The organism is Sutcliffiella horikoshii (assembly GCF_044809035.1).
GTDB lineage: Bacteria > Bacillota > Bacilli > Bacillales > Bacillaceae_I > Sutcliffiella_A > Sutcliffiella_A horikoshii_G.
In genome coordinates, this window is record NZ_CP085237.1 from 2,115,993 (window position 1) to 2,173,663 (window position 57,671).

Annotated in this window: 54 protein-coding genes (2 of these 54 cut by a window edge); 8 read left to right on the forward strand and 46 right to left on the reverse strand. The window is 39.3% G+C overall.

All coding sequences use genetic code 11. The features are described from left to right. The 7 genes from LG307_RS11010 to LG307_RS11040 form a co-directional block, all read right to left on the reverse strand. Window positions 1-1,275 carry the 5' portion of a helix-turn-helix domain-containing protein gene (locus LG307_RS11010; RefSeq protein ID WP_404450297.1) on the reverse strand. The gene continues 228 nt to the left of window position 1, outside the view, so the window shows 1,275 of its 1,503 coding nt (coding positions 1-1,275); the start codon lies at window positions 1,273-1,275; its stop codon lies off the left edge, out of view. A 98-nt stretch (window positions 1,276-1,373) separates the two neighbouring features. Beyond that, window positions 1,374-1,808: a YrvL family regulatory protein gene (locus LG307_RS11015; protein ID WP_404450298.1), complete on the reverse strand. Its 435-nt coding sequence runs from the start codon at window positions 1,806-1,808 to the stop codon at window positions 1,374-1,376. Between the two features lie 105 nt (window positions 1,809-1,913). Beyond that, a complete protein-coding gene (gene speD / locus LG307_RS11020; protein WP_404450299.1) occupies window positions 1,914-2,735 on the reverse strand; it encodes an adenosylmethionine decarboxylase in 822 nt (273 codons plus the stop codon). Between the two features lie 66 nt (window positions 2,736-2,801). Further along, the gene (locus LG307_RS11025) at window positions 2,802-3,713 is read right to left on the reverse strand and encodes a CBASS cGAMP-activated phospholipase (protein ID WP_404450300.1); all 912 of its coding nucleotides are present in this window, start codon (window positions 3,711-3,713) and stop codon (window positions 2,802-2,804) included. Window positions 3,714-3,806: 93 nt separating this feature from the next. Next, complete coding sequence (locus LG307_RS11030) at window positions 3,807-4,754, reverse strand: ArsA family ATPase (RefSeq protein ID WP_404450301.1); 948 nt, start codon at window positions 4,752-4,754, stop codon at window positions 3,807-3,809. 11 nt (window positions 4,755-4,765) lie between these two features. Beyond that, window positions 4,766-5,029, reverse strand: coding sequence for a cory-CC-star protein (locus tag LG307_RS11035; RefSeq protein WP_404450302.1), 264 nt, complete (start codon window positions 5,027-5,029; stop codon window positions 4,766-4,768). 64 nt (window positions 5,030-5,093) lie between these two features. Beyond that, the gene (locus tag LG307_RS11040) at window positions 5,094-6,836 is read right to left on the reverse strand and encodes a carbon starvation protein A (protein ID WP_404450303.1); all 1,743 of its coding nucleotides are present in this window, start codon (window positions 6,834-6,836) and stop codon (window positions 5,094-5,096) included. A 267-nt stretch (window positions 6,837-7,103) separates the two neighbouring features. On the opposite strand from LG307_RS11040, the gene LG307_RS11045 reads away from it, so the two are divergent. After that, window positions 7,104-8,447 carry an SGNH/GDSL hydrolase family protein gene (locus LG307_RS11045; RefSeq protein WP_404450304.1) on the forward strand — a complete coding sequence of 448 codons (1,344 nt, stop codon included), beginning with the start codon at window positions 7,104-7,106 and terminating at the stop codon, window positions 8,445-8,447. Between the two features lie 37 nt (window positions 8,448-8,484). Here the strand turns inward: LG307_RS11045 and LG307_RS11050 are convergent, their stop codons facing one another. The 3 genes from LG307_RS11050 to LG307_RS11060 all read right to left on the reverse strand — a co-directional run bounded on the left by LG307_RS11050 (window position 8,485) and on the right by LG307_RS11060 (window position 13,504). Next, on the reverse strand, window positions 8,485-9,975 hold the full coding sequence (locus tag LG307_RS11050) for a hypothetical protein (protein WP_404450305.1): 1,491 nt from the start codon (window positions 9,973-9,975) through the stop codon (window positions 8,485-8,487). Between the two features lie 127 nt (window positions 9,976-10,102). After that, window positions 10,103-12,691: a DEAD/DEAH box helicase gene (locus tag LG307_RS11055; RefSeq protein ID WP_404450306.1), complete on the reverse strand. Its 2,589-nt coding sequence runs from the start codon at window positions 12,689-12,691 to the stop codon at window positions 10,103-10,105. A 45-nt stretch (window positions 12,692-12,736) separates the two neighbouring features. After that, on the reverse strand, window positions 12,737-13,504 hold the full coding sequence (locus tag LG307_RS11060; RefSeq protein WP_404450307.1) for a S1C family serine protease: 768 nt from the start codon (window positions 13,502-13,504) through the stop codon (window positions 12,737-12,739). A gap of 217 nt (window positions 13,505-13,721) precedes the next feature. Here LG307_RS11060 and LG307_RS11065 point away from each other — a divergent pair, with 217 nt between their 5' ends. Next, complete coding sequence (locus LG307_RS11065) at window positions 13,722-14,252, forward strand: YceI family protein (protein ID WP_223493520.1); 531 nt, start codon at window positions 13,722-13,724, stop codon at window positions 14,250-14,252. Window positions 14,253-14,294: 42 nt separating this feature from the next. Here LG307_RS11065 and LG307_RS11070 read toward each other — a convergent pair whose 3' ends face one another. From LG307_RS11070 to LG307_RS11105, 8 genes are all read right to left on the reverse strand, one after another. Beyond that, the gene (locus LG307_RS11070) at window positions 14,295-14,573 is read right to left on the reverse strand and encodes a DUF1871 family protein (RefSeq protein ID WP_404450308.1); all 279 of its coding nucleotides are present in this window, start codon (window positions 14,571-14,573) and stop codon (window positions 14,295-14,297) included. A 19-nt stretch (window positions 14,574-14,592) separates the two neighbouring features. Beyond that, window positions 14,593-16,572 (reverse strand): penicillin-binding transpeptidase domain-containing protein, encoded by a 1,980-nt coding sequence (locus LG307_RS11075; protein ID WP_404450309.1) that lies wholly within the window; start codon window positions 16,570-16,572, stop codon window positions 14,593-14,595. A gap of 310 nt (window positions 16,573-16,882) precedes the next feature. Next, window positions 16,883-17,887: an LLM class flavin-dependent oxidoreductase gene (locus LG307_RS11080; RefSeq protein WP_404450310.1), complete on the reverse strand. Its 1,005-nt coding sequence runs from the start codon at window positions 17,885-17,887 to the stop codon at window positions 16,883-16,885. Between the two features lie 16 nt (window positions 17,888-17,903). After that, window positions 17,904-19,073, reverse strand: coding sequence for a M20 family metallopeptidase (locus LG307_RS11085; RefSeq protein WP_404450311.1), 1,170 nt, complete (start codon window positions 19,071-19,073; stop codon window positions 17,904-17,906). Window positions 19,074-19,199: 126 nt separating this feature from the next. Continuing rightward, on the reverse strand, window positions 19,200-20,423 hold the full coding sequence (locus tag LG307_RS11090; RefSeq protein WP_404450312.1) for an NADH:flavin oxidoreductase/NADH oxidase family protein: 1,224 nt from the start codon (window positions 20,421-20,423) through the stop codon (window positions 19,200-19,202). Window positions 20,424-20,506: 83 nt separating this feature from the next. Next, window positions 20,507-20,599, reverse strand: a complete 93-nt coding sequence (locus LG307_RS11095) for a YjcZ family sporulation protein (RefSeq protein WP_010199532.1) — start codon at window positions 20,597-20,599, stop codon at window positions 20,507-20,509. Between the two features lie 103 nt (window positions 20,600-20,702). Next, window positions 20,703-21,932, reverse strand: coding sequence for an aminopeptidase (locus LG307_RS11100; RefSeq protein ID WP_404450313.1), 1,230 nt, complete (start codon window positions 21,930-21,932; stop codon window positions 20,703-20,705). Window positions 21,933-22,121: 189 nt separating this feature from the next. After that, a complete protein-coding gene (locus LG307_RS11105; RefSeq protein ID WP_404450314.1) occupies window positions 22,122-23,396 on the reverse strand; it encodes a hypothetical protein in 1,275 nt (424 codons plus the stop codon). A gap of 188 nt (window positions 23,397-23,584) precedes the next feature. Between LG307_RS11105 and LG307_RS11110 the strand changes: the two genes are divergently transcribed. Beyond that, window positions 23,585-24,340 carry a helix-turn-helix domain-containing protein gene (locus LG307_RS11110; RefSeq protein WP_404450315.1) on the forward strand — a complete coding sequence of 252 codons (756 nt, stop codon included), beginning with the start codon at window positions 23,585-23,587 and terminating at the stop codon, window positions 24,338-24,340. A gap of 23 nt (window positions 24,341-24,363) precedes the next feature. Here the strand turns inward: LG307_RS11110 and dat are convergent, their stop codons facing one another. From dat to LG307_RS11125, 3 genes are all read right to left on the reverse strand, one after another. Beyond that, window positions 24,364-25,224 carry a D-amino-acid transaminase gene (gene dat, locus LG307_RS11115; RefSeq protein WP_404450316.1) on the reverse strand — a complete coding sequence of 287 codons (861 nt, stop codon included), beginning with the start codon at window positions 25,222-25,224 and terminating at the stop codon, window positions 24,364-24,366. A 21-nt stretch (window positions 25,225-25,245) separates the two neighbouring features. Next, window positions 25,246-26,010: an exodeoxyribonuclease III gene (locus tag LG307_RS11120; protein WP_404450317.1), complete on the reverse strand. Its 765-nt coding sequence runs from the start codon at window positions 26,008-26,010 to the stop codon at window positions 25,246-25,248. A gap of 97 nt (window positions 26,011-26,107) precedes the next feature. Further along, a complete protein-coding gene (locus tag LG307_RS11125; protein ID WP_404450318.1) occupies window positions 26,108-27,013 on the reverse strand; it encodes a DUF899 family protein in 906 nt (301 codons plus the stop codon). Between the two features lie 112 nt (window positions 27,014-27,125). Here LG307_RS11125 and LG307_RS11130 point away from each other — a divergent pair, with 112 nt between their 5' ends. Together LG307_RS11130 and LG307_RS11135 are read left to right on the forward strand one after the other, a co-directional pair. After that, window positions 27,126-27,413 (forward strand): hypothetical protein, encoded by a 288-nt coding sequence (locus LG307_RS11130; RefSeq protein ID WP_404450319.1) that lies wholly within the window; start codon window positions 27,126-27,128, stop codon window positions 27,411-27,413. A 323-nt stretch (window positions 27,414-27,736) separates the two neighbouring features. After that, entirely contained in the window at window positions 27,737-28,075 is a 339-nt protein-coding gene (locus LG307_RS11135; RefSeq protein WP_404450320.1) for a hypothetical protein, read from the forward strand. A 138-nt stretch (window positions 28,076-28,213) separates the two neighbouring features. On the opposite strand, the gene LG307_RS11140 is transcribed toward LG307_RS11135, so the two are convergent. From LG307_RS11140 to LG307_RS11160, 5 genes are all read right to left on the reverse strand, one after another. Next, window positions 28,214-28,528: a ferredoxin family protein gene (locus tag LG307_RS11140; protein ID WP_047968712.1), complete on the reverse strand. Its 315-nt coding sequence runs from the start codon at window positions 28,526-28,528 to the stop codon at window positions 28,214-28,216. Then, the gene (locus LG307_RS11145) at window positions 28,510-29,805 is read right to left on the reverse strand and encodes an FAD-dependent oxidoreductase (protein WP_404450321.1); all 1,296 of its coding nucleotides are present in this window, start codon (window positions 29,803-29,805) and stop codon (window positions 28,510-28,512) included. The genes LG307_RS11140 and LG307_RS11145 overlap by 19 nt, the downstream gene beginning before the upstream one ends. A gap of 1 nt (window position 29,806) precedes the next feature. After that, a complete protein-coding gene (locus LG307_RS11150; RefSeq protein ID WP_404450322.1) occupies window positions 29,807-30,829 on the reverse strand; it encodes an electron transfer flavoprotein subunit alpha/FixB family protein in 1,023 nt (340 codons plus the stop codon). Further along, window positions 30,826-31,656 carry an electron transfer flavoprotein subunit beta/FixA family protein gene (locus tag LG307_RS11155; protein ID WP_404450323.1) on the reverse strand — a complete coding sequence of 277 codons (831 nt, stop codon included), beginning with the start codon at window positions 31,654-31,656 and terminating at the stop codon, window positions 30,826-30,828. The genes LG307_RS11150 and LG307_RS11155 overlap by 4 nt, the downstream gene beginning before the upstream one ends. Window positions 31,657-31,841: 185 nt before the next feature. Next, on the reverse strand, window positions 31,842-32,720 hold the full coding sequence (locus tag LG307_RS11160; protein WP_404450324.1) for a LysR family transcriptional regulator: 879 nt from the start codon (window positions 32,718-32,720) through the stop codon (window positions 31,842-31,844). Window positions 32,721-32,830: 110 nt separating this feature from the next. On the opposite strand from LG307_RS11160, the gene LG307_RS11165 reads away from it, so the two are divergent. Beyond that, window positions 32,831-33,913 carry a citrate synthase/methylcitrate synthase gene (locus LG307_RS11165; protein WP_404450325.1) on the forward strand — a complete coding sequence of 361 codons (1,083 nt, stop codon included), beginning with the start codon at window positions 32,831-32,833 and terminating at the stop codon, window positions 33,911-33,913. Between the two features lie 124 nt (window positions 33,914-34,037). Here the strand turns inward: LG307_RS11165 and LG307_RS11170 are convergent, their stop codons facing one another. From LG307_RS11170 to LG307_RS11190, 5 genes are all read right to left on the reverse strand, one after another. Further along, window positions 34,038-34,751 (reverse strand): DsbA family oxidoreductase, encoded by a 714-nt coding sequence (locus tag LG307_RS11170; RefSeq protein ID WP_404450326.1) that lies wholly within the window; start codon window positions 34,749-34,751, stop codon window positions 34,038-34,040. 87 nt (window positions 34,752-34,838) lie between these two features. Next, window positions 34,839-36,263 (reverse strand): dihydrolipoyl dehydrogenase family protein, encoded by a 1,425-nt coding sequence (locus LG307_RS11175; protein ID WP_404450327.1) that lies wholly within the window; start codon window positions 36,261-36,263, stop codon window positions 34,839-34,841. Between the two features lie 102 nt (window positions 36,264-36,365). After that, window positions 36,366-37,547: a DEAD/DEAH box helicase gene (locus LG307_RS11180; protein WP_404450328.1), complete on the reverse strand. Its 1,182-nt coding sequence runs from the start codon at window positions 37,545-37,547 to the stop codon at window positions 36,366-36,368. A 37-nt stretch (window positions 37,548-37,584) separates the two neighbouring features. Then, window positions 37,585-38,556 (reverse strand): AAA domain-containing protein, encoded by a 972-nt coding sequence (locus LG307_RS11185; protein WP_404450329.1) that lies wholly within the window; start codon window positions 38,554-38,556, stop codon window positions 37,585-37,587. Between the two features lie 115 nt (window positions 38,557-38,671). Beyond that, window positions 38,672-39,037 carry a hypothetical protein gene (locus LG307_RS11190; RefSeq protein WP_404450330.1) on the reverse strand — a complete coding sequence of 122 codons (366 nt, stop codon included), beginning with the start codon at window positions 39,035-39,037 and terminating at the stop codon, window positions 38,672-38,674. A 237-nt stretch (window positions 39,038-39,274) separates the two neighbouring features. Between LG307_RS11190 and LG307_RS11195 the strand changes: the two genes are divergently transcribed. After that, window positions 39,275-39,445 (forward strand): hypothetical protein, encoded by a 171-nt coding sequence (locus LG307_RS11195; RefSeq protein WP_010199486.1) that lies wholly within the window; start codon window positions 39,275-39,277, stop codon window positions 39,443-39,445. Window positions 39,446-39,569: 124 nt separating this feature from the next. Beyond that, complete coding sequence (locus LG307_RS11200) at window positions 39,570-39,884, forward strand: hypothetical protein (RefSeq protein WP_404450331.1); 315 nt, start codon at window positions 39,570-39,572, stop codon at window positions 39,882-39,884. A gap of 60 nt (window positions 39,885-39,944) precedes the next feature. On the opposite strand, the gene LG307_RS11205 is transcribed toward LG307_RS11200, so the two are convergent. The 15 genes from LG307_RS11205 to LG307_RS11275 form a co-directional block, all read right to left on the reverse strand. After that, window positions 39,945-40,805 (reverse strand): YihY/virulence factor BrkB family protein, encoded by an 861-nt coding sequence (locus tag LG307_RS11205; protein WP_404450332.1) that lies wholly within the window; start codon window positions 40,803-40,805, stop codon window positions 39,945-39,947. Between the two features lie 19 nt (window positions 40,806-40,824). Continuing rightward, a complete protein-coding gene (locus LG307_RS11210) occupies window positions 40,825-41,691 on the reverse strand; it encodes a dimethylarginine dimethylaminohydrolase family protein (RefSeq protein WP_404450333.1) in 867 nt (288 codons plus the stop codon). 124 nt (window positions 41,692-41,815) lie between these two features. After that, window positions 41,816-42,634, reverse strand: a complete 819-nt coding sequence (locus LG307_RS11215) for a CAP domain-containing protein (RefSeq protein WP_404450334.1) — start codon at window positions 42,632-42,634, stop codon at window positions 41,816-41,818. 102 nt (window positions 42,635-42,736) lie between these two features. Then, complete coding sequence (locus LG307_RS11220; protein ID WP_404450335.1) at window positions 42,737-43,696, reverse strand: Gfo/Idh/MocA family protein; 960 nt, start codon at window positions 43,694-43,696, stop codon at window positions 42,737-42,739. A gap of 93 nt (window positions 43,697-43,789) precedes the next feature. Further along, window positions 43,790-44,311: a type 1 glutamine amidotransferase domain-containing protein gene (locus LG307_RS11225; protein ID WP_404450336.1), complete on the reverse strand. Its 522-nt coding sequence runs from the start codon at window positions 44,309-44,311 to the stop codon at window positions 43,790-43,792. A gap of 62 nt (window positions 44,312-44,373) precedes the next feature. After that, entirely contained in the window at window positions 44,374-45,765 is a 1,392-nt protein-coding gene (gene argH, locus LG307_RS11230; protein ID WP_404450337.1) for an argininosuccinate lyase, read from the reverse strand. A 175-nt stretch (window positions 45,766-45,940) separates the two neighbouring features. Further along, window positions 45,941-47,152 (reverse strand): argininosuccinate synthase, encoded by a 1,212-nt coding sequence (locus tag LG307_RS11235; protein ID WP_404441840.1) that lies wholly within the window; start codon window positions 47,150-47,152, stop codon window positions 45,941-45,943. A gap of 67 nt (window positions 47,153-47,219) precedes the next feature. Next, entirely contained in the window at window positions 47,220-48,194 is a 975-nt protein-coding gene (argF, locus tag LG307_RS11240) for an ornithine carbamoyltransferase (protein ID WP_404441842.1), read from the reverse strand. After that, a complete protein-coding gene (gene carB / locus LG307_RS11245) occupies window positions 48,179-51,403 on the reverse strand; it encodes a carbamoyl-phosphate synthase (glutamine-hydrolyzing) large subunit (RefSeq protein ID WP_404441844.1) in 3,225 nt (1,074 codons plus the stop codon). The genes argF and carB overlap by 16 nt, the downstream gene beginning before the upstream one ends. Continuing rightward, window positions 51,390-52,466 carry a carbamoyl phosphate synthase small subunit gene (locus LG307_RS11250; protein ID WP_404441846.1) on the reverse strand — a complete coding sequence of 359 codons (1,077 nt, stop codon included), beginning with the start codon at window positions 52,464-52,466 and terminating at the stop codon, window positions 51,390-51,392. The genes carB and LG307_RS11250 overlap by 14 nt, the downstream gene beginning before the upstream one ends. Next, window positions 52,459-53,655, reverse strand: a complete 1,197-nt coding sequence (locus LG307_RS11255) for an acetylornithine transaminase (RefSeq protein ID WP_404441848.1) — start codon at window positions 53,653-53,655, stop codon at window positions 52,459-52,461. The genes LG307_RS11250 and LG307_RS11255 overlap by 8 nt, the downstream gene beginning before the upstream one ends. Further along, a complete protein-coding gene (gene argB, locus LG307_RS11260; RefSeq protein WP_404441849.1) occupies window positions 53,648-54,445 on the reverse strand; it encodes an acetylglutamate kinase in 798 nt (265 codons plus the stop codon). The genes LG307_RS11255 and argB overlap by 8 nt, the downstream gene beginning before the upstream one ends. A gap of 13 nt (window positions 54,446-54,458) precedes the next feature. Continuing rightward, entirely contained in the window at window positions 54,459-55,697 is a 1,239-nt protein-coding gene (gene argJ / locus LG307_RS11265; protein WP_404441851.1) for a bifunctional ornithine acetyltransferase/N-acetylglutamate synthase, read from the reverse strand. 15 nt (window positions 55,698-55,712) lie between these two features. Beyond that, window positions 55,713-56,750 (reverse strand): N-acetyl-gamma-glutamyl-phosphate reductase, encoded by a 1,038-nt coding sequence (gene argC, locus LG307_RS11270; protein ID WP_404441852.1) that lies wholly within the window; start codon window positions 56,748-56,750, stop codon window positions 55,713-55,715. A gap of 133 nt (window positions 56,751-56,883) precedes the next feature. After that, on the reverse strand, window positions 56,884-57,671 hold the 3' portion of the coding sequence (locus LG307_RS11275; RefSeq protein ID WP_404441853.1) for a M20 family metallopeptidase. 346 nt of this gene lie beyond the right edge of the window; the window shows 788 of its 1,134 coding nt (coding positions 347-1,134); its start codon lies off the right edge, out of view — the gene reads right to left on this strand; the stop codon is at window positions 56,884-56,886.

Sequence of the window (57,671 nt, forward strand, 5' to 3'; positions counted from 1 at the left end):
CTCATTGACGGTTATCGTAACATATCCATTTTTGGGCAATTCATTATGAGGTTTAAATCCTAGTGTTTGGTACAAAAGCTCCATGCAAGCATGATTGGAAGAGCCGTAGAGTCTTATTTCTTCATTTCTTACCCAAACTACTGCCCACTCCCCACTTCTGGCCACTCCTCTTAACATTTCTTTTGCGCGCGTTTCTAATTGCTCCATTTCTTTCTTTATGTTGGCTACCGCTTCTTCTTTACTGAAATATTGAGCAATTTTAACTAAATAATCATCCCATTTATTCTGAAAATCAATGGAATGAACTTCCCTATTTTTCACCCAAGTAAGTGCCTGTTGCTCCCCATGGTGAAGAGATGTTTTGATAATACAATCAGGGTCGACTGTCATAATATCTTTCGAATCGAAAGGTTTTTCAGCATTTAAAAGCATAGTGCCCTCCAAAGGTTTTTCTAAGTATGAAGGGATCCCGTTTGTCTTTGGAAAAATACTTGGATACATAGGAGCAGCAACCGGTTGTATACCTAAAGAAAGTAGGTGGTCTTGCAAAAATAATTGACTTACCACGGCCACTCTATTTTGAATTTTTTTTATGTATATAGTAGGTGATATCCCTTCCCTTTTCTTAAATAACCGGCTAAAGTAAAACTCATCCTGAATGCCTATCTGCTGCGACACATCTTTAATATTAATCCCTTTATTTTGAACAATGAGCTCTTTAGCTTTTTTCATTTTTTTATCCAGAACAAACTCTTTTGGTGGGATACCTGTTTTCTTTTTAAAGGCTCTGGCAAAGGTAACCGGAGTCATTCTCGCTTTAGCCGCAAGGTCCTGAACAGTAAACTGTTTATGAGTGTGATTGTTAATATAGTGAATGGTTTGATCTAAATCATCTAGAGTTTGATCCTCTGTCATACTACCAATCAATTTCCATAACTTTGCTTGAAAATTGCAACGGTCCAGAAAAGACTTACTCTCTTGAAGGGCTATAAGTTCATCGAATTTGGGAGATGTTTTACAAGGTTCTGTTGAAGTGAAAATAATTTCTTCATGTTTCATATCGCTTATTTCAATGATATATATTTTTAGGTATTTGTTTGCAGGTGACAAGATGGAACCGTTTTTCATCCAATAAGCTTTTCCCTCGGATAATGTGTAGATATTGGACAGTTCATTGCTACTAACAGCTGCTGAATTTGCAGCCACATAAATAATGGAAGGAGGTACAATGAGCTCTTCTCCTTCCTCTAATAAATGATAGACAACTTTGTTCATTACTTCTTACCCCTTACTGTCATACGTTGATTCTATTATTATACTTGATAATGATTATCAGTTGCAATGATAATTTATATACAGGATCTGGAGCTCTTTTAAAAATGTCTTTTTTCAACCAGACTATCTAGAACTAACAATAAAAGTGCTGCAACCAATTCTGTATATAACGGAACAGTAATTCCCTTTATCCATTCATCTGTCAGATATAAAGGAATCCAAATAAAAAGAAAGGAAACTCCCATTTTCAAGACCATCATAATCCATTTTTTTGTTAATCTAGGCAAAACTCTAATAAGGACACTCATGGTGGCTATTTCAAAAAGCAGGGTCAAAGGAATCAGAAAAACAATATAGTATATCAATGAACTCTTTGTATCGTATTGGACACTGAATAGCTGAAACAGACCTGCAAAACCAAACAAAAAGGCTCCACCAACCAAAAGCAGTGCAAGTGCAAAAAGAAGTGTCATGGAAACCGCTAGAATTAATTTATCTGAACCACTCAAATTTGGATCATGATCCTGCCCCATTTAAATCCCCCTTTTAAACCCTATTATTAGGTGTTATTCAACCAAACGGGAATTCATTCCAACAAAAAAAGCAATAAGTCAATGGACTTATCGCTTTCTTGTTTGTCAATCAATCTTCCCGTGTCCGAAATTGATGTTTTTCCCATAAAATATTTCATCCATTTCGTTTGTGAGCTTCGTTGTAATTTCATACCTCTCATCATCTGTGAGTTTGTCTTTGGAAAAGCCGAACAAATAATTGTTTAAGTCAAATTCCTTTAAACGGCATTTTGTATGAAAAATGTTTTCCTGATAAATGTTTACATCGATCATATCATAAAGGTTTTTCACATCATTAGGTATGTAATTTTGAATAGAGTTGATGTCATGGTCAATAAACAGTTTGTTTCCATTAATATCACGTGTGAACCCGCGAACTCGGTAATCCATAGTCATTATATCTGTTTCAAAAGAGTGAATCAGGTAATTTAATGCTTTTAAAGGAGAAATCTCTCCGCAAGTTGATACATCTATATCTGCCCGAAACGTACTGATTCCTTCGACAGGATGATACTCTGGGTAGGTATGGACTGTTATATGGCTTTTGTCAAGCTGGCACACCACCGAGTCAGGTAATGGTCCAGGTGATTCTTCATATGATTCTGTTGGCACTTCTACCACTGGTCCCTCTGAGACGAGAACCGTTACGCTTGCCCCTTGTGGAACATAGTCTTGTTTAGCTACATTTAACACATGTGCACCAATTAGATCGGCAACGTTCTTTAAAATTTTTGTTAAGCGATCCGCGTTATATTGTTCATCAATATAATCAATGTAAGATTCTCTTTCCTCTTTTGTTTTTGTATAACAGATATCATACATATTAAAACTAAGGGATTTTGTTAAATTGTTAAATTCGTGCAGCGTGATTCTTTTTTCCGGAGTCAAATCAAAATTCCCCCTTCATTTATTTGCTACTGTTATACTACCCCTTCTGATATAGAAAAAAACAAATCAAGGTAGTAAGAACTTCCTTATCACTTCTTTTTGATCAAGATAAACAGTTTGTCCCAACTGTATTAACTGATCCATATAGGATACATCATCAAATGGTATTTCCTCTCCTAACTCCTTGTTAAGACGGATGTAATTTTCTCCTAAAAGATGCTTGCTTTGATAGGACACTGATTCAGAAGATAATTGCATAGCTAGGTCCAATAGTTTTGGTGTGACCTTCATGGATGGGAATTGAAAAGGAAGCCATTGCTTTACTCCCCAATATTTATTTTTTTGAATAGTAAAGTCAATTTTTTGAAGGCCAGTACCAATAGAGAGTATTTCCATTTCTTCCAGTTTCAGCTTGAAATAATCCAACCCTTCCGTGATACATACCAGTGAGGGGTTATTAGCCCATAAACCTCCATCAATAGAAAGATAATTATTTTCGATATTGTTGGGCGGAAAGTAAACGGGTGCAGAACAGGAGGAGAGAACCGCATCCCACAAATGAATGGTCAGATCCTTAGAAGCTTTATTTCCATAATTGGAGCGATGTACAAATGGCCTGCCATGTGTCAAATCAACAGCAGGAATTAAAAGAGGACTTGTTATATCTTTCAATCGCCTATTCCCAAACGCATCTATGATAAACCTTCTAAGCTGACGGTCACTATAGATACTTTTAAAAAGTCCCACTTTTGCTTGACGAGTGAAGATTTGTTTTCCATATTTTTTATAACCAGATAATACGTCTTTCATCGGCTTTTTTATGGAAATGGAAGAGGCGATGATGGACCCAGTACTCGTTCCTGCAACAAGGTCTACTAATTCAGCTATAGGTTGTTTGTATTCTTGCTCAATCTCTTGAAGAATAGAGACGGTAAATACACCCCGTATTCCTCCTCCATCAAGACATAACATTTTCATGTAACCTGTCTCCCGTACTCATTTCCTATTATGCTTTCCTTATAAGTAGAAAAAACTCCTAGGTAAAGGAGGAATTTGTCCCTTTCCTAGGAGTTAACCCATGTAGATTGAGTGGTGGAGAGTACCGGCATACTTTTTTAAATGTTCTACAGTAGAAATATCATGTTCAAACAATGGAGTTTTTATTATTTCTTGCTTACTGAAAAGTTGGTGAATCTGTTGTATGTACGGTCTCTCATTTCCCCTTCTATTTTCCATAAAAATACCGTCTGCATGATCAGGTATCACTTTATTTACAAAAACGGTGGATACGTCCATGTTATGTTTTACTAACATATCTATCGCTTTTTTAGTTTCAAGTATTGGCAGTCGCTCAGCATTTAATACAAATGCATAACCTGTCTTTTTTTTATCAAGTAAAATATCCCTTACCTTTACAAATTTTTCTTTTCTAGCCTGTAATTTTTCAAATATTGGATCTTCGACTGGCTCTCCATCATTTAATAATTGCGTATAATTTTGTTGGACTTTTCTCCGCTTTTCCAACAGACCACTGATCCACACGTTCATCAACTCAGGAAGTGTTAACAGCCGAATGGTGTGCCCAGTAGGAGCCGTGTCAAAAATGATATGGTCAAATGCATGGTATTCTTCTAAAACAATGGAAGTGATTTTATCAAACAATGCTGATTCATCGGCTCCTGGTGACGCACTGGCCAAATCTATCTGTCTGTGTACCTCTTCCACCATCGTTGCCTTTACTAACCCTTTTAAATTTGTTTTAACCTCTTCTATATATCTTCTGGATTCAGACTGAGGGTTGATTTCCAAAAGACACAGAAATTGGTTGATTGGCATCACGCTATCTTTAGGTTTTACATGAAAGATGTCTCCAATATTATGGGCCGGATCTGTTGACACTAATAAAACCTTTTTACTTTGTTCCGATAGCAATTGAGCAATAGCGGAAGCTGTAGTTGATTTTCCAACACCACCTTTGCCACCTATAAACATTATTCTATAATTAAATAATTTACTCATTCCTCTTCCTCCTAGCAGCAACGTATTCCATTTAACGGGGATTTCTCCATTCCCATTCGAAGGTGCCAATCATGAAACCGTTCAATGACGAATGGATATAACTCTAATGTATAATAAAATGCAGGATTTGGGAGTCCGAGCATTTCTGAAAAACATAATAAAGTGAACAGATCCTCTTCCTCTCGCAATTCCCTTGCAATCTCAGTTCTATGAGGTTGTTGCAATATTTCATCATAGATGGTGATGACCTTCTTGAATTTATCTAAAATATCCATTTAGAAACTCCTTCCTTTTATGAAAGAAGAGAATGAACAGCAGGGTTCATCCTCTCGCTACCTTTTACATGGACGGATCTATAGGTGGTGCCTTATCACTCTTAAGAAATACTCTGAAGGCCTCTAGGATAATCCAAAATGCGAACACAAAAATAATTCCGCCTAAAATGAAAAGTAACATGTTTCCATCGGTTTCCCCTAATCCTGACCATTGGAACACAACTTGTACGAACATGGCATACAGAGTCATAGAGAAAATGAAAACCATCGGAACAAATGTATAGAAGAAATTCCTACCTTGCTTCTTCAACCAAACGGATATTAGAAGTAAGCTGACCCCTGCCAATAGCTGATTACTTGTTCCAAACAAAGGCCAGAGCAAGTATCCTCCTGAACCAAAGCCGTTTGGCCCTTTAGGAATTAACACCAGTGCAGCGCTTGAAACAACTGCTACAGAAGTTGCCACATGCATGTTTGTTAAAGGTTTAAAATTATATTCACTTCCAATTTCAGAAATAATATATCTCATAAGACGTAAGGATGTGTCCAAGCTTGTTGCAGCAAAGCTGACAACAATGACAGTTACAATGGTTCTAGCAATATCCGCAGGTATGGCAATGCCAGTAGCAAGTTGAGCTGCTCCGTTGATAAAGTTCGACATCCCCCCCAAGCTTGCTGCTCCAAAGTCGGAGTATGCAGCCCGGAAATCACCAGCATTGGCAAACAAAGTCGCAACCGCAATAATAGAAATTAAGGCAAGAATTCCTTCTCCTACTGAACCTAAGTAACCAACAAATCGTGCATCTGTTTCCTTATCGAGCTGTTTAGAGGTTGTACCTGATGCAACCAAGCCGTGAAATCCAGAAATCGCCCCACAAGCAATGGTGATAAATAGCAACGGAAACCAGGAAACATCACTTACTTCATTTGTCATCGGGGCCGTAAGTTCCGGTCTCATTACTAATAACCCCGCATATAGCATTAATAAACCAACCACTAATTGGTGGGAGTTAATATAGTCACGTGGTTGTAGTAATTTCCATACAGGTAAAGTTGATGCAAAATAACAATAAATCAAGAGGATCATGATCCATATGAAAAAGGACATGGATATTCCATCTAATCCAAATATAACAATATTATCGGCCCCTCCAAAATAACGGACCAAGTCTATCTGGAGCATGGGAACTTTGCTGGTCAATACGGCTGCTCCGTACATAACCGCTAGGGCAATCAAGGATGGAACCAACATTTTTGCCTTCCGCTTGTAGACAGCATATCCAATCCATATTGCTATTGGTATCTCAATAAAGATAGGTATAACTGCTGCTGGAAACTGAATGAACAGATTGGAGATAACCCATGCAAACACGGCATTAACCATTAGGACTAATATCAAAATGATAAACAAAAAGAGCATTTTTGCACGCTTACCGATTAAACGGTCCGTCAACGTACCGATGGATTGTCCTTTGTTACGGACCGAAAGCACCAGTGTTCCGAAATCATGGACTCCAGCAGCGAAGACTGTTCCTAGTATCACCCAAAGAAAAGCGGGTCCCCAGCCCCAATAAAGGGCAATGGCAGGACCTAATATTGGTGATGCACCTGCAACAGAGGAGAAATGATGCCCCCACAGAACTACCTTTTTCGTTGGTACAAAATCCACTCCGTCGTTATACTTGTGAGCAGGTGTTACATAATCAGGATCTAAACGGTAAATTTTTTCTGCGATGAATTTGGAATAATAACGATAACCCAGAGCAAAAACAATAAATCCGACAATTGCTAACCATACAGAATTCACCTTCATTCCTCCTTCTTTCTATGTATACAAGAAAAGATTACTAATCAGTGTAAGCGTTGTCAATATAGATTTCTGAAAATTCATACTAAATACTTGTTACTTTTAATATCTGGTCTTAAAATAGGTAAAAAGTAGGTGTTTGTCGATTATTAACTAAGTGTGTCGTAAGTACTAATTTTTATTGAAAATTCCGACATATAGACTTATAATGTGGAAGATTCATGTAAATTTATGTGAATACATAACGATTCAAGGGGGATTTTTTTGTTGAAGCTGAAACACCTGTCATTGTTGTTTGCCGTGTTGCTCGTTTTTAACCTTTTTGCCTCCAACTTTGTTTTTGCAGAAGAAACATCTGAACCAAAAGCCAAGATTGTATCACTAGGGGATTCTATTTCATTTGGATATGAAACTGGTAAACCTAATACGTCACCATCACCTATTGCCTTTCCTAATTTAATATTAGGTGGTAATCAACATGTTGTTAATTTAAGCATGCCGGGTGCTACTTCTAAAGATTTATTAAGTAGCCTGGACGCTCAGGTATTAATGGAAGTTGAAGATGCAGATCTAATCACCATAAATATCGGTAGTAATGATATCTTAAAAGCTATTGGCTTTAGTGAGATATTAAAAAATCAAACGCCTATCACAGATCCAGTTCTACTTGCACAGATGCAGGCTAACGCATTACAAGCAAGTCAAGATTTAGCTAGTAACCTAACTTCGATTTTTGCAACTATAAGATCAAATTCAGGTGCACCAATTTTTATCTATAATATATACAATCCATTCCCAGCTGTAGATCAAAATGTCAGCCCTTTTGGCTCCTTTTTAAATACTGTGGGAGGACAAATTGCTGCGGCTGTCAACGTTGAAATGGCGTCTCAGTCACAAGCCTTATCTAACATCGGAGTCTTTATCATTGATGCTTATTCAGTATTTGATGGTAATCAAAGTAGCTACGTTTTCCCAATGGACATTCATCCTACTCCAGAAGGACATGCTGCATTGGCGACTATAACGACACAAAAACTAGTTGAGTTAATGCCAGAGCCAGAACCAGAGCCAGTATTTGCAATTAAACTTTCTGCCTCAACGTCCGAAGAGACTGAAGGGCCAGTTACTGTTTATGTTGAAACTGAAAATAAGGAAGATGTTCAACATCTTTTCTGGTTAAAAGGTGATAAGTTAATAGAAGATTTCCGTGCAGGCGGAAATGAAATTATTGAATCTTTCTCCTTTGAAGTAACCGAGAACGGTACCTATACTGTTTTAGCGCTTCATAACCAACAACTTTATGCTCTTGAGAAAATTGATATTACAAACATTGTTCCACCTGCAGAAGAAGAACCACCTGCGGAAGAGGAACCTCCAGTTGATGAGGAACCACCTGCTAAAGAGGACGATAACACTCCTCCTCCACCCGTAAAGAAAGAGGAAACGAAACAACCGGTAGAAAAAAAACCAGTAGTTAAGAGTGGCAATAAACTTCCGAATACAGCTACACCTTCTAATAACTATTTAGTTTTGGGAGCAGGCTTACTGTTTGTTGGATTTGCATACATGGCAATTGTAAGGATTCACAAAAGAAAAAGTAGTGTTCAATAACAAAAAGCACCTCACTGTAGTCCAGTGAGGTGCTTTATTACCTTTCAGGAATAATATCCAACAGATAGGATAATGAAATTTGGTTAGCTGTAATATTGACAAGTGGCTTTCTAGAGAACAGCATGCCATTTACAGTCCAGTTTCCAGTTCGAATCCATTCAACTTTTCTGAAGGATGGAGAGTTAGGGAACTTCGGAAACATGTATGGGGAGCAAACCCTGCCCAAGCCCACAATCTGCTCTTTCTCATTCTTAACAAAAACATAATCCCCTTCTTCCATCTCATGACAAAATTGATACAAAGCAGAAGTCTCTAAATATGGTATTTTGGTCGCCCTATAAATTTGCCTGTAACTATTCCATATTTCTTTTCGAGAGGAGTAGTTTCTGATATTCCCCAATTTTCCATGATGAAAAGTAAGCATCCCTTCTTCAAAAAAAGAATTGGCATCCCTCTCATTTTGAATGGTGTAAATCCAATATTTCTTATTTTCTTTCATCTCATATTTTTCATTTTCCTCTTCCACATTTTCATTTACATATTCAGGAAGTGTATCGTAAACATATTGCAAGAAACAATTGATTTCATAATATATCGGCAAATCTGTCTTTCTACCTACAATATTTAAATACTTACTTATCAAATAGCTTTCGTTGATTAATTTTTGGTAATGGTAAATTTTAGTTCCAATGGTATATGTACTCTTCAATGAGGATGCGTCTTTAAACAATCTTTCTACAGCCATCAACTCTTTATTGGTAAACCGACAAAAGAAATTCGGGAAAAGATAATGAATTAACTCACCAAGTTCTTTATTACCAAAACCAATTAACCTTCGTACAGGATCTTTGTAAAAACCGTCCAACCGTTTATCAATACTATCTTCACCAAAAAGAAAATCGATAAAATATTGTCTATAGCGTTCTATCGGTGCTTTTTGATCAGAAAAGAACCTTTCCATAGGCATAGTTGTTTGTAAAAACGACGTATGCTCTTTGAAATTTTGGAAATCCTCCCAGTTCATTATAGATAAATATTCTTCTTTTCTAAAAGCATGGAAGAATTGATATCTTGATCGTTGTTCTTCTATATCTCCTATCCAAACTTCTGCAACTCGACTGTACAAAAACAAATGTATATCCAAGTAATCGTATTTCACCAAGCCTTCCACTGTTCCTGGAACTTTCCAATAAGAATGTAAAATGTCATCCTCATCTTTTTCAAGCGCTAGTACCTTAATATCCTCTATTTTAAAAATATCCAGATTTTTCAGACCCCATAGCTTTCTTACATACCTTAATGGAATGGGCTCTCCCTGCTCTACTATTTCCAACGTAATGATAATGTGATTGTACATGGTAATTGTTTTCACCTTGCAAATGCATATAAAATCAGAATGATCACAAAAATATACTTTGTCCCCTTCCTTCATTTTAGTTATATGTACAAGTTCATACATATCTAAATGATAAGAAATGGTGTTTGATTGTATATTTTTTGACTCACCACGCAAAATCCAAGTAGACACGATGAACACCTCTCTCCCACAGAAACTCCTTTTTATACTGTATTAAATATTTTAAGAAACATTCAAAAATAAAGAAAATGATTCCCGCAAATTCCGAGAATCATTTGTTAATTGCCCTTTAATCAGATTAAAATGGGCGTTTAATATGAAAATTTTTATGCTTTTTTCGGAGCTTTGAAAAGTGGCATGCATCACATACTGCATATTTGAATTCCGCATCCAACTTTTTGCCGCATTTGTTGCACTGCTTGGTCATCATCTTAACATCTGATTGCAGTCGCTCGTGTACTTCATCGCTGAAAGATTCCCTTACTTTTTCCCAGTAAGCCGCTTCCGTTCTTCTGTCCAATCTATACAAGAAAAGCAAGTGAAGCCCGATGGATTTATAAGATAACTCTACATTCTCCAGGTTGTCTTTATTCATGAGCGGTTCCGGCAATTCAGCTCTTGTTACTATAGCTTCCATCGTTTTTTTCCACTGGTTCACAAGTGTTTGCTCTTTTGTAGAAAACGGCAGGTGTAAAAAGCCATACAAATCATTAACCGTCAATCTTGCTTCAATCATGGTGTCCTCTATCGTTTCGTACAAAATCTGTTCCTCAGTTAGGGTGGCCTTCTCTGTACCTACAGGACTTTCGAATTTACCCCAGAGCTCAAAAAATTCACCAAGTTTGTTGGAGTACTTTTGAAACCGTTCCAGTATAGAACTTGTTGGGGCAATAGCAAAAGTATGCACTTGACGATCTTTCCCACCTAAGAGGCGTTCCATTGCTTTTATGTCTCCTGTAAATGCGACTTTTCCGACATCATACATTCCTCTTCGTCCTGCTCGACCCGCAATTTGCTTCACTTCTTGTGAAGTCAAACGTCTTCTTCGTGTCCCATCAAACTTTTCATTTTGTAAAAAGACAACTCTTCTTATTGGCAAATTTAAACCCATCCCGATAGCATCTGTAGCTACAATTACTGTTGTATCCCCGTCAATAAATCGTTGCATCTGCTTCTTTCTAGTTTCAGGGGGCATACTTCCATAAATCATGCTGACTTGATGACCATTGTTCTGAAGAATAGATGCCGTTTCAAGCACACGCTTACGAGAGAAACAGACAAGCGCATCCCCTCTTTTGGCATCTCTCAGAGTGAACGGGCGGTCTTCCACTTGTAGAGGTGTGTCCCTTTTATATTCGTGGATTTCAATATTCGCATTCCCAAGAAGCTGCATGACCATCTCCTTCATGCTGAAGCTTCCTACAATGTGAACTTCATCCGCATTTGCTTTAGTAATGGCTTTATACCAGGAAAAACCTCGGTCCTTATCCGCGATCATTTGTGCCTCATCAATCACGATAACTTCATAATGATCTTTTTCATAAAACATTTCGACCGTACTAGAGAAATGGGTCGCACCTGGGGACAGTTTCTCTTCTTCCCCTGTTTTAAGCGAGCATGGGACCCCATCCGAGTTTAGTGTATCGTAGACCTCCAAGGCTAATAGGCGCAATGGCGCAAGATATAATCCGCTTTTTGCTTCTTTCATTCTCTGCAATGCTTGAAAAGTTTTTCCAGTGTTTGTTTCCCCAATATGAATAACATACCGGGTACTTCTACCGTTGGAAGGTAAGTACTCCCTTCCGAAAATATCTTCTAACATCCTTTCCTCTTCTTCTCGTTTTCGCTGAATTTCTGCCAGGATCTCCTCTTCTTTACGTTTCCGATCATGGATATCCCTCTGCAGGTACTGTTCATGTACTTCTAAGTCGAAAGGTTGCTCGGCAAGTACTAGCAGATCTGCAACAAATTCTTCTTGTAGTTGCTCCATATAGTCATTGACCAATAAGTAGAAAGAGTTGGCAAGGATCTTTCTGAGCTTTGATAAAGTAAATTCTTCAGAAGTGAGGGTTTCGTAGTTTGTTAAAATGTCACTGGAAAGTTCTTTTATTATTAGTCCCGGAAGAAAACCAAAAAGAAAATCAGTAATCCTTTTTTCATAAAAGAAATAATATGTTTCATACTCCAAATATTCCTCATAATAATCAAAACTCTGATGAACAGCACCTGTCAGCTCACTAAAAAAATCCTTCATAGTGTGATAGTCAGATTCATCCATAGGGCCGGCCTCTTTTAACACCTCTTCTCTTTTGTAGGAACCTGTTTCCTCAAACTTTTGGTTATTCAATAAGTCCTCTTTTACTATCCTTGCAACAAAGTGTCTTACATATAAAAAATAGTTTGTTTGATTTTTCTCTACTATTTTATGAGCAGCCTGATCAACCGTATTTATAACAGCATCCATTCGAAGTTGCAGCCGTTTTTCTTCCATTCTTTTTTGAAAATATTTACGGGCCAGTATATATTTTTCTTCCCATACGGATGGGGTTGTATTCGAGGAACTCAGCAACCACTCCACAGCATTAAAGGGGTTATATTCTCTCATTTCGTTTTTAAATAATTGGTTAATAATTTTCTTGTCTATTCCTTCTACTTCAAAGCCCCGTGCGCTCAAAATCTGTTTTTTCTCTTTTCTGGCAATGTCATTTGTTACTTTATTTAGCCAAACATTATACCAGATCTGTCCCACGTAGTGCTTTCGATCCTCCATATACTCCCCAAAGGTTGGTAAATCCTCTTTGGTTTCAAAATATTGTTGAATATCTTCTTCAATCTTAAATTTAGTTCGATCCAGGGATGTAGAATGAATGATGTTTAATTTGTCCATGATGAAGTCTCCTTTAGTTATGTTTAGAGACTTTAGATGTTGGTCTTAATCTATGTCTAAAAGCTCTAGTATTTGTTTTGATGGTATTGCCAATCCCTTGTTTTCCTCTGTTGTTGCATATACCACTCCTACCACCAGACCTTCCTCTGTAAGGACAGGGCTCCCGCTGTTACCGGAATGTACAGGCACATCAATGAGTAAAACGTCTGAATGTAAAGAGGAACGAATCATTTCTCCGGAAGTGCCTTCATTTACAATAAAATTATGTGCGAGTGGGTTTCCAATAATATAGATAGGTCGATTTGGTTCAATCTTTTGATCACTTAACGGAAGTGATGAGAAATTCTCTTTCTGTGCAGTAACCTTTAACAATGCGATATCATTTTCTGGATTTCCCTTTAAAACTTCTGCTGAGTATATTTCTCCATTTGATAAGGAAGCCTGTATTTCTTTCATTTTATCAATAACATGAAAGTTTGTAACAATTAATCCAGCAGGATCAATGATAAATCCTGTTCCTTTTCGCCCATTTCCGTTAATGGTTACTACGGCTTCCTTCCATGCCTGTATATCATTATCTTTTGATAATTCATTAGATTTTAACAAAAATTGTATAGATGGGATATTAACGGTACGGGGAAAAATGCCCCATATATTTACTAATAAGGCCAATATGATAAAAAATGCTATGTACTTTATTGCCTTTTTTCGTTTTTGTTTTTTCCTTGCTTTTGCTGCTAATTCCTCTTCAGTTATTTGAAAATCTTCCAATGAAGGCTCCTCGAACTCCTCTAATTGATCTTTTTCGTCCATTTTACAGCTCCACTCTGATTTTAAATTGGTGTTTCCTGCAACATATCATAAGAATATTCCCTTGTCACGAGTTGCATCTCATATTTTTAAAACAGAGTAAATAATAGGAAAAAATAGTTGTTGACAATTTTGCACCTCGAGCATATAATTTATCTTGAAGTTATAAATCTCGAATTAAAGATATTTTACTAAAAGGGAATTTAGGAGGAATATGATTATGGCAAAAACAGTATGGAATGTTGACAAATCCCACAGTACGGTGGACTTTTCAGTGAAGCACATGATGTTCGCTACAGTTAAAGGCGGATTTCATGAATATGATGCAACAATTGTAGCGGATCCAACAGATTTAACAACGGCTGATATCGAGTTTACAGTGGATGTGGCAAGTATTGATACACGTAGCAGTGATCGCGATGCTCACCTTCGCTCTGCAGATTTCTTTGATGTGGATAACCATCCAAAAATGACGTTCAAAGCGACAACCATTGAAAAAACAGACGATAACGAATACAACGTAACAGGAGATCTTACTCTTCGTGGGACGACAAAATCAGAAACATTCTCCGTTGTATTTGAAGGAACTGGTCAAGATCCTTGGGGAAATGAAAAAGCAGGTTTTGCAGTAGAAGGAAAACTTAAGCGCAGTGATTATGGTTTGACGTGGAATGCTCCACTAGAAGCCGGTGGAGTTCTAGTTGGAGATCAAATTAAGATTGCATTGCAATTGCAGGCTGCAAAGGGGTAAATAAAAAAGGGAATTGCTAGTTAATGGCAATTCCCTTTTTGTTTAGTCTTTTATTTCTTCCCATATTAAAACTGCTACTTGTAAGCAGGTTATAGGGGGTAAATCGGTTGAAAAAGATGCGTCCATGTATTGTTTGATATACACTGCTAATTCATCTACCGAGTTAATTTGATCTAGCGCATCTACAATTTTATCAATTTCCATTCGGTACCTATCTTCTCCTGCTCCCATTGCAAGAAGGTCCATCGGGTCCCATTCATTGATAACCTTGATGACGATATCTTTTTTTCTTTGCATGGATACACTGATAAAACTCTCCATCTTTAACACCTGCCCCTGCTTAATTTGAAAGAGCTTCGTAGAATTTGTTTGTTAATTCTATTGTGTATCTGCTTCCGCCTCTGTCAATTACATCCTCAATCAACATCGCCGTCAATAATGTCGGGTCCTTTTGATCGTAAGAAACCCATAGTCCGTTCTCCATTCTTTCATCTTTGTTAATCTCAGCTGTTCCTGTCTTTCCTGCAATTTCACGGCCAGGTAAATTAGCAACATTTGATTTTCCTTCTGTGACAGTTTTTCTGAGATTGTCCTGAAGAAGTTTAGCATTTTCAGGGGACACTATATCCTTCCAGACTTCTGATGTTTCCTCCTCAATCAATAAAGGTTTCATCATTGAACCGTCATTCACAACTCCTCCATAAATACTCGCAAGGTGTACAATGTTTAACAAGATTTCACCTTGGCCATAAGCAGTATGTGCCAATAGTACCTCATTGTCAAAGGAGCCTGAATTGGAAATTTGAGAATCGTTTACTGGAGGGTATGCGAAAGGAAGTTCTTCCCCTATTCCTAATTTCGCCAATCCCTCTTCAAATTCCTCTATTCCAATATCTATCGCAGCTTTAGCGAAGTAAATGTTATCTGAGTTGTTCAGACCGCTTACAAGATTTACTTTCTTATCATCTTCGTAAACTCTAGTTACTTTACTGCCTTTGAACTCCCATTGTTTTTCAGGTATATCATATTGGTGATTTGGGTCAAGTTTTGAGCTTTCAAGACCAATTATTGAAGTTAGGAGTTTCATGGTGGAGCCTGGGGAATAGGTACCACGGAAGCGATTTTCACTAGCGTTAATACCTGCCTCTTTAAATGCGTCCAGCTTCTTTTTCTTGCTAAGTGATGTCCCCATGTTTACAGTGTTAGGATCATAAGCTGGTGTGCTCACAAGACTTAACACCTTCCCAGTACTTGGGTCAATGACAGCTGCCTGCCCGGCATCATCTTTCATAACATCATATAAGTTTTGTTGCATGTTAACATCAATCGTCAAGGTAATATCTTTCCCTCGCTCCGGCTCTGTTCTTGCTATAGTTTTTTCAGAACCATCCTCTTCTATCTGTGTTACTTCTAAGCCTTTCTTACCCTTCAATACATTTTCATACAATCCTTCAATCCCCGTTACACCTAATCTATCACCCTGTTCATAACCTTCAAAATCTTCAAGGTCTTGTGCACTAGCCTCAGTTATATAACCTACTAAATGAGCAGTAGCTTCTGCGTAAGGATAAACACGTTCTATAGATCTTCCATTTGTAACTCCTTCGATTTCTATTAATTCTAGAACTAGACCCCTTTCATCTTCTCTGAAGTCTTTGATAGGCATAGCATAATGAGGCTGGGCCCAACTCAATGTATAAAGACTTGTAATTTCTTCTTCTGACATATCAATCATCTCAGCGAGTTTTTTCAAGTCTCTTTCTGCATTAAATTCACCTGGGACAATTTGAAGATTCATTACTTCCTCATTAGCAGCTAGCTTGTTCCCTTTGCTGTCTAAGATTTCACCTCGAGATGCTTCGGTATAATCTATTACAAACTCATCTGTCAAATCGTATTCAGGAAAGATAAAACTCGGCTCCCACTGGATATACCATTGTTCGTTTTCTTCTTCGTCCAACACTTTATCCAAGACAAAATTTACTTCGTAATCTATTTTTCTAGCAAATGTGTTATAAGTGATTTTACCCGGAATGGTGACGGTTTCTTGTTCTTCCCACTCAACCTCTTTATCTAACACTTCTACTTTTAAATTTTCCATTTCAAAAAGGTCATAAACCTCTTTATGCTTTTCTTCAAAAAGTTGCAGTGGTACGTTTTCTTTTGATCCCGATTGGAGATATTCCTCATACATGCTTGAGAAATCTTGTTCCTCCCATGTGGTTATGTAGTCGTTTAATACATCGTAAGGATTGACGGGTTTTTTTTGACACCCGGCTAGTATAAACAACATGATTATCATAAATAATATCTTTTTCATTGCAGCCCCCACCCTCTTTTGTCTCTTTGCTTTAAGGATACATGAATTTCCAAATTGGTTAAAGGAAAAAGATTCACTTGTTTGTTGGAATATCAAGCTAAGCCTTCATGAAGACCTCAGGGAAACAGTTTTTAGCTGAGAGAAGTCCTCATAAGCGGTATGAAGACCTCTGCTTCTTAGATTTTAGTAAAAAGAGGTCTTCATTCCAAACGTAATAAGTTACTGCTAATACTAATCTTGTTTCCCAATAACAAAACAAAAACCCCTACTCCTAAAAGTAGAGGTCAAAGTCTATCTAAATATCTTGCTTTTATTGTCCAAACCAAGCATCTGCCAAAATCTGATATGATTTTAACCTTGCTTGCTGGTCATATACATGAGTATTCACAATTAGTTCATCTGCTTGTGTTTCTTCCATTATTGCTTCAAGCTTTTCTCTAACTGTTTCTGCATTACCTGTAACTGTATATTTTAACTGTTGTGCAACCACATGCTTCTCATACTCACTCCAAAGAGAGTCCATATCTTCCACTGGTGGCTTCAACTGGCCTGGGTTGCCACGGATCAAATTAAGGAACTGTTGCTGAATAGACGTTGCTAAATATTCAGCTTCCTCATCACTATCAGCGGCAATTACATTCACGCCAATCATGGCATAAGGCTTTTCTAAATGCTCAGACGGTTTAAATGAATTACGATAGAGTTGCAGGGCAGGCAAGGTATAGTCTGGAGAAAAATGGCTGGCAAACGCAAACGGCAAACCTTGTTCTGCAGACAGTTTTGCACTGAAACCGCTTGAACCGAGCAACCAAATCGGAACATCCAATCCTTCCCCAGGTATCGCTTTTACTCTTGTGGTTCCATCAGGGTGAAAATAGGAGCGTAATTCCGCTAACTGATTAGGGAAGTCCTCTCCTCCTGATCTGCGTTCTCGTCTAAGTGCCGCAGCAGTAAGCTGGTCACTTCCTGGTGCCCGGCCGAGGCCAAGATCGATTCTCCCAGGATACAAGGATTCCAGCGTTCCAAACTGTTCTGCAATGACAAGCGGGGCATGATTGGGAAGCATAATGCCGCCGGATCCTACCCTTATCGTTTTAGTTGCACCAGCTATATGCCCAATCACGACAGAAGTGGCAGAACTGGCGATGCCTCTCATGTTATGATGTTCTGCTAGCCAATAGCGGGTAAATCCTAAACTTTCCACATGTTGTGCAAGTTCCACACTGTTTTTAAAAGATGTTTGAGCATTACTTCCTTCTACAATTGGGGCCAGATCCAATACAGATAATGGGATTTGGGTATTTTGTACGGTCATTATTTATTCTCCTTTCTTACTTTGGAGCTTTATCGAATTCTTCTTTTATTTTTATAAGAAGTTCTTGTTTGGTTAAAAGTTCATATGCGGTAGTTGCCATCGCCTTTGCTCCAAGGATCATTGCTTCTTTTCCTTGCTCACTTAATGCCGCATCACGGAATTCAGTGGTATGGCAACTGTATAATTCATTACAAATTTTTATATATGGATGTATGGATGGAACTACTAGACTTACATTTCCCATATCCAGCGAGCCGGATCCATCTCTATTTTCAACAATCTCTCCGGATTCCACTCCTAGTGAAATCAGTTGTTCTGTAAATATATCCGACAAAGTTTCATTAGTAACCATGTTATCGTAGGATAGTTCATAATTAGACATTCTCATGGTTGCTCCGGTCATCAGTGCAGCACCTTCAGCTATAGATTTCACTTTTTCTACCAATTCATTCACATAACTGCGTGTTTTGGCACGAACGTAAAACTGAGCAACAGCATAATCCGGTACCACATTGGCGGCTTTCCCGCCCTCAGGAATGATTCCATGGATACGGGAATCACTTGTAATATGTTGCCTTAATGCATTTATGCCATTAAAAGTCTGGATGACAGCATCCAATGCATTTATTCCTTTTTCAGGGTTTGACGCTGCGTGCGAAGGTTTTCCAAAGAATTCAAATTGAATGGCATCCATGGCCAGCGAGGAACCACTCTTCACATATGAATGCAATGGGTGGACCATCATGGCTACGTCTAATTTATCAAAGACACCCTGCTCCGCCATTGTCACCTTGCCGCCTTTTGTCTCTTCGGCGGGAGTACCGTAGACTATCACTTTGCCTCCTGTTTCTTTTAATACTTTACTAGTGGCAATCCCGGCTGCAATACCCATCGTACCTATCAAATTATGGCCGCAAGCATGCCCGATCTCAGGTAGCGCGTCATATTCACACATAAATCCGATGGTTGGCCCTGGTTTACCACTGTCAAAAACAGCCTCAAAAGCAGTTGGCAGATCACAAATCCCCATTTCCACATTAAAACCGTGTTCAGAAAGTTTATCTGAAAGGACTTTTGCTGATTTGAATTCCTCATGTCCAAGTTCAGGATTTTCTCCTATATATGTACTAATCTCATAAAAATCATTTTTATGAGAATCAAGGAAATCTGTTATGATTTGCTTCATTTATTAATCCCCTTCGGACAATTTATTTAGTGAATGGAAATATAGTAACATGAAGTTTCTTCAAATAATAATATTTTGCCTCAAAATAAATAAGGGAGCTCCCATCGTATTGGAAGCTCCTTATACCTATACTCTTCTCATCTGAAAGACATCCAAACCATTTTTCCATAGTGTCTGTATTAATGCCACTTTAGGAGACAGTCTTGGATTTGTTTCCTTGCCTTTTCCTATTCGCTCTAACTGATTGCTATACCACGTCAATTCCAGCATAGCGGTTTGATCCACAAGTTTAATTCCTGTCTTTCTTGGTGAAAGTTCAATAGAATCCCTTATACCCTGGAGAAGTTCTTTAGGGAGATAGGGATAGACTGCCATTGGGCGAGCCAGTCCTATCATGGATGTTGCCCCTTCTAGGATTGCTTCCTTCATTCCAGTTAAAGACCTGAATCCTCCGGTGACTACAAGGGGTGCTTTTGTTACCTTTCTAGCTTCTGTTGCAAATTCAAGAAAGTACGCTTCCCGTCTTTTGGTGCTCTCTTTTACATTTACCCCCGTCATTTGCGGACTTTCATAGGAACCCCCTGAAATTTCAATTAAGTCTATTCCCAGTTGGTCTAACGCCTGAATAACCTGTAATGCTTCTTCCTCTGAAAATCCTGCCTTCATAAAGTCTGCAGAATTAAGTTTAACTCCAATCGGGTAAGCGTCACCAACTTCTTCTCGAACCTTTTTATAGATTTCCAACAGAAATCTCATGCGGTTTTCGAGTGAACCTCCCCACTTGTCTGTCCTTTTATTATGTCGGGGTGATAAAAACTGACTGATGAGATAACCATGCGCACCATGGAGTTGAACACCTGTAAATCCAGCTTTCTTAGCAATTTTGGCTGTATTGGCAAATCGTTGGATGATGTCTTTTATCTCTTCTTCTTGCAGCTCCCGCGCTACAGGGAAGTAACGTTGAAGCTTTGGATTAAACTCCACTTTGGACGGAGCCACCGCTTCTTTTACAATTCCTTTAAATACCTGTTTGCCTGGATGATTGATTTGCATCCAAAGGTGAGTTCCATTCTTTGTTCCCGCCTTTGCCCAACTCTTTAACAAATCTAAATCTTTTTCATTTTCCACAACGACGTTTCGGGGTTCACCAAGTGCACGTTTGTCGACCATGACATTGCCTGTCACAACAATACCTGCTTCACTTTCTGCCCACGTTTCATAAAGGCGAACCAGTTTAATGGTTGGTCTATTTTGTTCGTCTGCCATCCCTTCGCTCATCGCAGCTTTAAAAAATCTGTTTTTTATTTCAGCCCGATTTGGAAGCAACAATTTGTCATGTAACTGAGCCATTCTTTTACCTCCCCTACGCTTGTCCTAACATGGATATAAAAAATGGTTGGAAGAACACTCCAACCATTCGTTTATTTGTTAAATTAGTATCTTAACGCTCCTGCACCTGCGATAATCAAAATAATGAAAAGCACTACAATAAGCGCAAATCCTCCACCATAATTTCCACCTGACATACAATTCCCTCCTTCACGTAGACTACAATACAATTTATGCATCATACTCGTCCTACGTATAGGCTATGGAATCTTTTTTACGCATGGAATGCTCTATAGTGGATTATGCCCAATTACCTTGGCGGAACAATGGTACTCTTTCTCCGTCAAAGGTGATCCCGTCAATATCCATATCACTTGATCCGATCATGAAATCCACATGGGTTATGCTTGAATTTGCCCCTGCTGCTTCCAGTTCTTCTTCTGACATTTGTTTTCCGCCTTCAAGTGCGAAAGAATACGCATTCCCAATCGCCAAATGATGGGATGCATTTTCATCGAATAACGTGTTATAGAAAATTAGATTGGTATTTGAAATAGGAGAGTCATGCGGTACAAGTGCTACTTCTCCTAAAAAGTGTGATCCTTCATCTGTTTCAATCAATTTTTGCAGAGTTTCAAACCCTTCTTCCGCTTCAAAAGAAACGATTTTTCCATTTTCAAAAGTAATGGAAAAGTTATCAATCATATTCCCGCCATAATTCAATGGCTTGGAGCTTCTCACTGTACCGTTAACTCCTGTCTTCATTGGAGTGGTGAAAACCTCCTCTGTCGGCATGTTGGCAATAAAGGCAACACCATTTTCATTAATGCTTTCTGGACCAATCCACACATGCTTTTCAGCTAAATCAATCGTCAAATCTGTTCCTTCAGCTTTGTAGTGGAGTGATTTGAATTTTTTATTGTTGAGGAAATCCACTTTTTCACTTAGTTTTTCCTTATGGTCCATCCAAGCTTGGACTGGGTCCTCAAGGTTTGCTCTTGTTGCATGAAAAATAGCTTGCCATAGTTTTTCTTCCTGTTCCTCTTCTTTTAAATCAGGGAAGACTTTAGCTGACCAGCCTTTAGATGGAACTGCCACTATAGACCAGCTTATTTTATCGGCCATCACCATTTTACGGTAGCCTTTTGTCGCTTCGCCTGCAGCTTTTTGTAAGTTTGCAATTTTGGTCGCATCTACACCTTTTAGTAAGTCTGGGTTAACAGACGTAATCGCTAGCATGGCAGCTCCTTCTTCATATGCCTTCTCAAGCATTTCCGCTCTCCAGCTAGGGAAATATTCAAAAGACTCATCAGGTGCCAGGTCGTAGCGAATTCTTGTAACCTGCTCATCCGTCCATTCAATCTGAACGAGTTTTGCTCCTGCTTCATATGCTTTTTTGGTAACAAGCCTAACAAAAGGTGCTGTCGCGATGTCAGCGTTTACAATTAGTGTTTGGCCATTTTGTACGTTCACGCCGACTTTTACGGCTAGTTCTGCGTATTTTTCCATAGTTGTGTCAAGATTGCTCATTATGTAGATCCCCCCTAAGAATTTTCCTTTGTTCCCAAAAAATATCATGTTCACCGGGATTTGTCTAGTTATCTAACGCAAAAAGGCAGGAACCATAGTTGGTCCTGCCTGAAGGTTGCATTTACTGTTGATCTCCGTTCCAAGTTCTTCAATCCACATGTTCACAAAAATTCATAAATGACTTCTATACTATTTCAAAACCGCACCTACTCTTGGTAGGTTTCTGCTAAACAATGACATGCCGTGTTTGAATGCAGCCAAGCCATAAAGCATGCTGCTCCAGTCGATAAGGGTTACCTTCGTTGGATACCAACGGTTTGGTTGCTCGAGGTGCCACCAGGAAATGCGATGCAATCCGAATTTATATGCTGCTTTGAACTTTTCTTCGTCCTGTTTATCCTCCGGGTTAGCGTACACATCATATGGGATGTGCAGAGAATATTGTGCGTACAGGTCATAGATTCCTGCAGGATACACAGGCAGATAGCCCCCAATTATGTAAGATGAGGCAATATTATGAGGTGCATCGTTGATTCTATCAGCATGATAGCCATCGAACAGCCCATCATTCGGGCCTGCACCATACCCCCATATATAAGAGGGAACATCTTCAAGCTCTTTCCATTTCATTCTATCTGCAAGACATGCATTCTTATAATACTCCAGATAAGTTGTACTTTCTGCATATTCTGGCACTAGATAATATGGAAACTGTTGTACAAAGGAAGACAGAAATGCACCAGGATGATCGTTTAATATAGCAAGACCGCGAAATTCTTCTTGCGGAAGTTCCTTTATTTTATCTTCTGCAAAATTGTTCAGCCATAAGGCCTGGATATTTTCATCTTGTGGTTTTCCTAATAGAGCAAGGTATGAGACCATTACGTACTCATTATAAGCTGGTAGAGGTGCAATTCCCTCCCCATCCTTTGCAATCATGTTAATAACGCCTTTATCTTTGTCTGCAACTATGATACTCCAATCAATGGAGGAAAGAAGATTTTCTGCCATTTCCAGTATCCTTGGCTCTTTTTTTGCAAAATGATTTCCCGCAAAAAGTGCACCCGTTAGGAGAAGGGTCGTATCTATTGTAGAAAACTCCGAATCAAGGTTTTCACCTGTTTCCATATCTACAAAATGTGCAAAGAAACCAGATTTTTCGTCTCTGGCAACCTGGCAGCCTTCTATCTCCCCGGATACCCCTTGCATGGTGATTAGAGCCTTAGCAACTGCATGATCATCCCAGCCTTCCAAATCAGCAATAGCAAGGCTGATCAGGCCGACACCAGTGGCAGCTATGGAGGAGCGGAAATCAGGGTTTTCTCCAAGAGTCATATATCCATCTGCATATAAACCTGTTCGTTGACTTCGGGAAGCCTCAAATAGTGAGTAGGAGTCCAAAAATTGTCGATCAAAAAACTGTTTTACTTTAGTCGGTAGGTTTTTATATTCGTTGGTTGGCATCTCTTTTTCCCCTTTCATCCATTAAATTGGAAGAACTTTGTATATTTCATGCTTATGTATATTTTTTTGCAATCAAATTCATCACTGAAAATGATATAATTATCATACAAAATATATTGTCCTGTGAAAATAGACAAAACTATACTAGTTGGATAATTCATCGATTTTAATTGAATGGAGAGAGTGTAATGCCCATTATTCATGGGGTTTTCTACGACATTTCCCCTCATTGGGACGTGGAGAAAGCTAAAGGTTTGAATACGCTTGTCTATGTAACGGAAGGGAAAGTTCTTTATCAAGTGGAAGATCAGGTTATGCTATTGACAAAAGGTGATCTTTTGTTCATTCCCTCCGCGTACATTAGATCATGGAAAAATGATAAGAATGAAAGTCACCGTAAATATACCATTGTATTTGAGAAAAATGAGACAAATTATCAACATTTTATGGAAGATGAGATTGTTTTATTCAAACCGAGAAAGTCTGCTTATTATGAACAACGATTGACTTTTTTAAATGAACAGTGGCTTAGTAAACGGTATTATTATGAAGAACTGTCCCAGAATATCCTATTGGAGCTTCTGATTATGATTGCTCAAGAGAAAGCGGAATGGCATACTTCCCCTGTCAAAGAATCTTCTGTCCGCGACATGCAAGAATATATTCTAATGCATTATCGCCGAAACATTAGTATTGAAGAGTTGGCATCTCTTATTGGGGTTACACCGAATTATGTCACCGTATTATTTAAAGAAGTTCTAGGAATCACGCCTATTCAGTATCTTCATCAGACTCGCATTAATAATGCTTGGAACTTAATTAGTACAACGAAGATGACGATTAAGGAGATTGCTGAGCATTTAGGTTATTGTGATCAGTCGTATTTTAATAGAATGTTTAAAAAGTGGATGGGGATCCCCCCTTCGCAAGTGAACAAGACATAAGCAAAAAGCATAGAGAATGGCCTCTATGCTTTTTCGGTGGTCGTTTTCGTTTCAGATTTGACTGCTTCGCGGAAGGCTGCTTGAAACTTGCTTGTATATAGTCCCGGTTTTGCTTGTGAAAATGTGACGCCGTCAATTTTAACGATAGGCATGACTTCGCTCGTTGTGGAGGTTAAGAATACTTCTTCTGCCTCCATCAGTTCCTCTTTACTAAATGGTTGGATTTTATAGTCCCAACCGTTTTTATCCATAATTTCTAAAAGTTTCGTTCTCGTAATCCCATTCAAAATTAAATTATTGGCTGGATGGGTCTGGAGGATCCCGCCTTTGACGATAAAAATATTAGAAGATGACCCTTCCGTAACAATCCCATCTCTAATAAGAATGGTCTCAAATGCCCCCGCCTCGTTTGCTTTTTGCTTAACCATAATATTGTAGAGGAGGTTTAGGCTTTTAATATCGCATCGAAGCCAGCGCAAGTCCTCAGCAGTTATTGCTTCCACTCCTTTTGTTTGCGCATCCTCTACACTTTTATAAGGAAGTGGGTATGCAACAAGTTGGGGAGTTAGTGTTTGATCATAATGGTGTGACCTGTTAGAGACTCCTCTTGAAATTTGGAGGTAGAGTCCTCCCTTTGTCATATTATTAGCATGAATAAGCTCAATCAACCTGTTACAAAGTTGTTCCGGTTGTTCATTTAGCTGAATGCCAATTTCATTAGCACTTCTATACAACCTTGCAATATGCTCGTTTAGGGTAAAAGGAACTCCATCATAAATGTTCACAACCTCGTATACCCCGTCTCCAAACTGATACCCTCTGTCTTCAATATCCACTTTTGCTTCGTTTCTTTCCATCATTTTATCATTAACCAACACTTTCATTTTTCAGTACCTCCAGATGCGTTATTTATTCAAAATAAGTACAACAGGGCAATGGTCACTTCCCATTATATGAGAGTGGATTTCAGCCCCCTTCAATGCATCACGTAATTTATCGGAAACAATGAAATAATCAATTCGCCAACCGATATTTCTTTCCCGAACCTTATTCATATACGACCACCATGTGTATTTGTCTGTCGTTTTTGGGTAATAATGGCGGAAGGTATCTGTAAATCCTTCTCCAAGAAATCTTGTCATCTTTCCTCTTTCTTCTTCCGTAAAGCCGGAATTGTTGCGGTTAGATTTGGGATTTTTCAAGTCGATTTCTGTGTGCGCTACGTTCAAGTCGCCACATAAAATAACGGACTTCTCCTGATCTAGCACCTTTATGTAAGCTAAGAAGCGGTCCTCCCAATCCAGTCTGAAAGGGAGTCTGGCCAAATCTCGCTGCGAGTTTGGAGTATACACGTTCACTAAGAAAAAATCCTCGTACTCAAGTGTAAGCACCCTTCCTTCCGGTTCGCACTCTTCTGCCTTTTCCAGATCCAATCCATATCGCACTTGAAGCGGTTTTACTTTAGTAAAAACAGCTGTGCCAGAATACCCTTTTTTCATTGCGTAGTTCCAGTATTGATAATATGCTGGCGTATCTAAGTCGATTTGTCCCTCTTGAAGTTTCGTTTCCTGAATGCAGAAAATATCCGCATCCATCTCGTTAAAATAATCCAAGAACCCTTTTTTAACACAAGCTCTAATTCCATTCACATTCCAAGATACTAGTTTCATAGGTGTATGTTATTCCCTTCTAAACTATTACTATATTTAGCCCAGTATATCAAAAAGAACCGCTTTTCAAAAAGAAAAGCGATCCTAACCTTGCCCATTACACTTGAAATAAATGAAATTTTAAACCATAAGGGTCACTTACCATCATACTCTTTTCACTGAACTCTTTGGTAATGATGCAGTTATTTGCCATTAAAACTTCCTTTGCATCTTCAATATCTTCAACAGCGAATTCGAAAAATATGGAATGATCATGCCCCTTATTATGTTTCTCCATATAAAAATTCATCCCATTCATAGTAAATAGTGTTTCAGAATTTGTACTTTTTTCAGGTTTCAAACCTAGAATTTGGTGATAAAATTCAATAGCTTTATCATATTCCTTCACTTGAATTGCAATGTTATTTGTTAACTGATAAGGCGAACGCTCATTGATTTTTTTACTTGGTTTATAATCTTCATATCCTGATGGAAGCAAATCAAATAACGGCCATACAGAACAAAAATCATCACCGGGTCCGAAAAAGGAACTTGCGTGGCGGTAAATGATTCCCTTATCATCTTTTGAAAAAATCGTCACGCCAGGGTAAAACCCGTCATTTACTATAAACCCCATGTCATCTTTGAATGATGTTCCTTTTGTGGAGACAATCGGGAAGTTCCAGCTTCTTTCTGCTGCAAAATTCTCTTGCACTTCAGGCTCATCCGGAGTCGACAAGACAAAGGCCGCCTTTCTTCGAATATGATGGTATACACTATTAAACCCATCTGCCCACATAGTGCAATAGGAACAACTTCTCCCCATGTTATGGACCACGAATAGCTCATCTTTATCTTCAAATAATTCTGCCAAGCTTACCTTTCCATTTTCGAAAGATAAAAAGATATAATTATCTACTTTTTCTTTTTCTATGTTGCGTTTCAATTCTGCCAACTGCTTTTTCTTTTCCAGGATTTCTTTCTCCAAATGTTGGATTTCTGTTAACATTTCCGTTTGCTTCAATATGACCACTCCTTTATTAAAATAGAAGAAATTTGTCAAAAACATACACTGTTCTTTACCATGTGAATCATTTAAGATGTTAATAACATTATGTTTGGTCGGGAGGGATGTAATGAATTTACTCAGAGTAGTTTCTATGTTTACTATTTTCCTAACGTCTGTCCTTTATAACCTTGACCTTTCCCCTCCAAATAATATTCTAGGCATCTATGAGAAATCCTTTTATTTTGAGATGGAGAATGAACCTGTCAATGAAAATCCTGATGACGAGGGTATAACTGGGATTATGTCTCACAGTGTTCTTTATAGAAACATTCACATCTCCCTTATTCGGGAACAACCCTTTTCCAAATTAAACTTTCATCTTGTGACGGTTTTTTACCAGGGGAGCTATATTTGATGCGATTTTGATCTGCCTCATTCCTATCCAAAAAATTAATGAAGGAGGAATGTGATCATGTTATGGGTTCGCATCATAGCTATCAGCTTTTTTTCGTTCACTTCTATTAGTCTCCTAGTATTTCAAGGGATTGAATTTGTGAAGGCATTTAGTGACTTTTTTCACCATAGATAAAATGATTGAATTGGCCGGGTTCCGCTGGGACTCGGTTTTTTTCGTGAAATAAAAATTAAATTTTCTAAAAACGCAAAATATTTCAGGTGGGCCCTCATATAATAATACAACTACTACTTACCCAAAATTCATGTAAAGGAGAGATGTTTATGAGAGAAACACCAAATTATGGAGAATTTTACCCTAAATCATTAGTTCCCATTAATAAGGATGATCTCGTAATTTTTTTAGAAAAAGTGACCGATTTTGAGGTTTGTGACAATTACAGTCATTGGTTAATTGCCCTTGAAGGCCGAGCGTTGGGGAGTGGAGAAGATTATTACCATTGGCAAGTAGTCGTGTTCCCTGCAGAAATAGGCGGGGGTTTTGATTATAAGCATCCCTTATATGTCTCTACCTTTTTCTTATCCATTGATGAAGCAATTGATTACACCTCTGAAGTGGAACGAATAGCCAGTGCCGGACAGCTTTATACAATCGCAGGGTAATAAATGAGAAAAAAGAAAAACATCATGTTTTTCTTTTTGCAGACGTTTGTGAAAGAATATACATATGACGCCCCTTCATCCTAACTTTATTAATATCCCCTTTACAAAAAAAAAGCCCACCGCTAATGCGATAGACTTCTATGCCAATCTAAACACAATTCCATGCCCGCCCTTTGGATACTCCCATTTAATATTCTGATGAGGACAACCTATCCGGCAACTACCGCACTCATGACAACCTTCATAACCGACATGCATTCTAATATTTTCCCATTTGTAAATTTCTGCCGGACAAAAGATAGTGCAAATTTTATCGGGACATTTAGTTAAACAAATATCTTCATCCATTACTGTCAAATGAGATTTGGTGTCAGCATTAAAGCGAACCAGGTATTGTTTTTCTTCGATAGACTGACCTTTTTTCTGTTCACTCATTACTTCATCACCTTCCATGCCCGGTATGCATCACGGGCTAGTTTGAGTTTTTCTTTCGGAGAGCCAAGATCCTTCCATATCTTTTTTTGCTTCTCCCACTTAGATTGACCATCTACGGTAAACATTTGGCTTGCTGCTCGGTTGACCATCGGAATGTACTGGTCGAAGTACTGTGGAAACTTATTAAAATGATGGGTGGAATCCTTGTACTTTTTCATATCCTGGCCTACAAAACTCTTCATGAGATTAACGCGATACTGATCCAGTGTACGTTCGGAGAAATCCCCTACAGACATTGCCTCTAGAATGGTCGCGGCGGCTAGTCTTCCGGAGGTCATTGCAAGGTTCGACCCTTCACGGTGAATAGCATTAACAAGCTGTGCCGCATCCCCGACAACCAATACCCCGTCTGCCACAATGCGTCCCATTGATTTGAGTCCCCCCTCAGGAATTAGGTGGGCCAGGTACTCAACAGGTTCCCCGCCAGCAAGGTAGGGTCTGACCATAGGGTGTGTCTTCACATATTCCAACAGTTCATATGGTCTTATCTTATGCTCGATTAATCCAGATAGAAGTGTTCCGACCCCGATACTTAAAGTATCTTTATTGGTGTACAGAAATCCTGTCCCAAGAATGCCTTTTGTGGCATCTCCCAAAAGTTCGATGGTACAACCCTGGTTCTTTTCCAGGTTGAAACGGTCCTCAATCACCTTACTGTCCAGCTTAATGATTTCCATCGTGGCAAGGGCCACTTCTTCAGGCCGGTATTCCTTGTGAAAGCCAAGGGATTTACCAAGTAGGGAGTTTACTCCGTCCGCCAGGACCACGACATCCGCATAGACTTCTCCATCAGGCCGGTCTGTCCTTACGCCTATCACTTTTCCATCTTCCACAATGCATTCTAAAACCACCGTTTCATTGACTAGCAATGCCCCCTGTTCCACCGCTTTCCCAGCGAACCATTGATCAAACTTCGCCCTTAGGACGGTAAAATTATTATAAGGTTCCTGGGCCCACTCCAGGCCCTTATAGCCAAACGTAACAGCGGATTCCTTGTCCATCATCATAAAGCGTTGCTCGACAATCGGCCTTTCAAGCGGAGCCTCTTTATGAAAATCAGGAATAATATCCTCCATCATCTTTCTGTATAACACTCCGCCCATTACATTTTTAGATCCTGGGTATTCCCCTCTTTCGAGTAAAAGTACATTTGCTCCGCCCTTAGCGAGTTCATATGCACAAGAGATACCCGCAGGTCCTGCCCCAACTACGATACAATCAAACTTTTCCGGCATATTAAACCTCAACCTCCTCTCCGTGTAAAGCTTTGTTAAATTCCTTTACAAGCAATGGAACGATTTGGAAAGCATCTCCGACGATCCCATAATGACAAGAATTAAAAATGGCCGCATCAGGATCTTTATTAATGGCAATAATCATTCCTGAGTTCTTCATTCCGACAATATGCTGGATGGCCCCGGAGATTCCGATGGCAAAATATATCTTTGGTGTAACAGTGACCCCTGTCTGGCCGACCTGATGATGGTGCTCGATCCAGCCTGCTTCCACCACATCACGGCTTGCACCAACCACTCCTCCAAGCGTTTTTGCAAGTTGATGGACAAGTTCAAATCCTTGTTCACTTCCAAGACCTTTTCCTCCAGCTACGACAATATCCGCTTCATCTATCCTAATCTTCTTAGTGGCTTCCCTGACAATCTTTAAAACTTTTGTCCGCATATCCTCTTCTTTAATATCAACATTCTCTGCAATTAACTTACCGGTACGGCCCTTCTCCGGTTGCAGAGCTTTCATTACTTTCGGCCGTACAGTCGCCATCTGTGGGCGGTATTTTTTACAGAGGATCGTGGCCATGATATTCCCGCCGAAAGCCGGGCGACTTGCCAATAGTAATCCCGTATCTTCCTCTACATCCAGTTCGGTTGTGTCGGCAGTTAAGCCTGTTGGAAGATCCGTCGCAACAGCACTAGCAAGGTCCTTTCCAGTTGATGTGGCCCCGTACAAAATAATCTCCGGCTTGTACTTTTCACTGCAGTGAAGTAGTGCTTTCATAAAAGATTCCGTACGATACAATTGAAAGATCTGTTGGTCATATACATAAACCTTATCTGCTCCATATTCAAAAACTGTATCTGAAAGTCCTGTGACATTTTCGCCAATTATAATTCCAGCAAGCTCCACTCCACGTTTGTCCGCAAGTGTTCGCCCAGCCCCAAGCAACTCCAAGGAAACCGGTGCGATCTTCCCTTCATTTTCTTCAATGAAAACCCAGACTCCGCTATAATCCTCAAAACTCACTTCGATCCCCTCATTTCTGCGAACAACTCTTTCTTTTCCAACACTACTGAAAGCAGCTGTTGTACCTGGTCGTCCGAGTTGCCCTCAAGTAGCTTTCCACCTTCTGGTTTTGGCGGGGCCCAAACTTTTGCAACAATGGTTGGTGATCCCTTTAAACCTAGCTGTTTCCGGTCAATATCTTCTAAATCATTAACAGACCAGATGACAGGTTGATATCGCGCAGCCTTTAGCATATTAGGAAAAGTGGAGTAAGGAACTTCGTTAATTTCTTTTTCTACGGAAAGCAAACAAGGCAGTGTAGTCTGTACGACTTCATACCCATCTTCAAGTTTCCTATGAACCACCATATTGCCATCCTCTTTGTTGATTTCGACGACTTTATTTACAGAAGTCAAAGGCGGGATATCAAGACGCCGGGCAATACCGGGCCCTACTTGTCCTGTATCACCGTCAATGGTCATTTTCCCACAGATAATCAAATCGACCGGCTTGATTTCACTGATCTTATTGATTGCTTTTGTCAGTGCATAACTGGTTGCTAAAGTGTCTGCTCCGGCAAAAGCCCTGTCAGAAATCATATATCCCTCGTCGGCCCCAATCTCTATGCATTTTCGAATGGCTTTGACCGCTGGTGGCGGTCCCATCGTAACGACCGATACGGTTCCACCATATTTATTTTTAAGGCGTACAGCTTCTTCTACCGCGTGGGCATCGTAAGGATTTAATATCGCCGGTGCACTGGCTCGGTCCATCGTATTCGTTTTTGGATTCATTTTAATTACTTTCGTATCTGGTACTTGCTTTATACAGGCAACAATGTGAAGCAAATCTTTTCCCTCCTGCCCTTTATCTATTTGTCATGATAAATAGTAATGTATATTCGTCCCACTACTATCACTATATAAAGTTATTTGAGAGAAAATACCGGTTTTTATAGATTTATTGACAAGTTGGGGCAAAAAGAAAAACATTACTCCTTTGTGTGGGGAGTAATGTTTTCTTATAGCATTTGTTAAATTCTGTATTGTGATAAAAACTTCAGAAACTCTTTTTGTATTGAATGCTCATATTTCATCAATGCGTATGTCTTGGCATCAGGTAGATTTATCGACCGGCAATCTACTTCAAGTAGCCTTCCTTCTAACAGTTCACGCCTAACAGTAGATTTAGGTAAAATGGAAACCCCTAGCCCCTCAATAATAAACCGCTTAGTAATATGCGTCTGGGACACCTTCATCATTTTTGTGTGAGGGTACATTGCCTTAATCTGTTGACATAGTTCGTCCCAATACCCAGGGTGATTGTGAGTCAATAATGTATGTTGGCGAAAGATATCCTCTTCTTCCATTGGATATCCTGTCTCCAAATCAAAGCCATCGTGTGGCACAACCAAAACAAGGGGATCATCATATAGTGGATGGCATTTCAGATCTGTTTTTCTATTTGGAAGACATGATAAACCGATATCCACTTCTTCCTTTTCCACTGCCTGTTCAATTTTGATAGATTCTATAATTTTTACGGAAATTTCTATGTTTGAATGTGATTGAACAAATTGTTTTAGCACAAAAGGCAAAATGGTATCCGCAATCAACGGAGAGATTCCGATGGTAAGTTGAGATATGAACCCTTGTTGAAAGGAATGCATGTTCGCTATTCCTTCTTCATAAAGGGATAGCAATGTTTTTGCATCCTTCATGTATCTTCTCCCTGCCTCGGTTAAAACCACCGCTCTTCCATCTCGAACAAATAATTCTGCACCCACTTCCTTTTCTAATTGCTTAATATGTACAGTCACTGTCGGTTGTGAAATATATAACAGCTCCGATGCCTTTCTGAAATTCCCATGTTCCGCAGCTATTACAAATGTTTTCAGCCAGTTAAGCTCCATCGAATTACACCTCTGATTATCTATATTAATCAATTAATTTAAAATTCTTTAATATTCTTAATCAATGTAATTTTATACAATATAAGTAATAAAAGAAAGGGTGATGAAAGGTGAATGTACAAAGAGGGTTAAAAGGTGTCCTTGCTGCTGAAACCAGTATTGCTGAAGTGGACGGCTTAAACGGTCGTTTAATTTATCGTGGATATGAAATAAGAGACATTGCGACTACTTATTCTTTCGAGGAAATTGCTCATCTATTATGGTTCGGTGAACTGCCTTCTGGTGGACAGTTAGAGAAGTTCAAGTCTACTTTTTCCTCTTATAGAACCCTAACTCCAACGATGGAAAAAGTATTATCTGTTCTTCCTAGTGATATGGATATGATGAGTGTGGTGAGAACAGTGATTTCCAGTGCCGGGGACCAATTCTTGGCGTGGAAACCGACTGTTGAGAATGCAATGAAACTGACAGCGGTTATTCCCACAATCATTGCTTACCGAAAGAGAATACTAGAGGGTAAAGATCTAATTGCTCCTTTTCTGAAATATAGTCATGTGGAAAATTACTTATATATGTTACATGGAAATCCAGCAAGTCCTGAGCACTTACGAGCATTGGAAACCTATATGATTCTAACGATGGAACATGGAATGAATGCTTCTACCTTCTCCGCGAGGGTAACTGCTTCAACCGAATCGGATCTTGTATCTGCGGTAACTTCCGCTATCGGTACGATGAAAGGACCACTTCATGGAGGGGCCCCTTCTGAGGTTATAGTATTGTTGGACGAATTGGATAAAGTTGAAAATAAAAAATTGCACTTGCGAGAAAAAATAATCTCGGGAGAAAAGCTGATGGGATTTGGGCATCGAATTTATAAAACGCATGATCCCCGTTCGATAGCTCTCAAGGAAACTCTGTCAGGACTTGTAGGAAAAGATAGATGGTTGGACTTGGCATTAGAGGTGGAACGTGCGGCAATAGATGTGTTGGAAGAACTTAAACCAGGCAGAGGACTGTATACGAATGTCGAGTTTTATGCTGCCGCCATCATGAAAGCAATTAATATGAATTCTTCCCTTTTTACACCAACTTTTACTGCAAGCCGAATGGTCGGTTGGACCGCGCATGTATTGGAGCAGGCTGAAGATAATGTGATATACCGCCCATTGTCGAAGTATGTGGGGAAATAGTTTGTTGCCTTTTAACTAAAAAACCAGAACCCGACAAAAGGGTTCTGGCTACTCAAAAAACATAAATTTCAAACTCGCTTAAATACGTGGAAAGTGGGTCATGAAGCCTGTCCCCTAAACCCAATCACTCACAACAGTCATCCGAACAATAGGATGTTTCACTTTTGTTTTTCGACTCGAAATTTTGCAGTTTCGGTTTTTCGTTTTCTTCTTCCCAAACTTTGGCCAAAGCTTCTGAGAATACTTCCGGTGGTTGAGCTCCGGAAATGGCATACTTGCTATTTAATACAAAGAATGGAACACCTTGTACACCTATTTCTCTTGCTTCTCTTTGATCGAAACGGACATCTTTTTCATATGCATCCCCGGCCAACACTTCTTCCACTTCTAAAGAGTCCAACCCAAGGCTTACCCCTAATTCTTTTAAAAAGTCCTTATCGCCAATATGTTTTGACTCAGTAAAGTGAGCTTTTAATAGACTTTCTGTCATTCCTTTTGCTTTACCTTTAGATTCGGCATATTTGGCTAAACGGTGTGCATCGAATGTATTGGTTGGAATAGAAGTATCAAAATTGAACTGCAAACCTACTTCGGAAGCTTGCTTTGCAACTCCTGCACTCATTCTTTTCGCTTCTTCTACAGACATACCGTACTTTTTCGCAAGTATTTCATATATAGATAATTCTGTTTCACGCTTCGCATTAGGATCCAATTCAAAGCTTTTATATTCAATTGTTACTTCGTCTTTATGTGGGAAATCTTCCAATGCTTTTTCCAATCTTCGTTTTCCGATATAACAGAAAGGACAAACATAATCAGACCAGATTTCTATTTTCATCGGTGCACCTCTTTTCTTAAACTAGTATCTATTATCATAACATAATGTATGTAAAACCTCTTTCAATATGCACAGGGCTGAAGGCATTCATCGGAGCCACTTAATGTAGGTTTTCATTAATTTAGGTAGTTTTCCTTCAAAAAGCTTTTCACGCCAGTAGAGATCTGCTGTTCGTTGGACTGCAGCCGCGTGGTTAGGATATGGATGCACCACCATCGACAAATCACCTATCCGTTTTCCAAATTGAACAGCTGCTACTACTTCCTGCATCCAATCACCAGCTCCCTTCCCGATCGCATGGGCTCCAAGGATTCGTCCTTTCTTATCGGTTATTATCTTCACAAACCCATTAGTGGAATTTGCAGTGACAAAACGGTCTACATCGCCCAATTCTACCTTATAGATTTTATAGGACAGGTCTTGGTCTACAGCTTCTTGTTCCGTTAGTCCCAAGTGGAATATCTCTGGTGAAGTATAGGTGATCCATGGAACCTTTGAATAGTCTATTTTTCGACGCAACCCCAGTACTGCATTCTGAACAACCAACTTTCCTTCCATGCCGGCAACATGGGTAAAAGGATAACTTCCGTTCACATCTCCCACTGCGTATATGGATGGAATGGAAGTCTGCAGTTGTTCGTTCACTTCGATATAGCCCTCGTTATCTGTATTCACGCCAATTTGATCAAGTCCCAATGTATCTGAATTTGGTACCCTCCCTGCCGCAACTAAGATAGCATCTGTTTCCAATATGATCTTTTTTTCCCCGACCTGTATTGTTGCAATCCTGGTTCCTTCCTTTATAGAAACATCCAAGAGGGAAGCTTGTTTATAGATCTGGAACTCATGTGATAGTAAATTTTCTGCAAAACCAATGATATCTGCGTCTTCTTTTACAAGAATATGGTCAGATTTTTGAAGTACCGTCACTTTACTGCCAAGATTAGAAAATGCTTGAGCAAGCTCCATTCCAATCGGCCCTCCTCCAAGCACCAATAACCGGTCAGGCAGTTCCTGGATATCAAAAATGGATTTGTTGGTTAGGTAGCCTGCTTCCTTCAAACCCGGGATATTAGGGATGAAAGGGCGTGATCCAGTAGCTAGAACGATTCTTTTACCAGTAATGATGGATTCCCCAGCATTAATGGAAACTTTATTTTTGGATAAAAAGAATCCATATCCTTGAAATACATCTACCCCCATGTTACGAAATCGGTCGGCATCATCATGATGTTGGATGGTTGCGATCACTTCTTTTATCCTTTGTTGTACGCTTTTAAAATGTTGTTTATTGTCAAGATCTAAACCCATGGTTGCCCCCTGCTTAAATTTATTGGCTTCTTCTATTAAAGTCTTGGAGGGGACACAGCCATAGTGTAAGCAGTCTCCGCCGGGTTGCTTCTCTTTTTCAATCAGTGCTACCTTTGCACCTAATGAAGCTGCACCAGCTGCTACGGTTAACCCGCCTGAACCCCCACCAATCACAATCAAATCATAGTTAAAGTTGGACATTGCTTGTAACCCCCACATTTATGTTACCTTGATGATACAAAAAACGTTGCGCTAATACTACTAAAAGGTTAGTATCAATGTGCGGTCGGACCAATTTAGAATCTATACACTAAACTGCTGATTAAGCTCCCTACAAATAGCAGCAGAATCAACCCTTACACATACAAAAGGCGGTCTTGTATTCTTGGTTGCTTCCACAGGCACCCCAAGCCAAAGAATGTGATGATCAATGATGATAAAAGGAAAAGTTACATCCTCTGTGATGATCGATACTTTTTTCTTCCACTTGGCTAAACTGCTTTTCCATTCCTCAGGAAGCGAATCGAGGTTCGGCAAGCCTATTTTGACGGAGCTATAAGATTGTTTCATGTCATCCATGACCCTATCCCACTTTCTAGCATGCATCCATTGCACCTTTGGATGCTGTTGCTTAATCCAAGTGCCGATTTGAGCTGGCTGAACATGCAGCTGGGACTCTTCCTGATAGTCCACTAATTTTCTAATGACTTTATTGTAAGAAACCTTTTTCTTCATAAATTGGCTATCACAAATGTGAATGAATTTTCCTTTCGTTCTTGTAATGGCAACATTCAATAATCGTTCACTTTCTTTTCCCACCAACAACATTCCAGGTCTCTCCAAAGGAAAACCATCTACAGAATCAAATAAAATAATGTCCTGTTCACTTCCTTGAAAACGGTGGACAGTAGCAGATACAATTTCTGCTGATTGAATTTCCTGTTCATAAATATCTTGCAGCAACATATCCATCCATTGAGCCTGTGCCCGATACGGTGATATATAACCTATCGACCTTCCTCCTTCTACATAAGCCTCATGTATTAATTGAAATGCTTGAAGCAGATGCCATAGGTTAATGCGGGATCTGCTGCTCTTTTCTATAAAAGCATGCTCACCGGTATAGCTTGTGCATAATAAAATAGATGCTTGATTAGGGAACGGCTGCTGCTGTGAGATACGATGCCTATTCTTTAATACACTAGGATGATCTCCTACGAGTGAATGATAAACATATTTGTTTGTAAATGCGGAAATAGACGGATGCATCCTCCGTTGTTCTTTTAATAAAAATAGGTGAGGGTGTAAGCGCGAGGAATGAACGTTATCTGCCACTCCTGTACGGTGGAAAACATCTTCTTTCAACCACTTTTCCACTAATTCATGCCTGGCTGAGGCTATAGGTGGTAGTTGCTTGAAATCTCCGCATATAATGATATGTTTTGCCAATGAGGCAGCGAAAGCGGCTTGTGGAACATAAGCCATACTTGCCTCGTCGACAATGACTACGTCGTATTCTTTTTCATAAAATAGCTGGATCCATTGCAGCTTTTGCGAGAGTAGTACCTATAATGAATGCTTTCTCTAGAAAATCAATTTCTTTTTGCCTTATCTTTTCCAGTATCCTCGCTACTTTTGTTTCCACTTTCAGTAATGATTCCGAATCCCTCTTACTGAATGATTTGGATAAGTCTAATTTAAGATGCTTCCTTTCTTCCATTACTTGATCTCTGTCTTTAGCAAGTAATGGATCACGGTTTTGAAGCAACTGAGAAGTTGTAATGGCAGGAAGATTTGCCAATAAGTCACTGTTTTGTGCACCATACCTTAGAACATCACCTTCACTGTTACGTTCCTGCTTAGATAGAAAGGTTGAGATTTCTCGCATCAGGACATCAACGGACTGATTACTGTGAGACAAAAGAAGGACTTTTTTCTTTTTGAAGTATTTATTTGCTGCTACCCTTGCCAACGTGTACGTTTTCCCTGTTCCTGGTGGTCCCCATACAAATGTCACAGGATTGTATTTGGAGCGGAGAATCAATTCATGAACACTGCTTTTAATAATATTGGTAGGATGCTTTGGTTTCATTTCAGGATGCATTAATCTTTTGATACGTGAACGCTTCTTTTTACTTTTTTTCAATTCATCAAGTCTTTGGATAAGTTGATCCAACAGTTCCCAAGGATCATGGAACAGATACGCTTCTGTGATAAGGTCTCCTAAGGATTGTTCAAAAGAAATAATCACATTTTTTCCCTCTGAGGACAGAATCTTACCTTCCGATTTTATTCCTCCCCACTCCAATTTCGCTTGTGAACCTACAGGAATCCTTACGGAAGAATAGGTTTCAAAAAAGTATGTAAAGCCTTTATCAGTTGATATAAGGTGTCCGTTATTTATAAGATATTTGGTACTCCCAAATCTTTTCAGGTGCTGTATTTCAGCCTGTAATGCCTTTTTCCATTCGTTAATATATTGGATTGTCTTCATTATTCTTTCCTCAACTCATCATTTTCTACATCCACAAACTATATCACAAACGGTATAAAAATAAAAAAGCCAAGATTCTTCAACAAATTTGCTGGAATCTTGGCCATTTAATAAATTATTTATAAAAACTAATAACATTTTTCAGTACTTTTTTATCTTGCTTGCTTATGGTTTTTGGTTTAATGGGAGCAACGGCAATCTTATCCGCACTTTCTAATGTTGAAATTTCAAGATAAAAAGGGTTTGAGCTTTTATCCCCATCCAAGTATCCTTTAAGGATTTTCACTTTACCTGTCGAACCTTTCATCTGTTCCTCATAGTCCCAAGTAATATTATTTTTGTAGGTTTTATCCATTCGTTCCTTCAAACCAAGGGCTTCGGAAACAGCATCCTCCGCTGTTTCTAGGAATGTATCAGATCTTTTCAATCCTCTCTTTTTCAACCCGTCTCCAGCTTTTGCTTGGTAATATAGACATGACATATAGGTCATCCTCTCTGTGTGTCGGTTTCACACCTTTAGACGGCGAATCTTAACACCAGGATACCAAAGGAACTTACCTTCTCTCTATAGTTTAACCTTTCACGCCAGTTTCTACCACTATTTTATATAATTATACGGGATTGGGGAAAATATATTTGAGGATTAAGTGGGATTACTGCCTATTTTATGAGATAATGAAAGAATGATTAGAATTTCAAATGGAAAGAAGGAACCTTAATGAAACAAAAAAACAAGTTCCAAGATAATGAAAAAGTGATTTTGAAAAGTACTGGCGAGGAAGTTACCATCTTAAAATTCAACTACGTCCCCAATTTAAAAAGATACTCCTACACTATAAAAGAAAACCCTAAAACCTTTTATTTCGAAGAAGAGATCAAACAAAGCTAAATCCACCATTCATTTAACAATCAAAAAATGAAGAAACCCTTGGCAGCTAGCATGGGTTTCTTTTTTATGTTTTTTTCGCCATATACGGGGTATTCATTTTATATGAAAAGGAAGGAGGATAGAAATGCTATTGGTATATGTAAGTATTGCGATTCTAGTCATATCCTTAATTTTGCTTAGTATTGCCTTTGTTTCTTTTCGAAAAAAGACGGACCCCACCTTATCTTATATCAATACAGTGAGTGAACGTCTTCAGGAAGAAAACAACGCCATACAAAAACAAGTCAATCAATTAAAAAACAAACAAGAAGCCATAAAGAATGATATGGATTGGAAGAAATCTGTTTTCATCTTTACTTTTGCTGAAGTGAAGAAACTGCCCAATGTATTCAAGAGTAGTTCCAAGCAAAAACTTCATGAGTATGAACGCGGCATGTAAACATCAATAAACCATAAGCACCGTCATCCTAAAAAGGAAGACGGTGCTTTGCTTTTGTCATTATAATGCTGTGAATTTCTCATCGTGATATTTATTAGAGGTGGTGGTAATCCGATCTTTGTGGTAGATGGCATTGATTTCACCTCCGATGACTAGGGCTAGCCCTGTTAAAAACAACCACAACATTAAGATAATTACTCCTCCAAGGCTTCCATAGGTTGCAGAATAGTTTCCAAAGTTACTTACGTAAAATGAAAAGCCCAAGGATACAAGCTGCCAGATTACCGTGGCTACTAATGCACCAGGTAACAACTCTTTAAAAGATTTGTTTATATCAGGAGCAACGCGATACAGGATCGCAATAATTGCAAATATCACAAAAAATGCGATGATGAATCTTAGGATATTTAGAATGATGGCAGTACTTCCAGGAATATTAATAAACGCTTCTAGCTGGTTAATGATTATTCCACCGAAAACCGGTAGAAAAAAAGCAATCAGGAAACCGAAAATTAACCCGATGGTAAGTCCAATTGAAAGTAGCCTTACCAAATAAAACGGCCTGCTTTCTTCCACATTAAACGCTTCGTTCATTGCACTGATAAAAGCGTTCATTCCGTTTGAAGCGGACCAAATGGTTCCTAGTATCCCAAATGTCAACAGTCCTCCATTTGGTTTATTGACGAATTCATTGATGTTCTCTTCAAACACTGCAACAGTTTCAGGTGGCATCATGGTTTGTAAGAACTCTATCACTTTTTGCGGGTCAATATTTAAATAAGGAATGATGGATAATGCCAGCACAAGTAAAGGGAATAACGAGAGCATATAGTAATAGGCCTGTTCGGCGGCCAAACCTGTTGCTCGATCTTTTTTCATTTCAAATCCAAGTCTTTTTAAAAAGCTAACGAGTCGTGACAATTTTCTCACCCACCTCTCCCTATTCTCCTCTTAGCAACGGTAATGTACAACATCTGAATGAACCACCTGACTTAATGATCTCTGAAATGTCCACTTCCACTACATCAAAGCCCCTGAATCGCAGTTGCTGATTTACATTTTTATTACATGGCAGACTGAAAATCTTTTTATTACCTATAGACAACACATTTGTTCCCATGGTGAATTGCTCTTCTTTAGTGACTTCGATTAGTTCATATCTTTTAGATAAAAAAGTAAGCTCTTCTTCTCTTAGTGCAGGAGAAAAAACAAGTGCCTCTGTTGGCGAAATCACATTAAATACACAGTCTAAATGGAGATATGATTTGTCAATCGGTATAGGATAAACTGTATAGTCAGAAAGAGTTTGGTTTATATACTCCAACGATTTCGGATTTGTTCTGCCACTAATTCCTATAAAGACAATATCACGATCAATTATCACATCTCCGCCTTCTACACTGTAATCAGCAAGTGGTGTGTAGGAAGAGTGGTGGTCGTCTAACCATGATTTTAGGATGTCTTCTTCGCCTGATCTGATGTCACTGCCCATTCGGGAAATAAAAACGGTATCGCCTAGGGTAAATCCAATATCTCTTGTAAAAACTTGTTCTGGATATTGCTCACTAGGAGGCAAACTGTATACATCCACACCATTTGTCAGCATCGCCTGGACAAAATTTCGATGTTGTTTCGTTGCCAACGTTTCATCAATGTTTTCTTCTGCAAAGTGTTTTTGTGTTTCATTAATTATTTCTTTAATGCTCATATATGTAGGTGGACAGACAATCACCTTTTTTAGTTTGTCAAATTCATTTGAACATGCATGTCTTGTTTTCCGGCTTATAGTTTCCATATTTATAGTCATTTTATTTCCTCCGATCAAATGTATGTAGTTCTACGGACTGTATTCCCTAATCGGAGAATTGCTTAAACATTTAATCAAAATAAAAAACAAATCTGATTATTGAAATCAGATTTGCTTTTTATTATTATTTACCGATAAACATCTGTGTCCAATAGTTACCTTCTTCTACATAACCTACCCCGATGTGTGTGAATTCGCCGTTTAAGATATTTTTACGGTGTCCTTCACTGTTCATCCAAGCTTGAACAACTTCTTCAGGAGAACGTTGTCCCATTGCAATATTCTCACCAGCTGTATTGTAAGAGATGCCATAGTCTCTCATCATGTCAAATGGTGAGCCGTGAGTTGGGCTTGTGTGAGAAAAATAATTATTGGTCTGCATATCTTTAGATTTATCACGTGCAACATTGCTCAAAGAAGCATCAGCCTTTAAGTCGGAAAGTCCATTTTTACGGCGTTCTGCATTTGTTAGCTCAATTACTTTCATTTCTGTTTCAGAAATACCTTCTGTTGACTCTTCAGCCTGTTGTTTATTATTTTCTGCAGGTTGATTCTCAGGTGGTGCAGCTTGGCCGCTTTGTGGAGCTTGTCCTTGTTCTGGCTGACCTTGTTGTCCCTGAGGTGTTTCTTGACCGAATTTGTAAATTGCAAAAGGTCCCTCTTGCTGGAAATTCTCAAAATGAGGGAAATTTTCACTTGGAATGGATGTGCTGAAAGAGTTCTGATCAATAGGTAAGTATCCATTGTTCATTTCTTGGACATCTGCACTAGGGTCCATGCCACGGGCATTATTTCTTACGTGTGTAATTCCATTGCCATTGTCATTATCAAGGAAAGCTGTATTATTAGTATCTTTATTGTTGTCAGTCGCATTATTGTTACAACCGACCATCAAAGATAATGCAAAAGCAGTAATGATCGTTACAGTCATAAGTTTCTTCATTGTACCTCTCCTTTTCATATCATTAATACTTTTTTAGTGTTACAAAATCAACTAAAAGTATTATTGGTAATAATGATATAAAAGAGATAAACTTGGTAATTGCTATTCCTGAATTAATTTCTCTAATATTCGCTGTACCTGTAAACCCTCGTCAAATCCAATTAGAAATGCCTGTTCATTATTCAACCTTTTAATAAACTGTTCCACTAAATTTCCTTTTGGGGTTATAAGTGCAGAGTCTTCTATTTCTATCCACTCTTCTCCTCTATTTGCAAGCTTTACTTTTCGCCAGTTTAATAAAGAAAGGCTCTGTTTTTCCCCGTGTATCGTGAAAGCTATTTCTTCCTTTTCTGCTTGTCCCGCTATGCCATCAATTAGTACACTCATCCCATCTTCAAGTTTTAACACCGCAATCACAGCATGTTCGCTTAGTTCTGGATTTGATGGATAGTCCACATAGCTAGTAACTTCCTTAACTGAGCCGAAGAAATGGACAATCATTTGAAGATAATGGGGGGAGATTTCCCTGATGAATCCCCCTTGTTTCCTGGAATTTATCCAGTTTGTTTGCTGCCATGGTCTTGGCCACTGATCAAAATGCATTTTTAATGTAATCCGCTTTATTTTACCGAACATATCGTTTTGAAGATGTTCTTCGATCGTGGCAAATGCTTTTTCATACACAAGAGGAAAATGCATCGCATGAACAAGTCCAGCTTCTTCGGCTGCCCGAAGCATGGCTTCTGCTTCTTGTTCAGAATTGGCAAGAGGTTTTTCACAAAGAACGTGTTTGTTGTGCTGAAAGGCCGCCATTACTACTTCACAATGTATGGCGGGAGGAACGGCGACATATACAAAATCAATTTCTTCAATTTTTAGAAGGCTTTTGTAGTCGGAAAAATAAGAAATATTTCCGCATTCTTGTGCAGTTTCTTTTGCAAGTTTTTCATTGTAGTCGCATACTGCTGCGATTTGTACGTTTGAGTTTTTTTGAAATGCAGAAATCAGGCGTTGGCCTATTACTCCTAGCCCAACTATTCCAACCTTATATGTCTTTTTCAATGTTTCTCCCCCTGTGATAGCTTTAACAGTTGATTTTCGTTCCAGGTGTTTCGCTTTCCACTTTAATCAACTTGGTGTTACTATGATCTCTGTTCAATCGGCTAGTACTCGGATAAATTCTCTCATATAGTCGGGAAGGTCTGGTGGTCTTCTGCTTGAGATGATATTCCCATCAACAATAACTGCTTCATCATACCACTCTGCCCCTGCATTAATCATATCGTCCTTAATTCCAGGAGTACTAGTTACTTTTTTACCTTCAAGTATTTTGGCAGAAATAAGTACCCAGCCAGCATGGCAAATTTGACCGATTGGTTTCTTATGTTCATCCATTATACGGATCATTGTAAGTATATCTTCATATCTGCGGAGTTTATCCGGAGACCATCCACCAGGAACCAAGATTGCATCATAATCTGCTGGATCTGCATCATGAAAAGAGATGTCAGATTGAATGGGAACGCCATATTTTCCAATATAGGTTGTATTTGCCTTCTCTCCAGCAATGATCACTTCTGCACCTTCTTCGCGCAACCTTAAAACGGGATACCAAAGCTCCAAATCCTCAAAATCGTCACTAACCAATTGAATTATTTTTTTGTTATGTAATTTCATTAAAATACCCTCCTTCACAATAATATAACTCCATTGTGAACGAGGGTATCACGTTTTGCAAATTAAGAAGTAATAACGGAATCACAAATTAGTTCTTCTGCCAAAGCTAACTGACTTTCCACTTGCTCAAAGGATGTGCCGCCTTCACTTTTTCTTGCCGCAACCACATGTTTTGGTTGAAGTATTTCAAAAATATCTTCAGAAAATAAAGGGGAGAATTCCTTATATTCGTCAAGGGTTAATCCCAGCAAGAACTTTTTCTGGTTGATGGCATAAAGGACAACTTTTCCTATAATTTCGTGTGCCTGCCGAAACGGCAGTCCTTTTGTCACTAAATAATCAGCAATATCAGTAGCATTTGAAAAGTCTTGTGATACTGCTTCAAGCATTTTATTTTTGTTTACTGTCATCGTAAGTATCATCGGTGCCAATAGCTTTAATGAACCATCTAATGTTTTGACTGTATCAAACATGCCTTCCTTGTCTTCCTGCATGTCCTTGTTATATGCCAGAGGTAAGCCTTTTAAAACAGTCAATAGACCAACAAGGTTTCCATACACTCTGCCGGTTTTCGCTCGCAGCAATTCCGGTACGTCAGGATTTTTCTTTTGCGGCATGATACTTGAACCTGTACAGAACGAATCGTCTAGTTCAATAAATTGAAATTCCTGACTGGACCAAATGACCAATTCTTCTGACAGACGGGAGATGTGTGTCATGATCAGCGAAGCATGGGATAAAAATTCGACGATAAAATCACGGTCACTGACGGCATCCATGCTGTTGGGATACACGTTTTCAAACCCTAATAAGGAGGCTGTCTGTTTTCGGTTTATCGGAAAAGTCGTTCCAGCCAATGCACCTGCACCAAGTGGTGACCAGTTGATTCTTTTCAGACTATCTTGCAATCTTTCCTTGTCGCGCTCAAACATCCAGAAATATGCCATAAGATGGTGGGCAAAGGAAACAGGCTGGGCACGTTGCAAATGCGTGTAGCCTGGTAAGATGGTTTGCACATTTTCTTTAGACTTTACATGGATGGCTTTTTGCACATCTGTCAGCAATGAAATGATATTTTCCGTGTGTTTTTTTAGATACAGGTGCATATCTGTTGCCACTTGGTCATTACGGCTTCTTCCAGTGTGTAGCTTCCCGCCTACTGGGCCGATTTCATCTATTAGAAGCTTTTCTATATTCATATGGATATCTTCATGTGCAACGGAAAATTCCACTTCCCCTGCAGTTACTTTGTTTTGGATTACTGTTAGACCTTGTTTGATTGTTTTTGCGTCGACTGTTGAAATGATGCCACAGTCGCTGAGCATTTGGACATGTGCCATGCTTCCTTGTATATCTTCGAGTGCGAGTTCTTTATCAAATTCGATGGATGCTGTGAATTCTTCTACGAGTTTGTTTGTTTCTTTGGTAAATCTTCCACCCCAAAGCTTTGTCATGATGTTGCCTCCTTTTACTGTAAGTTTCTGCATTAACTGTTGATTTCCGTTCCAGGCGCTTCGCTTGCCTGCGGGCGGTCCGGGAGCCTCCTCACTTCGTTGCGGGGTCTCCCCAGTCCCTTCCTCCCGCGGGCGTCTGCGCGCCTTCCACTACAATCAACTAAGTTACTGCATGTTACAGTGTCACTTTTTGTTTGTTGTGGATTTCTGCGTATACTTTTGTTGGCAGTCCCCAGAGTTTAATGAATCCTACTGCTGCGTTATGATCAAACATATCCCCTTTGGAATAAGTTGCAAGTTCTTCATTGTAAAGACTGTATGGCGATTGGCGACCAACTACTGTATGGTTGCCTTTTTGGAGTTTCACACGAATTTTACCTGTTACATTTTTCTGTGTTTCTTCAATAAATGCCCCAAGTGCGTTCACTAACGGAGAATACCACAGGCCTTCATAGATGACCTTTGCCATTTGCTCATCAATGGATGCTTTGAACTGGCTAACTTCTCTTGGGAGAGTTAAGAACTCAAGCTCTTTGTGTGCTTGAATAAGGATAAGAGCTGCTGGGTTTTCATACACCTCTCTTGATTTGATTCCAACTAAACGATTTTCAATATGATCAATTCTTCCAACCCCATGTTTTCCCCCAAGCAGGTTTAATTCCTCGATTAAATCAACCAGGCCCATCTTTATATCATTTAAGGCCACCGGTACTCCCGCATCAAAACCTATTTCCACGTATTCCGGTTGATCTGGAGTGAGCTCAATTGGATTGGTCCAGTCAAAAGCAGCTTCTGGTGCTTCTTGCCAAGGATTCTCCAATACTCCTGCTTCACATGCTCTACCCCAAATATTGGCATCAATGGAGAAGGGGTTATCCAAGTTGACCGGAATAGGAATATTATGCTGCATTGCGTATTCAATTTCCTCATCTCTTGTCATCCCCCACTCACGAACAGGAGCAATGACCTTAAGATTCGGATTTAACGCTTGAATGGAAACTTCAAAGCGAACTTGATCGTTACCCTTGCCAGTACACCCATGCGCGACGGCTACCGCTCCCTCTTCCTCTGCAACCTGTACAAGCAGTTTAGAGATAAGTGGACGTGATAAGGCGGATGATAGAGGGTATTTCCCCTCATACATGGCATTTGATTTTAATGCAGGGACAATATAATCTTTGGCAAGCATCTCTTTTGCATCGACCATAATAGCCTTGATTGCCCCAACGTCAAGTGCTTTCTTTCTAATCGATTCTAGGTCCTTTCCTTCTCCCACATCCAGACCGAGGGCAATAACATCATAGCCATATTTTTCTTGTAACCATTTAACGGATACGGAAGTATCAAGTCCTCCAGAATACGCCAAAACCACTTTTTCTTTCTTCATCTTTTTTCCTCCTATAGCATAAAAATCTACGTTGTTGTATTTTTATGCATTTTAGTTTAAAAAAATTTTAGTTGCTTAGTAAAGCCTTCAGGATGGCTTTCTGTGCATGAAGTCTGTTTTCGGCTTCATCAAATACCACAGAATGAGGTCCATCAATAATTTCTGCCGTAACCTCTTCTCCGCGGTGTGCAGGCAGGCAATGTAAAAAGATGAAATCATCTTTAGCATGTTTGCAAAGCTCCTCGTTGACCTGATACGGCGCCAGTAGGTTTACTCGTTTTTCTGTTTCTGCTTCCTGCCCCATACTGGTCCAAACGTCCGTTACGACCACATCTGCATCCTTGACCATTTCAATAGGGCACTGCCCTACCTGAATAGAAGAACCTGTTAAGAAAGCTTCCTTCTTCATTGCTGTAAGAATGCAAGAATCCGGTTCAAAACCAGTTGGACATGCTATGGCGATGTCCATACCGACTTTTACTGCTCCTTCTATTAGGGAATGCGACATATTATTGTTTGCATCGCCCAAATAGCATAGTTTTAACCCTTTTAGTTTTCCTTTGTGCTCTTTGATGGTCAGAAGGTCCGCCAATACTTGAGCTGGGTGATGCGAATCGGTAAGGCCATTGATAATTGGTACATTTGAATGTAGTGCAAATTCTTCTAATGTTTGATGGTCAAAAGTGCGTATCATCAATCCATCTACATAACGGGACAAGACTTTAGCTGTATCGGCAGGTGACTCCCCTCGCCCCAATTGGATATCATTGGAACTTAAGAATATTGCATGACCACCGAGTTGCAGCATGCCTACTTCAAAAGAAACCCTTGTTCTTGTAGAGGACTTTTCAAACAGCATGGCAAGTACTTTCCCTTGTAAATAAGGGTGAGGCACTCCCTCTTTTTGATTTTTTTTTAGTTTAATAGCATCTTCTAATAAAAAATGAATGTCTTCTTTCGAATAGGATCCAAGTGTCAAAAAATGAGATTGACTTATTTGATAGGTCTCCTTGTTCGCTTCCCATTTTAGTACACTTTGCATAAATATTCAACCTCTCTTTTTTTGTTTTTTAAATAATCTCTTATTGTTTGATAATTTACTTGAATGGTATCGTCCAATATTATGGCTTGATAAGCTGTTTCTAAGCATGTAAAGATTCTTATTCCGTTCATTGTACATATTGCACGGTACTTTGCTCCATTACGTGATTGATCTCTCCCTATTGTAGGAATGATAATGGCTGCAGCAAGTTTTTCCGTTTTTAATGTGTTGGTTAGTTCATAATGAGAAATGGAATTCACCGCCATATTATTTTCCTTTAAAAATTCAGCAGTTCCTTCCGTCGCCACAAAAGAAATTCCCTTTTTAACGAATTCTTTCAAGAGTGGAAGAGCATTAGGTTTTTCGCGGTCTGAGATGGAACAAAAGACTATTTTCTCTTTTTGCATGGCATTGAATGGACTATTTTTCCCTTGAAACAGCGCTTTTGTCATCGCCTCTTCTAAAGTTTTTCCAAGTCCGATAATTTCTCCAGTAGATTTCATTTCTGGCCCTAGGACATGATCCACATCTTTTAATTTTGTATTGGAAAAGACAGGTGCCTTGACTGTCCAGAAACCTGGGTCTTCTTTAAGCCCGGATTGACTTAGCTTCTCTCCCAATTGTACGTTGATTGCAAGTTCAATCATTGGTACATTTGTAACTTTACTAACAATCGGTACTGTTCTGGATGCTCTTGGATTTACTTCTAACACATAGATATTATCTTCACTGATGACAAACTGGATATTGGCAATTCCAATTATTTGCGCGGCATTACATATTTTCTTTGTATACTCTACTAGTCTTTCTTTTATCTGTTTTGACAACGATATGGAAGGAAGAACAGCAAGGCTGTCACCTGAATGAACTCCTGCCTTTTCTATATGTTCAAAAATGGCTGGGATATATATTTGCTCTCCGTCTGATATTACGTCCAGCTCGCATTCAAGTCCCGGTACATATCGATCTACCAACAAAGGCCATAAGGAATCATTATTTTGGTGTAAATCAAGGAAAGAATTTATTTCTTCATCGTTATAAATGGTATACATCGATTGCCCACCTATCACATAGGATGGCCGCACCAATACCGGATATCCTAGAGTTTGTGCTGCCGCTTTCAATTGACGGCTTTGATCCACTATTTTTCCTTCTATATGAGATATGCCTTCTGACTCCAATAAAGCATAAAAGTTGGATCGGTCCTCAAGCTTGTCAATGGCTTCGACGCTAGTTCCTGCTATTTTGACCCCTTCTCTCTTTAATCCATCAGCAAGATTGATGGCAGTCTGACCACCAAATTGAATGAAGACAAGGTCAATATTTTCCTTTTGGATAATCGGCAAGATATCTTCTATTGTAATTGGTTCAAAAAAAAGTTTATCTGCTACCGAAAAGTCTGTACTGACGGTTTCTGGATTATTGTTTACAACGATCGTTTCATAGCCGGCCTTCTTCAATGCTTTCACCGCATGAACAGAGCAATAGTCAAACTCTATTCCTTGCCCTATCCGAATTGGACCAGCACCAATGACAAGTGCTTTTTTGTTCTGACTGACATCCACTTCATCCGCTCCATTATAGGTGGAATAGTAGTATGGTGTTATGGCTTCAAATTCAGCAGCACAAGTATCTACTAATTTATAAGATGGAAAGAGCTGATTTTTCTTCATGTACGCCATTAATTGTTTACTTTCACACCCTAATAGTGAACAAAGTCTCTCATTACTGATATTTTGTCGTTTGGCTTCCTTTAAGAAATCAAGCTCTAGTGTATCCAAACATTTATTTGAAAGATGATTTTCTAGCATGACCATTTGTTGTAATTTATGAAGGAACCACTTGTCAATAAAGGTCATTGCATGGATAACTTCCATGGACACGCCCTTTCTCAGAGCATGAGTTATCGCAAAAAGCCTCAAATGAGTCGGTTCTTTAAGTAATTCCATCCATTGATCTTCCTTCATTACGTCTAAATCCGGATGAGTAATTCCATTTACCTTCATCTCCATGGAACGGATTCCTTTATTTAGTGCTCCTTCAAAAGTACGATCAATGGCAAGCACTTCCCCAGTCGCTTTCATTTGTGTACTGAGGGTGGAATCGGCTTCTGGAAATTTATCAAACGGAAACCTTGGTAATTTTACTACTACATAGTCTAGAGCAGGTTCAAAGGAAGCAAAGGTGGATCCTGTAATGGGATTTTTAATTTCATCCAAGTGATAGCCGATGGCACATTTTGCTGCTATTCTTGCAATTGGATAACCGGTTGCCTTTGATGCAAGGGCAGATGAACGGCTTACTCGAGGATTCACTTCAATAATATAGTAATTATCTGAATGGGGATCCATGGCAAATTGAATATTGCAGCCTCCGACAATTTTCAACTTTCTTATTATTTTTAAGCTCGCATTCCTTAAAATTTGATATTGTCTGTCTGTTAATGTTTGGGAGGGTGCCACAACAATGGAGTCTCCCGTATGAACGCCGACTGGGTCAAAATTTTCCATATTGCACACGATAATACATGTATCATTTTCATCCCGCATTACCTCGTATTCTACTTCTTTCCAACCTTTAATGCTTTTTTCCACTAAGACTTGAGTTATTGGACTCAGATTCAATCCTTTATTAAGTAGCAAATTAAGTTCTTGATTATTATTTGCAAATCCACCGCCTTCCCCGCCTAAGGTGTAAGCAGGTCTAATGATGATTGGATAGCCTATATGCTTTACAAATTCCGTACCTTCTATTATGGAATGTACAATTTGTGATTCTGGAACTGGCTCATTCAGACTCATCATAAGTGTTCGAAAAAGTTCTCTATCTTCTCCCTGTTGAATGGATGGTACAGATGTTCCAAGGACAGAAACATTATTTTTTTTCAAAATACCCTTATCTGACAGCTGTACTATCAAGTTAAGTGCTGTTTGTCCCCCGAGCGTTCCGATAATTCCGTCTGGCAGCTCTTTTTCTATGATTTTCTCTAAGCTTTCAACGGTTAATGGCTCCATATAAACATGATCTGCAATATCCGAATCAGTCATGATGGTTGCAGGATTATTGTTTACAAGGACCACTTCTATCCCCTCTTCTTTAAGGGCAAGGCAAGCTTGTGTGCCAGCATAGTCGAACTCCGCTGCTTGACCGATGACGATTGGGCCTGAACCGATTACTAACACTTTTTTGATAGAATTATTGAATGGCATATGACATTACTCCTGTTTTATCATGTATGAGTTTCAAAAATTTTGTAAATATATAGTTTGTATCTTGAGGACCGGGATGTGCTTCTGGGTGAAATTGAACACTCAGAGCAGGAAAACTCTTATGTTGAAGGCCTTCCACTGTCCCGTCATTGATATTTTTATAGGTGATAGAAAAGATTTCTTGATTGACCGAGTCTTCCTTAACGTTATAGCTATGATTTTGCGAAGTGATATACACTTTCCCTGTGGCTAAATCTTTAACAGGATGATTGCCACCTCTATGTCCAAAAAGCAGCTTCTCTGTTGTTGCACCAAATGCCAGTGCTAACAGCTGATGACCTAGACAGATACCTAGCGTCGGAAACTCTTCTGCAATGTTTTTTATTTTTGGAAAGTGATCTTTCAAGACTTCTGGATTTCCTGGTCCGTTGCTTAACAATACGCCATCAGGATGAAGTGCTTGCAACTTTTCCAAACTTGTCGTATATGGGACCACTGTCACCTGACAATCTGAATAGAGCAGCGCTTCTAGGATTGATTTTTTATAGCCATAATCGAGCAGAACAATATGAGGGCCAGCCCCTGGATAGCTTTTCACTTTAGTAGTGGACACCAATTCCACAAAATTCTCTGTCCCTTCCACGTAGGGAAATTCCTTAACAGAGTCCGTAATGTATCCTTTTACAGATCCATGTTTACGTATGGTTTTAACGAGCTCTCTCGTATCTACATTACTAAGGCCGCTGATGCTTAATTTTTTCAAAAGCTCAGGTGCTGCCACTTCAGAAGAGTAGTGGTTAGGCAAATGGCAGGCCTCTCCCATGACTACGCCTTTTGCGTATATATTTTCGGCTTCATAATCTTGTGGGTTTATTCCATAGTTTCCAATCAACGGATAGCAAAAGACTATAATTTGACCTGCATAGGAGGGATCTGACATGATTTCTTGATAACCTGTCATACTGGTATTAAAAACCACTTCTCCTATCGCATCCTCCTTACTTCCTATCAAAATACCGGGGAAAACCTCCCCTGTTTCCAATACCAAACAACCATTATCCATGATGTACCTCCCTAAACTGCTGTAGTACCTTAGTGAATTTTTGAATAAAAGAGTATAATTCTTCTTTCGAGACTGTAAGTGGAGGAAGTAGTCTTACCACATCTGGCCCGGCAGTTAAGATTAATAGTTTTTCATTTAATGCTAATTTGACCAAATCAAGCGCATTTCCGCTTATTTCAAGACCAAGCAACAAACCTTTTCCCCTTATTTGCTTGATAAATGGAAATTCTTCTTGCAACCCTTCAAGCTCGGATCGAAGTATTTGACTCAGTTCCACTGTTTTGTTTAAAAAATCGGCTTGACATATCACATTCAATGTTGCAATACCAGCCGTGCTTGCCAATGGATTCCCGCCAAAAGTGCTTCCGTGCATTCCAGGCAAAAAGGCAGCAGCGATTTCTTCTTTTGCAAGCATTGCACCAATTGGAAAACCAGATCCCAGTCCTTTGGCAAGCGTCATGATATCTGGTTGTACATCATACTGTTCATATAAAAACAGACTTCCTGTACGCCCCATTCCCGTTTGCACTTCATCCACGACGAGTAATATCCCATTTTCCTTGCAAATGGAAGACAATTCTCTTACCCAATCAGGATCAGCAGGGACCACTCCCCCTTCTCCTTGTAGAAGTTCTAGCATGACGGCAGTTGGAGCCATGTCTCGTATTGTTTGGATGGACTGAAGCTCGTTATATGGTAAATGGGTAAACCCCTCTAGCATTGGTTCAAATCCGGACTTTATTTTGTCTTGTCCTGTAGCCGCCACTGTAGCCAAAGTTCTTCCGTGAAAACTTTGTTGAAACGTCACAATGCTAGCTTTCTTTTTGCCATTTTTGTTCGCAAATGCCCTTACCAACTTAATAGCAGCTTCATTTGCCTCTGCGCCACTATTACAAAAGAACACTTGATGAAAACATGATTTTTCTACTAAAAGGCAGGCAAGCTCCTCTTGTTTTGGGATGTGATAAAGGTTGGACGTATGCCAAAGCTGTGATAGCTGTTCGGAAAGAGCCTTCTCTACTTCCGGTGGACAATGACCGAGATTGCATGTTGCAATGCCTGAAGTGAAATCGAGATACTCTTCGTTATTATCAGACCAGACCAATGTCCCCTTCCCTTTTTGGATAGATAAAGGAAACCTGCTGTATGTATTCATGATTGGCGAATAGTTACTGGTAGATTTAGACACTTTTCTTCATGACCTCCTCAAGGTAGAATGAAGTACCAAAGCTTGATTCGTTCAACGCAAAGCCTGTGAGGGCATCACTCGAGGTACCATTTATAATTCCAACCTTACTTACCCCTTTTGTTAAACATTGAACAGCAGCCTCCACTTTAGGAATCATCCCGCCAGTGATTTGCTTCTCTTCTATAAGGCTAGAAACTTCTAAATCAGATAAGTTACCAGCAATAGAGCCCCCCACCTTTACCCCGTCAACATCTGTGATCATGCATAACGGAGAATTAAATGCCACAGAGAGAGCCGCGGCTGCCATGTCCGCATTAATATTGTAGTGCTGGCCATTTAAATCAACCGCCACCGGAGAAATGATGGGAATGATTCCTTTTTGCATGATAGAAATCAATAACTCTGTGTTCACTTCTACAATTTCTCCAACTAATCCAAGCTCCTCTGCATTGGAAATCGGTTTTGCCATCAGGAACTTTCCATCGACACCACTTAACCCCATTGCATTGCCCCCAGCTTTCATCACTTGGCGGACAAGGTGCTTGTTCATGGAACCTGACAATACCATTTCCACCACTTCCAATACTGGCTCCGTGGTTTTTCTTAAACCGTTGACGAAAGTTGTTTCTACATTTAAAGAGGATAGTATGGTGGAAATAGAAGGTCCTCCTCCATGAACAACTATTGGTTGAATATGATGCTTGTTCTTTAACTCTATAAGTTCAGTAAAAAAAGAAGGAGAGAGTTTCCCGACTGTACTGCCTCCACACTTTATTACGAGCGACTTCATGTCTTAGCCTCCTTCACGTTCGATATGATGCATTAATTCGTACATAATCGTAGGATAAATCACAACCCCAAGCAGTACCATTTTCACTTCCTGCTAAAAGATCCACCACTATTTCAATTTTTTCATTCTTTAAATAAAATTTGGCTTCTTCTTCGCAGAACACAACTGGCATTCCATCCTTCACGATCAAGATTGGCCCGATCATCACTTTGATTTTTTCCGTGTCAATGGAGATTCCGCTATACCCAACAGCTGACACAATCCTTCCCCAGTTCGGATCCTCGCCAAAAACCGCTGTTTTTACTAAACTCGAACCGACAATGGTTTTAGCAATTACTTGGGCATCGTGTGCCGTTTCTGCACCATTCACTTGTACTTCAATTAATTTAGTGGCACCTTCCCCGTCTCGTGCTATTTGTTGAGAGAGTGATTGGCATACGATGTGAAGCCCTTCTTTGAAAAGAGTGTATTCATCGTCATTTTGCGTCCATTGTTCATTCCCGGCCATCCCATTTGCCATCACAAGCACCATGTCATTTGTACTTGTATCTCCGTCCACAGTTATCATATTAAATGTCTCTGCAGTTACCTCTCTTAATGCTTGATGTAATGTATCATGTTGAATATGGATGTCTGTTGTGACAAATCCAAGCATAGTTGCCATATTAGGATGAACCATGCCCGAACCCTTTGCAGCTCCTGCTATCGTAAACACCTTATTTTCAATCTCTAGCTGAAGACATATATGTTTTGTAAAGGTGTCTGTAGTCATAATTGCTTCTTCAAAAGAAGGAGCATCCTCACAGTTTACAAGCGATGATATCGATTCCACTCCTGTTATGATCTTATTCATTGGAAGTTGTTCTCCTATGACTCCTGTCGAAACGACCGCAACATCCTGCTCTTTGATACGGGCTTTCTCGGCAAATATTTCTCTCATTTTATAAGCGTTTTGTAATCCTTCTTTTCCTGTACAAGAGTTAGCATTACCAGAGTTAACGATGACTCCTTGAAGGCTTCCGTTGGTGTTAATGCTTTCCTGTGATACTTTAAGTGGGGGTGCTTGAAATTGATTGGTTGTGTATACTGCTGCAGCTGTTGCAGGAACTTCGCTATAAATCCAGCCAAGGTCTTTGCGCTTACGTTTTATTCCGCAGTGCACCCCTCCTGCTGAAAACCCTTTTGGCGTACATATATTTCCTTGTTCAACAGCATTCCATTTTACTTTTTTTGATAATATTCCAACTTCCATTTTCTCACCTCTTATTTATGGATAAACTGGTGTTATCTTTAGTCCTGCTTGCTCGTTCCAGCCGTTCATAATGTTCATATTTTGAATAGCCTGCCCTGATGCCCCTTTCATCACATTGTCGATAACAGACACAATGATGATTCTGTTGGTTCTTTCGTCCACTGTTATCCCCAGGTCACAATAGTTGGAGCCGTATACTTCTTTTGTGGAGGGCCATTGATTCTCCTGTCTGATTCGAACAAAATACTCTTGTCGATAGAACTCATGATAGAGGTCTAATGCATCTTTGGTTGTCAAAGATTGTGTCAAATCACCATAAATCGTGCACAATATGCCTCTTGACATCGGAACGAGATGCGGAGTAAAAGTGATGGTGGTATCAGAATTGGTATAAGTTTGAATTACTTGTTCCATTTCTGGAATATGCTGATGGTTTCCAAGTTTATATGCCCTAACATTTTCATTTACTTCACAATAGTGAGTACCCATTGATACCTTTCTACCTGCGCCGGTTACTCCCGATTTACCATCAATGATGATGCTGTTTACATGAATCAGCTTAGCCTTTAATAGAGGTGCAAGACCAATTAATGTCGCAGTTGGATAACAGCCTGGGTTTGCAATCAACGAAGCGTGTTTGATTTCTTTTCTGAAAAGTTCTGGCAGCCCATATGTAGACTTTTGTAGAACACTAGCTGACGCTGGTGAATATTTATACCACTTGTCGTATAATCGAGAATCTTTTAACCGATGATCCCCTGAGAGGTCAATACAAGGAATCTCCTCTTCTACAAATCTATGAACAAGGTCTTTAGCCACTCCAGATGGAGTAGCAAAAAAGAACAATTCTGCACTTTCCAATATATCGTCTATATTCATTTCTTCTAATCTATTCTCTGTAATCCCTTGTAAATGGGGATATTGTTCGGTAATCAATGTTCCACTTGTAGAGTGGGAACCAAGAAAACTCAATTCCGCTTCTGGATGTTGCATTAATATTCTTATAAGTTCAGCCCCGCTATACCCGTTCGCTCCGATAATTCCAACCTTCAAGTCCTTCATCCTCTCCATGCGTTAATAATATGAATTATTATAACTATGTATGTATAAAAATACAATATGTTTTTTGAAAAGATATAAAAAAAGATGACCCTGGAATCTTCTCCAAAGTCATCTTCTTAAAATTTCATTCTCCTAAGGCCGCAATTGTCTTGGCCAATAGTTCCGTTCGTTCTGCTAAAGAGGGTATTTCTAAATACTCCTCTTCACTATGGGCATTTCCTCCGACTGGACCCATCCCGTCAACAGTGGCAATTCCCATTGCAGCAGTAAAAGAAGCATCCGATCCTCCGCCTGTAGCCGTATCTTTCACCTCTACTCCGATTTGTTCTCCTACTTTTTCAATTACATGTAACAGCGATTCAGTTCGAGCTGTCTTCTCCATAGGCAGCCTGTTCATTTCTCCGATTAGCTCGACTTCTGTTCCTTTGACATCAGTAGATGCACAGATTTTCACCAATTTACGTTCAATTGGTAATGCTTGATCCCGATCCGTAATCCTAATGTCCACATGTGCCACTGCACTATCGGAGACAGTATTAACGGACGAGCCTCCCTCAATCAAACCTACATTCACACTGATCCCTTTTGAATGGTCATTAAGTGCGTGTAGCTGAATCACTTTATGTGCGAGTTCTTCAATGGCACTTCTTCCTTTTTCCGGTTCAATTCCGGAATGTGCTGCCCGGCCGCGAACATTTATTGTATATTTTCCTTTACCTCTTCTGGCCGTAACTAAAGAACCATCTTTTCTCGCAGGTTCCATAATCAGAGCATACTTTTTATCCTTTGCCTTACTTTCAATGAGGGATTTGGAAGATGGTGAACCGATTTCTTCATCACTGTTCAATACAAGAACAACATCCTGATAAGCTTTGGAATGGGAATGAATCAATGCTTTCATAGCATACAGAA

Bases quoted from the DNA above. Each gene is read 5' to 3' on its own strand.
- LG307_RS11195 (WP_010199486.1), top strand. From the start codon at position 39,275: ATGAAACAAAAAAACAAGTTCCAAGATAATGAAAAAGTGATTTTGAAA.
- LG307_RS11065 (WP_223493520.1), top strand. From the start codon at position 13,722: ATGGCAAAAACAGTATGGAATGTTGACAAATCCCACAGTACGGTGGAC.
- LG307_RS11170 (WP_404450326.1), bottom strand. From the start codon at position 34,751: ATGAAAATAGAAATCTGGTCTGATTATGTTTGTCCTTTCTGTTATATC.
- LG307_RS11130 (WP_404450319.1), top strand. From the start codon at position 27,126: ATGAATTTACTCAGAGTAGTTTCTATGTTTACTATTTTCCTAACGTCT.
- LG307_RS11110 (WP_404450315.1), top strand. From the start codon at position 23,585: ATGCCCATTATTCATGGGGTTTTCTACGACATTTCCCCTCATTGGGAC.
- LG307_RS11250 (WP_404441846.1), bottom strand. From the start codon at position 52,466: ATGGATAATGGTTGTTTGGTATTGGAAACAGGGGAGGTTTTCCCCGGT.
- LG307_RS11235 (WP_404441840.1), bottom strand. From the start codon at position 47,152: ATGAAGAAAGAAAAAGTGGTTTTGGCGTATTCTGGAGGACTTGATACT.
- LG307_RS11090 (WP_404450312.1), bottom strand. From the start codon at position 20,423: ATGGCTCAGTTACATGACAAATTGTTGCTTCCAAATCGGGCTGAAATA.
- LG307_RS11105 (WP_404450314.1), bottom strand. From the start codon at position 23,396: ATGCCAACCAACGAATATAAAAACCTACCGACTAAAGTAAAACAGTTT.
- LG307_RS11135 (WP_404450320.1), top strand. From the start codon at position 27,737: ATGAGAGAAACACCAAATTATGGAGAATTTTACCCTAAATCATTAGTT.
- argB (WP_404441849.1), bottom strand. From the start codon at position 54,445: ATGAAGTCGCTCGTAATAAAGTGTGGAGGCAGTACAGTCGGGAAACTC.
- argH (WP_404450337.1), bottom strand. From the start codon at position 45,765: ATGACAAAGCTTTGGGGTGGAAGATTTACCAAAGAAACAAACAAACTC.
- LG307_RS11095 (WP_010199532.1), bottom strand. From the start codon at position 20,599: ATGTCAGGTGGAAATTATGGTGGAGGATTTGCGCTTATTGTAGTGCTT.
- LG307_RS11085 (WP_404450311.1), bottom strand. From the start codon at position 19,073: ATGAAGCAAATCATAACAGATTTCCTTGATTCTCATAAAAATGATTTT.
- dat (WP_404450316.1), bottom strand. From the start codon at position 25,224: ATGAAAGTGTTGGTTAATGATAAAATGATGGAAAGAAACGAAGCAAAA.
- LG307_RS11070 (WP_404450308.1), bottom strand. From the start codon at position 14,573: ATGGAGAGTTTTATCAGTGTATCCATGCAAAGAAAAAAAGATATCGTC.
- LG307_RS11100 (WP_404450313.1), bottom strand. From the start codon at position 21,932: ATGAGCAATCTTGACACAACTATGGAAAAATACGCAGAACTAGCCGTA.
- LG307_RS11075 (WP_404450309.1), bottom strand. From the start codon at position 16,572: ATGAAAAAGATATTATTTATGATAATCATGTTGTTTATACTAGCCGGG.
- LG307_RS11030 (WP_404450301.1), bottom strand. From the start codon at position 4,754: ATGAGTAAATTATTTAATTATAGAATAATGTTTATAGGTGGCAAAGGT.
- LG307_RS11145 (WP_404450321.1), bottom strand. From the start codon at position 29,805: ATGCCGGAAAAGTTTGATTGTATCGTAGTTGGGGCAGGACCTGCGGGT.
- LG307_RS11185 (WP_404450329.1), bottom strand. From the start codon at position 38,556: ATGAAGACAATCCAATATATTAACGAATGGAAAAAGGCATTACAGGCT.
- LG307_RS11025 (WP_404450300.1), bottom strand. From the start codon at position 3,713: ATGAAAATGTTATGTCTTGATGGAGGAGGAATACGGGGTGTATTTACC.
- carB (WP_404441844.1), bottom strand. From the start codon at position 51,403: ATGCCATTCAATAATTCTATCAAAAAAGTGTTAGTAATCGGTTCAGGC.
- LG307_RS11060 (WP_404450307.1), bottom strand. From the start codon at position 13,504: ATGGACGAAAAAGATCAATTAGAGGAGTTCGAGGAGCCTTCATTGGAA.
- LG307_RS11160 (WP_404450324.1), bottom strand. From the start codon at position 32,720: ATGGAGCTTAACTGGCTGAAAACATTTGTAATAGCTGCGGAACATGGG.
- LG307_RS11215 (WP_404450334.1), bottom strand. From the start codon at position 42,634: ATGAAGAAACTTATGACTGTAACGATCATTACTGCTTTTGCATTATCT.
- argF (WP_404441842.1), bottom strand. From the start codon at position 48,194: ATGCAAAGTGTACTAAAATGGGAAGCGAACAAGGAGACCTATCAAATA.
- LG307_RS11120 (WP_404450317.1), bottom strand. From the start codon at position 26,010: ATGAAACTAGTATCTTGGAATGTGAATGGAATTAGAGCTTGTGTTAAA.
- LG307_RS11055 (WP_404450306.1), bottom strand. From the start codon at position 12,691: ATGGACAAATTAAACATCATTCATTCTACATCCCTGGATCGAACTAAA.
- LG307_RS11210 (WP_404450333.1), bottom strand. From the start codon at position 41,691: ATGACTATAAATATGGAAACTATAAGCCGGAAAACAAGACATGCATGT.
- LG307_RS11035 (WP_404450302.1), bottom strand. From the start codon at position 5,029: ATGGATATTTTAGATAAATTCAAGAAGGTCATCACCATCTATGATGAA.
- LG307_RS11015 (WP_404450298.1), bottom strand. From the start codon at position 1,808: ATGGGGCAGGATCATGATCCAAATTTGAGTGGTTCAGATAAATTAATT.
- LG307_RS11200 (WP_404450331.1), top strand. From the start codon at position 39,570: ATGCTATTGGTATATGTAAGTATTGCGATTCTAGTCATATCCTTAATT.
- LG307_RS11140 (WP_047968712.1), bottom strand. From the start codon at position 28,528: ATGGAAGGTGATGAAGTAATGAGTGAACAGAAAAAAGGTCAGTCTATC.
- LG307_RS11225 (WP_404450336.1), bottom strand. From the start codon at position 44,311: ATGAAATTACATAACAAAAAAATAATTCAATTGGTTAGTGACGATTTT.
- LG307_RS11175 (WP_404450327.1), bottom strand. From the start codon at position 36,263: ATGTCCAACTTTAACTATGATTTGATTGTGATTGGTGGGGGTTCAGGC.
- LG307_RS11180 (WP_404450328.1), bottom strand. From the start codon at position 37,547: ATGGCTTATGTTCCACAAGCCGCTTTCGCTGCCTCATTGGCAAAACAT.
- LG307_RS11080 (WP_404450310.1), bottom strand. From the start codon at position 17,887: ATGACCGTACAAAATACCCAAATCCCATTATCTGTATTGGATCTGGCC.
- LG307_RS11190 (WP_404450330.1), bottom strand. From the start codon at position 39,037: ATGTCATGTCTATATTACCAAGCAAAAGCTGGAGACGGGTTGAAAAAG.
- argJ (WP_404441851.1), bottom strand. From the start codon at position 55,697: ATGGAAGTTGGAATATTATCAAAAAAAGTAAAATGGAATGCTGTTGAA.